The 52906-nt window shown below is 40.6% G+C and carries 48 protein-coding genes (1 of these 48 running past the window's edge); 23 read left to right on the forward strand and 25 right to left on the reverse strand.

The window, feature by feature from the left end; translation table 11 throughout:
* Window positions 1-513: the beginning of a hypothetical protein gene (locus tag LY11_RS17145; protein WP_111634871.1), read on the reverse strand. Its footprint begins 726 nt before the window's first position; 513 of the gene's 1239 nt are visible here — the first part of the coding sequence; it begins with the start codon at window positions 511-513; its stop codon lies beyond the left edge, outside the window.
* Between the two features lie 123 nt (window positions 514-636).
* On the opposite strand from LY11_RS17145, the gene LY11_RS17150 reads away from it, so the two are divergent.
* A complete protein-coding gene (locus tag LY11_RS17150) occupies window positions 637-1320 on the forward strand; it encodes a hypothetical protein (RefSeq protein WP_111634872.1) in 684 nt (227 codons plus the stop codon).
* Window positions 1321-1360: 40 nt separating this feature from the next.
* On the opposite strand, the gene LY11_RS17155 is transcribed toward LY11_RS17150, so the two are convergent.
* From LY11_RS17155 to LY11_RS17170, 4 genes are read right to left on the reverse strand one after another with little or no spacing between them, the layout of a single operon-like run.
* Window positions 1361-2350: a hypothetical protein gene (locus LY11_RS17155; protein ID WP_111634873.1), complete on the reverse strand. Its 990-nt coding sequence runs from the start codon at window positions 2348-2350 to the stop codon at window positions 1361-1363.
* The gene (locus LY11_RS17160) at window positions 2347-2679 is read right to left on the reverse strand and encodes a DUF3817 domain-containing protein (RefSeq protein WP_111634874.1); all 333 of its coding nucleotides are present in this window, start codon (window positions 2677-2679) and stop codon (window positions 2347-2349) included. The genes LY11_RS17155 and LY11_RS17160 overlap by 4 nt, the downstream gene beginning before the upstream one ends.
* An 11-nt stretch (window positions 2680-2690) precedes the next feature.
* Window positions 2691-3158, reverse strand: coding sequence for a hypothetical protein (locus tag LY11_RS17165; RefSeq protein WP_111634875.1), 468 nt, complete (start codon window positions 3156-3158; stop codon window positions 2691-2693).
* Between the two features lie 55 nt (window positions 3159-3213).
* Window positions 3214-3801 (reverse strand): TetR/AcrR family transcriptional regulator, encoded by a 588-nt coding sequence (locus tag LY11_RS17170; RefSeq protein WP_111634876.1) that lies wholly within the window; start codon window positions 3799-3801, stop codon window positions 3214-3216.
* A 217-nt stretch (window positions 3802-4018) separates the two neighbouring features.
* Here LY11_RS17170 and LY11_RS17175 point away from each other — a divergent pair, with 217 nt between their 5' ends.
* From LY11_RS17175 to LY11_RS17185, 3 genes are all read left to right on the forward strand, one after another.
* Window positions 4019-4876 carry an AraC family transcriptional regulator gene (locus LY11_RS17175; RefSeq protein ID WP_111634877.1) on the forward strand — a complete coding sequence of 286 codons (858 nt, stop codon included), beginning with the start codon at window positions 4019-4021 and terminating at the stop codon, window positions 4874-4876.
* Window positions 4877-4971: 95 nt separating this feature from the next.
* Window positions 4972-5610 carry a class I SAM-dependent methyltransferase gene (locus LY11_RS17180; protein ID WP_111634919.1) on the forward strand — a complete coding sequence of 213 codons (639 nt, stop codon included), beginning with the start codon at window positions 4972-4974 and terminating at the stop codon, window positions 5608-5610.
* A gap of 117 nt (window positions 5611-5727) precedes the next feature.
* Window positions 5728-6120, forward strand: coding sequence for a DUF2255 family protein (locus LY11_RS17185; RefSeq protein WP_111634878.1), 393 nt, complete (start codon window positions 5728-5730; stop codon window positions 6118-6120).
* Here LY11_RS17185 and LY11_RS17190 read toward each other — a convergent pair.
* Both LY11_RS17190 and LY11_RS17195 read right to left on the reverse strand, forming a co-directional pair.
* Window positions 6104-6895, reverse strand: coding sequence for a DUF2625 domain-containing protein (locus LY11_RS17190; RefSeq protein ID WP_245952815.1), 792 nt, complete (start codon window positions 6893-6895; stop codon window positions 6104-6106). The two genes, LY11_RS17185 and LY11_RS17190, sit on opposite strands and share 17 nt — an antisense overlap.
* A 69-nt stretch (window positions 6896-6964) precedes the next feature.
* Complete coding sequence (locus tag LY11_RS17195) at window positions 6965-7792, reverse strand: SDR family oxidoreductase (RefSeq protein ID WP_111634879.1); 828 nt, start codon at window positions 7790-7792, stop codon at window positions 6965-6967.
* A 203-nt stretch (window positions 7793-7995) separates the two neighbouring features.
* On the opposite strand from LY11_RS17195, the gene LY11_RS17200 reads away from it, so the two are divergent.
* Window positions 7996-8820 (forward strand): energy transducer TonB, encoded by an 825-nt coding sequence (locus tag LY11_RS17200; RefSeq protein ID WP_111634880.1) that lies wholly within the window; start codon window positions 7996-7998, stop codon window positions 8818-8820.
* 61 nt (window positions 8821-8881) lie between these two features.
* Here LY11_RS17200 and LY11_RS17205 read toward each other — a convergent pair whose 3' ends face one another.
* The 10 genes from LY11_RS17205 to LY11_RS17250 form a co-directional block, all read right to left on the reverse strand.
* Complete coding sequence (locus tag LY11_RS17205) at window positions 8882-9391, reverse strand: GNAT family N-acetyltransferase (RefSeq protein WP_111634881.1); 510 nt, start codon at window positions 9389-9391, stop codon at window positions 8882-8884.
* Between the two features lie 94 nt (window positions 9392-9485).
* A complete protein-coding gene (locus LY11_RS17210; RefSeq protein WP_111634882.1) occupies window positions 9486-11714 on the reverse strand; it encodes a multicopper oxidase domain-containing protein in 2229 nt (742 codons plus the stop codon).
* Entirely contained in the window at window positions 11714-12181 is a 468-nt protein-coding gene (locus LY11_RS17215) for a heme-binding domain-containing protein (RefSeq protein WP_111634883.1), read from the reverse strand. Before LY11_RS17215 ends, LY11_RS17210 begins: the two co-directional genes overlap by 1 nt.
* A 4-nt stretch (window positions 12182-12185) precedes the next feature.
* Entirely contained in the window at window positions 12186-12746 is a 561-nt protein-coding gene (locus LY11_RS17220; RefSeq protein ID WP_111634884.1) for a DUF3347 domain-containing protein, read from the reverse strand.
* A gap of 55 nt (window positions 12747-12801) precedes the next feature.
* A complete protein-coding gene (locus LY11_RS17225; protein WP_111634885.1) occupies window positions 12802-13275 on the reverse strand; it encodes a DUF3347 domain-containing protein in 474 nt (157 codons plus the stop codon).
* A gap of 68 nt (window positions 13276-13343) precedes the next feature.
* Entirely contained in the window at window positions 13344-13760 is a 417-nt protein-coding gene (locus LY11_RS17230; protein ID WP_111634886.1) for an HYC_CC_PP family protein, read from the reverse strand.
* A gap of 127 nt (window positions 13761-13887) precedes the next feature.
* On the reverse strand, window positions 13888-14979 hold the full coding sequence (locus LY11_RS17235; RefSeq protein ID WP_111634887.1) for an efflux RND transporter periplasmic adaptor subunit: 1092 nt from the start codon (window positions 14977-14979) through the stop codon (window positions 13888-13890).
* Between the two features lie 13 nt (window positions 14980-14992).
* Window positions 14993-18181 carry an efflux RND transporter permease subunit gene (locus tag LY11_RS17240; protein ID WP_111634888.1) on the reverse strand — a complete coding sequence of 1063 codons (3189 nt, stop codon included), beginning with the start codon at window positions 18179-18181 and terminating at the stop codon, window positions 14993-14995.
* Between the two features lie 8 nt (window positions 18182-18189).
* The gene (locus LY11_RS17245) at window positions 18190-19560 is read right to left on the reverse strand and encodes a TolC family protein (protein ID WP_111634889.1); all 1371 of its coding nucleotides are present in this window, start codon (window positions 19558-19560) and stop codon (window positions 18190-18192) included.
* 77 nt (window positions 19561-19637) lie between these two features.
* Entirely contained in the window at window positions 19638-20078 is a 441-nt protein-coding gene (locus LY11_RS17250; protein WP_111634890.1) for a hypothetical protein, read from the reverse strand.
* Window positions 20079-20354: 276 nt separating this feature from the next.
* On the opposite strand from LY11_RS17250, the gene LY11_RS26745 reads away from it, so the two are divergent.
* The 15 genes from LY11_RS26745 (at window position 20355) to LY11_RS17320 (ending at window position 44427) form a co-directional block, all read left to right on the forward strand.
* Window positions 20355-20516, forward strand: coding sequence for a hypothetical protein (locus tag LY11_RS26745; protein ID WP_170132712.1), 162 nt, complete (start codon window positions 20355-20357; stop codon window positions 20514-20516).
* Entirely contained in the window at window positions 20516-21886 is a 1371-nt protein-coding gene (locus LY11_RS17255; protein ID WP_111634891.1) for a hypothetical protein, read from the forward strand. Before LY11_RS26745 ends, LY11_RS17255 begins: the two co-directional genes overlap by 1 nt.
* Entirely contained in the window at window positions 21871-23229 is a 1359-nt protein-coding gene (locus tag LY11_RS17260; protein ID WP_111634892.1) for a sulfatase-like hydrolase/transferase, read from the forward strand. The genes LY11_RS17255 and LY11_RS17260 overlap by 16 nt, the downstream gene beginning before the upstream one ends.
* A 119-nt stretch (window positions 23230-23348) precedes the next feature.
* Window positions 23349-24947, forward strand: coding sequence for an oleate hydratase (locus LY11_RS17265; protein ID WP_111634893.1), 1599 nt, complete (start codon window positions 23349-23351; stop codon window positions 24945-24947).
* A 105-nt stretch (window positions 24948-25052) separates the two neighbouring features.
* Window positions 25053-25532 (forward strand): peroxiredoxin family protein, encoded by a 480-nt coding sequence (locus LY11_RS17270; RefSeq protein ID WP_111634894.1) that lies wholly within the window; start codon window positions 25053-25055, stop codon window positions 25530-25532.
* A 51-nt stretch (window positions 25533-25583) separates the two neighbouring features.
* Window positions 25584-25775 carry a hypothetical protein gene (locus LY11_RS17275; protein ID WP_068395261.1) on the forward strand — a complete coding sequence of 64 codons (192 nt, stop codon included), beginning with the start codon at window positions 25584-25586 and terminating at the stop codon, window positions 25773-25775.
* A gap of 614 nt (window positions 25776-26389) precedes the next feature.
* Window positions 26390-33430, forward strand: a complete 7041-nt coding sequence (locus LY11_RS17280; protein ID WP_111634895.1) for a type I polyketide synthase — start codon at window positions 26390-26392, stop codon at window positions 33428-33430.
* A 26-nt stretch (window positions 33431-33456) separates the two neighbouring features.
* Window positions 33457-37782: a type I polyketide synthase gene (locus LY11_RS17285; protein WP_111634896.1), complete on the forward strand. Its 4326-nt coding sequence runs from the start codon at window positions 33457-33459 to the stop codon at window positions 37780-37782.
* Window positions 37770-38078, forward strand: a complete 309-nt coding sequence (locus LY11_RS17290) for an acyl carrier protein (protein ID WP_111634897.1) — start codon at window positions 37770-37772, stop codon at window positions 38076-38078. The genes LY11_RS17285 and LY11_RS17290 overlap by 13 nt, the downstream gene beginning before the upstream one ends.
* The gene (locus tag LY11_RS17295) at window positions 38060-38821 is read left to right on the forward strand and encodes an alpha/beta fold hydrolase (protein WP_111634898.1); all 762 of its coding nucleotides are present in this window, start codon (window positions 38060-38062) and stop codon (window positions 38819-38821) included. Before LY11_RS17290 ends, LY11_RS17295 begins: the two co-directional genes overlap by 19 nt.
* 20 nt (window positions 38822-38841) lie before the next feature.
* Window positions 38842-40047 (forward strand): glycosyltransferase, encoded by a 1206-nt coding sequence (locus LY11_RS17300; RefSeq protein WP_111634899.1) that lies wholly within the window; start codon window positions 38842-38844, stop codon window positions 40045-40047.
* Window positions 40048-40057: 10 nt separating this feature from the next.
* Window positions 40058-41263, forward strand: a complete 1206-nt coding sequence (locus tag LY11_RS17305; protein ID WP_111634900.1) for a glycosyltransferase — start codon at window positions 40058-40060, stop codon at window positions 41261-41263.
* 58 nt (window positions 41264-41321) lie between these two features.
* A complete protein-coding gene (locus tag LY11_RS17310) occupies window positions 41322-42599 on the forward strand; it encodes a condensation domain-containing protein (RefSeq protein WP_111634901.1) in 1278 nt (425 codons plus the stop codon).
* Between the two features lie 3 nt (window positions 42600-42602).
* The gene (locus LY11_RS17315; RefSeq protein ID WP_111634902.1) at window positions 42603-43877 is read left to right on the forward strand and encodes a condensation domain-containing protein; all 1275 of its coding nucleotides are present in this window, start codon (window positions 42603-42605) and stop codon (window positions 43875-43877) included.
* A gap of 1 nt (window position 43878) precedes the next feature.
* Window positions 43879-44427 carry a hypothetical protein gene (locus LY11_RS17320; protein ID WP_111634903.1) on the forward strand — a complete coding sequence of 183 codons (549 nt, stop codon included), beginning with the start codon at window positions 43879-43881 and terminating at the stop codon, window positions 44425-44427.
* A gap of 118 nt (window positions 44428-44545) precedes the next feature.
* Here the strand turns inward: LY11_RS17320 and LY11_RS17325 are convergent, their stop codons facing one another.
* From LY11_RS17325 to LY11_RS17360, 8 genes are all read right to left on the reverse strand, one after another.
* Window positions 44546-45580 carry a glycoside hydrolase family 18 gene (locus LY11_RS17325; RefSeq protein WP_111634904.1) on the reverse strand — a complete coding sequence of 345 codons (1035 nt, stop codon included), beginning with the start codon at window positions 45578-45580 and terminating at the stop codon, window positions 44546-44548.
* A 108-nt stretch (window positions 45581-45688) separates the two neighbouring features.
* On the reverse strand, window positions 45689-46378 hold the full coding sequence (locus tag LY11_RS17330; RefSeq protein ID WP_111634905.1) for a VIT1/CCC1 transporter family protein: 690 nt from the start codon (window positions 46376-46378) through the stop codon (window positions 45689-45691).
* 4 nt (window positions 46379-46382) lie between these two features.
* Window positions 46383-47480 (reverse strand): DNA alkylation repair protein, encoded by a 1098-nt coding sequence (locus LY11_RS17335; RefSeq protein ID WP_111634906.1) that lies wholly within the window; start codon window positions 47478-47480, stop codon window positions 46383-46385.
* A gap of 5 nt (window positions 47481-47485) precedes the next feature.
* Window positions 47486-47860 (reverse strand): hypothetical protein, encoded by a 375-nt coding sequence (locus tag LY11_RS17340; protein WP_111634907.1) that lies wholly within the window; start codon window positions 47858-47860, stop codon window positions 47486-47488.
* Between the two features lie 115 nt (window positions 47861-47975).
* Window positions 47976-48962, reverse strand: coding sequence for an aldo/keto reductase (locus LY11_RS17345; RefSeq protein ID WP_111634908.1), 987 nt, complete (start codon window positions 48960-48962; stop codon window positions 47976-47978).
* A gap of 29 nt (window positions 48963-48991) precedes the next feature.
* Window positions 48992-49282, reverse strand: a complete 291-nt coding sequence (locus LY11_RS17350) for a putative quinol monooxygenase (RefSeq protein WP_111634909.1) — start codon at window positions 49280-49282, stop codon at window positions 48992-48994.
* Window positions 49254-49892: an NAD(P)H-dependent oxidoreductase gene (locus LY11_RS17355; protein WP_111634910.1), complete on the reverse strand. Its 639-nt coding sequence runs from the start codon at window positions 49890-49892 to the stop codon at window positions 49254-49256. The genes LY11_RS17350 and LY11_RS17355 overlap by 29 nt, the downstream gene beginning before the upstream one ends.
* A 159-nt stretch (window positions 49893-50051) precedes the next feature.
* Complete coding sequence (locus LY11_RS17360) at window positions 50052-50810, reverse strand: S24 family peptidase (protein WP_111634911.1); 759 nt, start codon at window positions 50808-50810, stop codon at window positions 50052-50054.
* Window positions 50811-50986: 176 nt separating this feature from the next.
* Here LY11_RS17360 and LY11_RS17365 point away from each other — a divergent pair, with 176 nt between their 5' ends.
* The 3 genes from LY11_RS17365 to LY11_RS17375 form a co-directional block, all read left to right on the forward strand.
* Entirely contained in the window at window positions 50987-51493 is a 507-nt protein-coding gene (locus LY11_RS17365) for a DinB family protein (protein WP_111634912.1), read from the forward strand.
* 97 nt (window positions 51494-51590) lie between these two features.
* Window positions 51591-52403, forward strand: coding sequence for a FecR family protein (locus LY11_RS17370; RefSeq protein WP_111634913.1), 813 nt, complete (start codon window positions 51591-51593; stop codon window positions 52401-52403).
* Between the two features lie 218 nt (window positions 52404-52621).
* Window positions 52622-52906, forward strand: a 285-nt coding sequence (locus LY11_RS17375) for a hypothetical protein (protein WP_211321584.1), incomplete at its 3' end; no start/stop codon positions are given.

Raw genomic sequence — 52906 nt, forward strand, 5'->3', positions numbered from 1 at the left:
CGATTGGGCAATAAATACAGAATCTGTGCCAGCAGCAGCATTGTAACTAAAAATAACCGAGTTTGGTACCCCTTTGGTTTTGATTTTATTACTGCTGAATTTATAGACTGAATGATTTATGGGGGCTTTGGTTTTAGCGGATGATAAAAGTATGGCGTAACTGGTGATCAGTAATAAGATAAAACCAGATAACCAGTATTTCCATTTTCCCTCTGTTTTCTTTACAGCTGTTGCTAAAGGCAGGCTCTGTTTAAATTGCTGCCAATCCTTATATCCTGCAAATTGTGCTAATGTATTCAATGTGGTGGTAGTCGGTGTATTGCCGTACTTCAATCTTCCCCAGAGTCGTTTTAAGGTGGTTACACTTAACAACACACCAGTGACCACCTGAATCTCATCACTTAGTTTTTCAAAATCATAACCTGTCCAATCCGCGCTTGCACCCCGGTTTAGTTTGTTTTCTATGAGTTCCAAACACTTTTTAACAGCTACTATTTCCACGTTATTATTCATGCTGATTTTCAATCAATTATACACTTGCATGTATTTGCACGCACTTGGCGCAACGTTGAATAGGCCCTGATTTAATTATTAATCACATTTGCTGAACTTATTCATTTAAAAGTATAACAATTTATGACAAAAATAGTAACCAGTCTCTTAAGACTTCTTCATCCCGGGAAAGAAAGAATATTTAAAACTGCTGTTTCATTGCTGATGATCAGCTGTATGATTAGCAGCTTCAAAATTGCCCGGGCTCAGAATTTGAAGGAGAAATTCAATGTAGTGAACCGTGCGGTCAGCCTGGATAAGAAATCCGGAGCAGTACACCTCAATGAAGCAGAAGGTGCTGGTATTGCCTGGCTTAAGGGTAAAGTATTTACTAAAGGTATAATTGAATTTGAGGTGAAGGGAAAGGATGAATTTCAGGCCAGCTTTGTGGGCATTGCTTTTCATGGAGTGAATGATAGCATTTATGAATCTATTTATTTCAGGCCTTTTAATTTCCGTGCAGCCGATCCGGTTAGAAAGTCGCACGCAGTACAGTATATTGCTGTTCCAGGATATGACTGGCCAAAACTCCGGGATGGCTTTCCTAATAGATATGAGCAGCCGGTTTCACCTGCGCCTGATCCAAATCAATGGTTCCGGGTGAAAATAATTGTAGCTGAAGAGCTGATAAGCGTTTATGTAAATAACGGTAAGCAGCCAGTTCTAAAAGTGCGGTCATTAACCCATACACGAGGAAAATGGATTGGTTATTGGGTAGGGAATGCCTCTGGTGGAGATTGGAGGAATTTAAAAATTACCGCCGGATAGGCAACACCATAGCATAATCCAATTGAATTATGCTATGGTGTTAATTCAGGCTTGTTATATATTTTCTGATAAGGTCTATACCTTGCTTATCTAACACAGTTGTACCTAACTTTGGCATATGGAATTGCCCCATATTACCCATACGATCAACGATATTGTTTTTATTAAAGTTTATTCCTGACTGTTCCACTGGTACCTTGTACCCGAGCATAATGGATTGCCTGTAGGCCATACCATTTGAACTATGGCAATGTGCACAGTTAATTTCCAGGTAAGCCCTGGCTCTGTGTTCCAAATCAATGTTCTTATTTTCATAATCAGGCAATCTTGATATTTTGTCGATATGCTTTTCCAGTATTAGCTTTCCCCGGGCTTGCATATAACTCAGTTGATTTACCTTTTTCTTTCCAACCTGGATCTCTCTGTTTAAATTCATTCCCTTAGGGCCAATCGGGATAATCTCCTCAGAAGATTGGTGACAGCTCACACATTCCCTGGCAGATGGGATGTGATATTTTACCCTGTGAACAGTATTGCTTTTGTCCAGCCAGTTTACATTGACTTCGGTGCTCACAGGATCATATAGTGCACGATCCTGAGCCTGGTTCCAATGGTAGGTACCTGCTGACCAATGGCCATTTTTTAAGCGCAGTATCCGGGTTTCTAAAATATGACGCGCTATGTTTTTTCCTTTCTTCGCACGGCTGTAAAAAAAAGTTTTGGCCAGTATAGTACCTTCAGGGAATTGTGGTAATCCGTCGCCATTTAATCTTAACTTTTTACCTGCAGGAAGCTTTATTAAACGTTGTTTCTCTGCATAATCCGTGAACAAAGTGGAGGATAACTGGTAAATCTCTACCCCCCGGGCAGGCAGAAGAGAATCAATTCTTCCTTTAAAAAGCCCCAGTGAAGCAAGAGATTGAGGGAATTCCTGCTGATTATTTGCGATGGTTTTGCTGTTTCTGTTGCAGGATAAAACATAACAAACAGGCAGGGCGAATATAAGAATGACAATAATTTTTGATCTCATATCTCTTTGCTAAGCTTGATATGCTGTTCATAAGCCGGCCTCAGAATTTTACGATCTGTATAAAAAGTTCCGAAAGGAATGAGGCAGGAGAGGAGTATTTTAACAGTCGTAATTTTGTCCCACCGCTGCTGTATGGCCACACTGAAGGTATTGAAGACAAATAAAAGAAAAAGAGTACCATGTACAGGCCCCATTTTACTGACAAGAGCAGGCTGATGAAGTCCATACTTTAGCGGGACGGCAATTCCTGCCAGGATTAAAAGTGATATACCTTCTAATAATCCAATCAGTCTTAAACGACCGATATTTGTTTTGAATAGTTTGAGCATGTTATATAGGTTTATAAAGGTCTTAGTAACGGGCGTTGCGCTAATGGTGAAAATGGCCATGGAATTGCAGCTAGAATGATCAATAATGCTATGCCGAAACAGAGCAGCAGCGTGCTGAATTTTTTAGTATCGTCTTCATACCTTTTGGCAAAAGCTGACCCTAAGGTTATGAGAATTACTGCCGTTATCATCATTGATATATGCAGGATTCCGAAAAAAGTAGGTTCAGTAATTCCCCTGGCTGTAGCTATTCCAATGAGGTGGAAACGGGCTACAGCAGCGCTTTTGAAATACATGGCCATGCCCAGCATAAATTGGACATGGACAATTGTTGCTGTCCAATGCCTGTATTGATCATCTTTTTTAGTAAATGGACTTTTAGTCAGCAGGCTGGCTGCTGCGCTGTAAATGGTGAAGCTAAGGCTGATTAAAACCAGCCACCTGAGAATGGAGTGGCAGACAAGTAAAATTGAAAACATAAGAATAATTTAATTGTATTACATACTAGTTGGTATGTTAAAAAGGCAAATTTTTTTAGGTTAAACTGTTCAGATATAATTTGAACTGTTTCAGATAAGACTGATAGACCGGTGTACCTAACATTTTGCCTATATTTCTAACCCCTGCATATCCTGAAACAATATAGGCTGCTGCCTCGGCGGGATTAATCATTAAGCCAATCTTACCATTTTCTTTTCCTTTGAGCAGACACTTTTCTATGGCATCGGTCCATTCGCCTACGATGTCCTTTAAGTGTTTGTGGAATGCCGTATTCAGCGGGCTCATTTCCTCAATTAAATTAACTGCCGGACAACCATATTTAACATCGAAATGCTCAGTATCCTTCAAAAGGTTCGCTATCATTTGATAGATGCTTTTTATAGGATCTGCAGAAGAACTCAGTGGCTCTATCAAAAAATGTTTCATCCTGGGGTATAAAAGATCTGTGATTAAAGCGAGCCCCATTTCTTCCTTATTTTTAAAGTGATAAAAAAAAGCACCCTTGGTTACTTCCATCGAAGAAAGAATATCATCAATACTGGTTGACTGGTATCCTTTGACATAAATCAATTCAAATGATTTTTGCAATATGTTTAACCGGGTTTGCACTGACTTCCTCATAAGATACTAATTAGTATGTTTTCAAATGTATTGGTTTTTCCTTTTATCATAACCATAACTCCTCGCTTTTATAATTATTTGACTATTTCCTGACCTCGCCGACACGATCATTATCTATCAATTCCTATTCAGGAAAGCAGGCAATATGGATGTGAAATGGCAACTGAATTGTTTTATAAAATGTAATTACATTTGATTGGATGTCAATTATCCTAAAATGGAACTCATACCGATCAGACATATCAATGAAACGCGAAAAGAGCCGGGATTATCCGGAAACTTTAGTATTCGTTATATCAGTGATTTACTCGCTGGAAAAGAAATGTTACAGGAACTTCACAGGCATGATTTCTTTTATGTTCTTTTTTTGAAAAGAGGTATTGGTCATCATCAGATTGATTTTGCCTCCTTTACCATTGGTGATCATGCTGTTTTCTTCATGCGTCCAGGGCAGGTACATCAGCTGGAATTAAGAGCAGAAAGTACCGGGTATCTGGTGCAATTTGGGAATGAATTCTATTTCCCTGATGAAAAAGTATCAAACCAGCTGTTGCGCAAGGCAGCCAATATCAATCATTATCAATTTGATGCCGGTAAATTTCAAAAGCTACAAGTTATACTAAATAATATCTTTCAGGAATATACTGTTAAAGAACAGCAATATCAGGAAGTGATTAAAGCAAACATGGATATTTTCCTGATTGAGCTTATCAGACAACAACGCAGCGTTCCATTTGATCCTGTCAATAATTATGCACAGGAAAGGATAGAGCAATTCTTAGCTCTTTTAGAAAAGTACGCTTTTGAGCATCAGCCAGTCACACAGTATGCTGCTATGTTAAACCTTTCCCCGTATCAGCTGAATTCAATCGCGAAGTCAATGCTGGGCAAAACCTGTTCAGAACTCATGAATGCGTATATCCTGTTGGAAGCTAAAAGATGTCTTCTGGCAACAGCTAATCAAATCAATCAAATTGCCTATCATTTAGGCTATGAAGATATTTCATATTTTATCAGGTTCTTTAAAAAACATACAGGGTATTCACCTGAGCAGTTCAGACGTAACTTAAAATAAGTCCTGTAAAACTAATTTTTTGTCCTGCTCCTGGTTGATTCGTGCAGGTACTTTTGTAACAAGAATTATTACCTGTAAACTTTAAATCAATGAATATGAATAAGTCTGTAGAAGAAGAAGCTGAAAATAAATGGAATAGCCGGTATCAGGAAGCGCATTATGCTTACGGAAAAGGGCCGAACCTCTTTTTTAAAGAATGGCTTCAAAAATTTGAACCTGGATCTATATTAATGCCGGCCGATGGTGAAGGACGTAATGGGGTATTTGCTGCACAGCTTGGATGGAAAGTCACTTCATTGGATCTCAGTAAAACAGGCAGGTTAAAAGCACTGCAGCTCGCCAAAGAGAATCATGTCGCACTGGATTACATTGTCGGAGATCTGGAGCAACTCAATTTTGAAAAAGAATCATTTGATGCAATCGGGCTTATTTATGCGCATTTTCCAGCCGATAAAAAGTCTTTACTGCATGAAAAATTAAATGGCTTTCTCAAACCAAAAGGACTGATTATTTTTGAAGCTTTCAGCAAAGAACATTTGCACATGAGCAACCTGGACCCTAAGGTTGGCGGGCCAAAAGAGATAGATACCTTGTTCTCTAAAACAGAAATATCCGCTGATTTTAAAAATTATGATACGTTAATGCTGGAGGAAAAAGAAGTGCTTTTAAATGAAGGAGAATATCATATTGGAAGAAGCGCTGTGGTCAGATTTGTCGGGAGAAAGTCTTCTTGATGCAGATTAAATATAATATTAATTTATTTAACTATAATTGAAGGTAAATTATGATAGGGTTTATGGGTGGAATACTTGCCAGACGATGGTTTGAAAATTGAATTTTAAGATTAACAGATGAATAAAGAAAACCTTCAACAGGAATTGATAAACTATGTCAATTCTAACACACTTGTTGAAATAAAAGGAGGAACAAGCAGAGTAACATTTCTGGAGATCTGGATGGTTTCTGTTGGCCATCGGATTTTCGCAAGAAGCTGGGGAATGAGCAATAAAAGCTGGTTTACCGAATTCATTGCACAAGGTGTTGGGCAGCTAAAACTTGGTGAACATGTTATTGATGTTCGTGGACAGCAGTTAAAAGACGATGAAATGAACAGCTTAATTGATCATGCTTATCAAGACAAGTATATTCAAAAAGAAAATGAGCCCTATGTAAACGAGATCACCGAGTTGAAATACCATAACTTCACAATGGAATTCTTCCCTGTTTTTATTGAGGTTCAGTAGTCCCTTTAGCACTCAATTCTTTTTGTTTCTCGATGTTAAACTTGAAAAGTTCTTCAGTTGAGACTAGTTTTCGTTTGCATTTTTCTATATCTGTACCTTCTTCTGTCCAGAGATAGGGGCGGAAACTGTAAGATTTACTTCCGTCCAGGTTTGCAATAAACTGATTCCATGTTGACCATCTTAAACCTTTATAAAAAGCAGAAAGATCGCTGTCAAAACAAAAACGTATAAATTCACTGTAACCAAGACCAAGTGGTTCCCATTTTAAACTGTTAGGGGCCAAATAATAAACATTCTTTAAATCCTCGCCAAATGCACCATAATTGATGGCGAAAAAACCTCCCGCAGCATCATCAGCTACTAAAAGATAAGTTGGTTTATCACCATATTCCTGAATTGTCTTTCCTTTGTTCCATTCTGAAACAGAACGGTTTAGTTTTTTACTTCCCGATCCCAGAATTCTTAACCAGCCATCATCTACCATAATTCCGCCACTATTGTAAATCACTGCACCCAGTGTGGAATAAGTAGAAACCTGGGTGTTGAACAATACATTTTTTGCTTCTGCTGAATCAAATTCGAGTACCTGAACTTTGTTTTTTGCAGAATCAACCCACTTTTGAACCAATGGCCATGCCGGATCTGTCTGATTAATCAACTCATTCAGACTTTGCATTTTATTTTGTGCCAGACTCACTGATGACAATAGGGTAAAACCCAGGATTAAGAAATTTTTAATTGCGCTTTTCATCGAAATAGAACTTATCTTTTCCAAAGATAGAATGATTTTAATAACCAGTGGCCTGAAAATATTTTTATAGCTTCTCGGGCCACTGATTATTTGTTATAAAGTAGCCTCAGCATATGGACTTTCAAGACGGAGATAGGCTGTTAAGTTTTTCCTGTAAGCTTCAGTACCCTGTTCAAGTCTTTTAGCATAAATTCTTACCGCATCATTTCCAGCAAGGTATCTCAATTGATCTTTTCCGTCGGTAACAGCCTGGTATACAACATCAGCAATTAATTCCGTTTCAGAGAATTCCATTAACGTTCCGTCATTAAATCCTTCAGTCATTCTTTGCATTAAAGGCTCATAGGCTTTGTCCTGCGCAACTTTCATTACGTTCATATAATTACTTTTAATTCCACCAGGGGCAACCGTTTTGATACCGATATTGAATTGTGCGAGATCGTAAGACATACTCTCACTCCAGCCCTCTAATGCCCATTTTGAAGCGTTGTATATAGAACTAAGCGGATAAGAGGTCAGACCGCATAGTGACGTTGTAGTAATAAATAATCCTTCTTTTCTGGCCTTGAAATAAGGAATAAATGCTTTTGTAACCCATACTACGCCAAAGAAATTCGTTTCAAATTGGGCCCTTATTTCTTCTGCTGTACAGGATTCTAAAGGGCCGATTAATCCATAACCCGCATTGTTAAACACGACATCAATATCACCCAATTCAAGAGCTGCTTTTATCGTCTCTTCGATTTGCTGTGTATTGGTCACGTCAAGTTTCAATAAGGTTACATTTTCCAGCTGATTGAGTTCGGTTTCCTTTTCAGGAGAACGCATGGTTGCAATGACTTTCCAGCCGTTTGCCTGAAATAATTGAGCAGTGGTTTTACCTAATCCGGCTGATGCGCCAGTAATAAAAATTGTTTTCATTTTAAATAGTATTTAATTGTGTATGAATTGACTGCTACAAAAGTCAGTACTGCCAGCAGGAAGATTGTAGCCGAAATGGTAGATGTTGTAACCAAAAAAGAAATATTTACAGACCTTATGGAAAGCCGCAGGAATTAGCATCCATCTTATAAATAAACAAGAAGTATTTTATAGTCTGGTGCTAACCTCTAAATTTTAAAGCAATGTTAGGTTCAAAAATCGATTTATTTGGCAATGAGTGGCTTGATATAGTATTTGATCAGAAAAACAAAAGTTACGGTGCTTATGCGCTCCGCAGACAAAGTTCTTCTGATACAGTTAAAGCACTTTTTATTGCAGGAACACTTTTTGTCCTGCTGTTTTTATCCCCTAAAATTATTAGCCTGATTAAAGGCAATAGTACATTAGACGAGCATCTGGAGACGACAAGGGTAGTAACGGTTCAGGCTATTCCTCCGGCAGATAAACCTGTAACTCCTCCTCCGGCTGCAATTGTGCCTCCACGTGCGAAAGAAACCCATGTTAAATTTCCGCCGCCAATCGTTGTAGACAGAACAGTTGAAACAGATCCCGTGCAGCTTAAGGATCTGGTGAATGCAACACCCGGACAAAAGAATATCGTTGGCGATCCCGATGGGCAGGTTGTGGTTACAGGGGCAACTGGTGACGGGCCAGCAAAACAAGCAGCTGCAGTAGAAGATACGCAAGTACATGACTTTGTGAACCTGGAGGTGCAACCTTCTTTTCCTGGAGGAATAGACAAATTTTATAGCTACCTGTCAAAAGCGATCAGGTATCCTGAACTGGCCCAGGAAGCTAATGTGCAGGGAAAAGTGTTTGTGTCTTTCATTGTGGAAAAAGACGGGGCCCTGACGGATATTAAAGTAGAAAGAAAATTAGGCGCTGGTACGGATGAAGAGGCTATCCGGGTATTAAAAGCAAGCCCAAAATGGACTCCCGGGATTCAGAACGGAAGAAAGGTTAGGGTAAAATATAATATTCCGATCAGTTTCTCTCTTGGTCAGTAAAAAAGCAAACAGGACAAACCAATTTATTGGGATGTCCTGTTTGCCTCTGAAAATCTTGCTTTTATTGAGCTGTAATTCTTTTTCCTAATATCTTAAGGCTTTTTTCTTCACCATCAAGGATGGCTACATCAGGTAATGTGCCCCAGTCTTCAAAGCCAAAATGTCTGAATAATCCTAAACTAGGTTCATTGTGTGAGAAAATAAATCCAAGAACTGTAGTTATTCCCAATCCGGCACAACGGTTTAATGAATCGGACAGTGTTCTTTTACCAAGTCCTTTACCACGTTGATTTTCATTCAGATAAATACTTATTTCTGCAGTACCATTATACGCCGGCCTGCCGTAAAAAGCCTGTAAGCTGATCCAGCCAATAATCTCCTTATTTTTGTCTGTAATGACCCAAAGCGGGTGTTTGTCGGCCGTATGTTGCTCAAACCATTTTATTTTACTCTCTACAGTGACCGGTTCGGTGTCAGCAGTCACCATTTTTGAAGGAATTGTTGAATTATAAATGGATACTATGGTTTCAAGATCAGATAATATGGCATTTCTGTAGTTTATTTCTTCCATTTATTTAAATATGTAATTAATATTGGCCCGAATTCTTCTTTTTATTGCTTTGAATCGGTGAAAATAGAAATGTTATCTGTGAAACTCAAATTTATTAATAGGTTATTGTAATTCCGCCACCATAACCCATATCACTGTCGTAATGTGTGGACAAAGAGAAGTATTTAGTCATCGCATATCTGAAACCTGCCATATACTCTCTGTCCGTATTCCCTGAAAGATTAAGCCTCAGCCTGTTGGTGATCGGAATATCTTCACGCTTTAACTGAAAACGTAACTTTCCTTTGCTATCCAACCTGGCTTCCGCGGTTACCAGCATAGGTAAAGTATACTGCATACCCATCACAAACGCTTTTCTGTTAGACTGGTTAGTCAATTGTCCAAGCATGTTTTTCTCACTACCATTCTCTCTGCTGTTGTAATGATAATCGAAACCAATGAAAGGCATGAACCACTGCATTTTACCTATATATCTGCCAAAGTAGGTTTCACTTTCAAATCCATCACGTGACTTTAGTCCCAATCTCCATTCCGTAGACACACTGTAACGGGTATTTGCTAACCTGGCTGTACCATCGCTACCATTACTTTCTAACCCTATATTGGCCATCAGGTGCATTTTCCTGTCATCAGCATATAATTTCTGAATAGCAGCCTTAGGATCGGGGATCAGCAAATTAGGAGGAGAACCTTCATAACTAAAGATTCTGCCCATACCGCTCATCATGTGGTACAAGATATGACAATGGAAAAACCAGTCTCCACTTTCTGTCGCTGCAAACTCGATCGTATCGGTTTCCATCGGCATAATGTCAAGGACGTTTTTTAAAGGTGCATATTCGCCCTGTCCATTCAAAACACGGAAATCATGCCCATGCAAGTGCATAGGGTGGCGCATCATGGAATTATTGTATAAGATAATCTTTACATTTTCGCCTTTTTTAATCAGTATTTTATCAGACTCTGAAACTGTTTTATTATCAATCGTCCAGACATAACGGTTCATATTTCCAGTCAGTTCAAAGCGTAATAACTTCTCTGGACCCTTTCTTAAAGTAGTTTTTTCTGTAGCTTTTAACATCCCATAATTCAGGGTGACCAGATCTGGTTTTTCGCCCATATCCATCCCTTTCATTTCAGAACTGTCCATTTTAGGCGCAGACGCTGATTTTTTCTTTCCATAACTGTCTCCCGTTACTTCCGGATACATAACTGCATTCATGTCCATTTGCTGATTACTCATTTCCATGCCCATCGGTTCCATGTCCCCGTTCATTTTCATCATGCCGTTCATCATTTTCATCCCTTCAAAGTATTTTAACTTTCCTAAAGGTTTGGCCGGTACTTTGGTCCCACTGCCCAGCCACAAAGAAGTTGAGCCCGTGCGGTCTTCAGCGGTGGATAAGAATTCATAACTTTTACCCTGTGGAATAGAAACAATTACGTCATAAGTTTCAGAAGGAGAAATGATCAGGCGGTCAACTTCAACAGGCTGAATATCATTACCATCATTCGCAACCACTGTAATTTTGCCCCCTGCATAAGTTAACCAGAAATAAGTAGAAGAACTGCCGCCAACAATCCGGAGCTTAACTTTTTCGCCAGCTTTAAACTGAGGCTGCTCATTGATATGTTTCCCATTCGTCAGAAACTTCTCATAGTATACATCACTCACATCCATCGCATTCATCCGCTTCCATTCGTTAACGACTTTGGTTTTAAAATAACCCTTTTGTATGGCCTCGGCATAACCCTGTGTCGTTCCCTTACGAATGGCAAACCAATCATTGGCATTGTGGAGTGAGCGGTCTACTTCTTCCGGCTTCATATCTGTCCAGTCACTTAACACAACCGGAATTGCAGGAATATCAGGCTCATTTTTCTTGTTAAAAATTAACGCTCCGTACATCCCGCTTTGCTCTTGCAGCATGGTATGGCTATGGTACCAGTAAGTGCCATTCTGAATAACCGGAAATTTATATAAGAAGGTAGCATGTGGTTTAATTGGCATTTGCGTTAAAAAAGGGACGCCATCCATATTATTAGGCAGGAATACACCATGCCAGTGAATAGAGGTTTCCATGTCCATCAGGTTATGCACATATATTTCTGCGGTGTCGCCTTCTGTAAAAACAAGGGCCGGGCCGGGGATACTTCCATTAACTGCCATAGCCATTTTTGGTTTCCCGGAATAGTTAACAATCGTGTCATTGACATACAGATCATAACGGACAACTTTTGGCCGCTGATTTTTCTGCTGAGCCTGCACTGATGCAAACCCAAACAAGCCTGTGAATAATAGATATATAATTAATGATTTCATTATTGATTTGTTAAGGAAAGACCGTCTTTCGTTTTCTCCATCCAGCTGATAACTAATGTTTGAGCTGCCGGAGTTAGTTTTGCATTTTTATGGATTAAAGTATAAGAAGCTAAAGGCATAGTTTTATCCTGTATACTATTTATGATAGCCCTTAGTTTGCTTTGTTGTTTATATTTTGAATAACTGCCGAATTCACTGAAATTCAATTCTCTTTTCCCCTGACTAATATGTGAAGCCATCCATCCGCTTACAGGCTGTAAATTTGCATACCAGGGATATGGAGTATAATTACTATGGCAATCATAACATGCCTTTTTTATGATTGCCTGTACCTGCCGAGGTACAGGGTAAATACTGGTGATGTCTGTATTTTTAAGCTGGTTGTCCTGATTGCTGCTAACCGATATGAATTGTATGGCTATTAAGAAAAGCAGCATTGCAATCAGTATGACTTTAACCCGGGCCATCAGCTTAGTTTAATTCTTCTCTGATACTTCCGCAGCTGCTCATTTCTTTGCCCAGATAAGGGTTTTTGATCACTTTAGTTTCACTGATCCAATTTCCCCCTTTTTTATTATTGTACATCGGGCAATGCGCATAATATAACTTCTGACCTGATTTTCCATCAGCTTTAGCCAGTTCATAAATTTCCTGACTTAACATTTCGAAATGTTCCCGCTGATGTTTAATGTTTCCGGCATTAGCCCCGATATGTTCTCCATGTTCTTTAACATCACCTGCAATTTCACTGAAGTTTTTTGACTGCGCCGGATTAAGTGCAGACAGCGTAACTTTTCCCACTGCCAGTTTTAGGATATTCCCTGCATCTGCTGCTGCCCGGTCATCATCATTAGCCAAAGCATTTTTAAGCTGCAAATAAGCAGTGATGATTTCCTGAGTAGGAGAGGAGGAGGTGTGGACTGCTGGTTTGTGATCAAGAGTAGTGTCCTTTGCTGATTTTTGATTTGAATTGCTGCTGCAGGCACTTAAAAAAATAGTGGCTATAGCAATGCTTAACAAGAAATTTTTCATGTTTTGTGTGCTTATAAGCCGTTGAACAGCAGCTCAACGGCTATTTAAATATAAGTTATTTTATGGTTTCTGTTACTTTACCACAGCTTAGCATGGTACTTCCGTAATAAGGGTTTCTGATGGCCTGCGTGCTGCTTAACCAACTGCTTTTCTTCATTGGGCAATAAAGCTCATAAATTGGATCAGCTGATAGTTTTGAAGTTTTTGCTGTAGAAATCATATGCGCAGACAAAGCCGCAAAATAATCACGCTGACTATTCAGCGCATTGCTGGCCGCAATTTTACCTGCATCTGCCGTTAAGACTTTTTGTTGAGCTGCATCAATTGTTTTAAGATCTCCTTTAGTCAGTATTTTAACAAATTCAGCAGCTTTAGAAGCAGTTAACTTAGCATTATCTGTTACAAGCGCGTCTTTAATACTGTAATAAGATGATAACAGCGCGGTAGATTGATCCGTGTTTTGTTGTGCAGAAACAGGGTGCACGAAGATTACGCCTATAAGCGCAATCATATAAAATATCCTTTTCATTTTTAGCGATTTTAATGGTGAATTATTAGTACAACAGGGCAAGCCTGTGAAAAATTAAAACCCTTAAATCAAATCTGAAAGCTTTGTATCGCAATGCGTACATCCGGAATTGGGGGACGGTTATGCCTTGCAAAATAAGTATTGGGAATATTTACAGCAATAGAACTTAAGCTATCCTGAATATAAATAGGCGTAGGTAAAATGGCTAAAACTGAATGCTGAAAGCTAAAAGAAGGAGCAGATCGTGTTTCTTTATCAGCCGTGGTCAGTTTCGTAACTTCATCTTTACAGCAATCGTGTTTTTGCCCGGCATTGTGATGGTGAGCACCGGTCTTTTCATGATGATGCGGCACATTTTCAGCATGCTGTATCCTGTTAAATCCCAGGTCGGCTCCCAGAACACAAGCAAAACCTACTACCGTATTCAAAAAGAATACAATAATGAGAAAGGCTGCTTTAAGCATGATGGAACGCTGGATTTTCATGTTAGACAAATATACTCCAAAACTGCTTCGCTGGATTTACATAATTTGAATAAAAATATTCAAAATTTAACCAGGCTGCTGACTAATTTTTATACAGGGCTATAACCTTGGCTATAGCCCTGTAAGATTATGATTTTAACTTAACCTCAGTTCCGTCAGCCAGTTCTTCCGTTCCCTTTACCAAAATCTGGTCAGTCTCTTTTACCGGGCCAAAAACCTCTTGAAGTTCGCCATTACGCGTACCGGCCGTTACACTGATCCTTTTACTCTTGTTATTTTCTATTTTCACAATAAATATCCCAGATTGTGCAATGACAATGCTGCTTACAGGTACCCAAAGTGTAGCATGTGGTCTTTTAAGCGTTAATTTTACCTGCGCATACTCACCTCCATTCAATATATGCTGAGCATTTAATACATCAAATTCTGCTGTTACCGAACGGGAATCCTGCTGTAATAAATCACTTTTCCTGGAAAGAACAGAGAAAAAGAGCTGATCCGGATGATCACTAACCGTAAAAGATACTTTCATGTCTTTACCCACCGCCTGCACATGCTTTTCTGGTATAGCTACTGTAAGTCTCAGGCGATTGGTCTGGGCAATTGAAAACAAAGGCGCATGGTCACCAACCAAAGCTCCCGCCGATATATTTTTATGGATAACCGTTCCATCAAAAGGAGCCATAATTCTTAAATACTGTTGTAATTGCGCAGAAGCACCTGTCGTAGCTTTAACAGCCGCATACGCAGCACTATCACTTCTGAACTTGCTTCTTGCCTTGTCCAGTTCTATCGCAGCAACAGCTCCGGCCCTGGTTGCCGCCTTTTTTAAGCGCTCATAAGCCTGCAGACTATACAAATAATCTTCATAAAACTTGTTCTCGTCGGCCCGGGCTGATAAATAATGCTGACTGATTTCAGGCGCTTCCAAAATAGCCAGCAACTGTCCCTTTTTAACCTTGCTGCCTCTGTCTGCAAAGATCTTTTTGACAAAGCCCTTTACTTTTGGATAGATGACTACCTCTTCATAAGGTTTAAGTTCTCCGGGTAAAGAAAGTGAATAAGAAGGCTGGTCAGAAACCGGGTGAATAAATTGAACCGCTTCTGCCTGATTGGCTTTTGTTTGTGGCTGCTTCTGTTTTGCTTTATCGGAAGCGCAGCCTGCAAAGACTAAAGAAGCCAGTATGGAAATTGTTAAGGTATACTTGTTAAGTTTCATATATAATATCTGTTTATGCCTGAGTAGTAGCTGGGTTAATCAATAAGTTTTTGTTATCCGGATCATCAGGGTCCAGTGTCAGGCTATTCCTGGTTTTATTTTTCATGATCAGGGTATACACCTGTGGTAAAATCAATAAGGCCGTTAAAGTTGACAAAATCAGTCCGCCAATAACCGCCTGACCCAGTGGAGCAACCTGTTCAGAACCTTCCCCCATACCAATAGCCATCGGGATCATCCCCGCAATCATAGCCATGGTTGTCATAATGATGGGGCGTAACCGGGAAGAGGCCGCTAGAAAAACAGCCTGCTTAGCTTGCATACCATGTTTTAACCGGTTAGTCTCTGCCTGGTTGATCATCAATACCGCGTTAGAAACCGAAACGCCGACAGACATAATAATTCCCATATAGGACTGAAGATTTAAGGTGCTTCCTGATAAAAGCAATAACATCAAACTCCCTCCAATAACAGCCGGGACAACAGATAAGATCAATCCGGAAACGGCAAACGATTGATAATAAGCTGTCAGCATTAAAAAGATGACCACAATTGCGACCAATAAACCCGTCTGTAAACCAGAAAGTGTTTCTTCCAGCAGCTGAACTAATCCTTCTGTTGAAACAATAACACCCCTTGGTGGGGTACCTGCCTCTTTAATCACTTGTCCGGCTGCTTTAGAAGCTGCCCCCATATCCTTTTGATGAATATTTGCCAATAAAGTAACATACCTGTTCGGACCCTGGCGGTTCACCTGACCAGGAAGCTTGACCAGCCTGATGTCAGCTACATCCTCCAATACTGGTCTTGGCTGACCTGACTTTAAAGGTAAAGAGCGAAGTTTATCCAGAGAGTGCATATCAGCCTCTGGAATCTGTACCTGCACCTGGAAAACCAATCCCGATTTAGGGTCCGCCCAAAGATTCTTGTTCGTAAAACGCGAAGAAGAAGTTGCAATAGTCAGGGTTCGGGTTACATCATCCATCGTTAAGCCAAACTGTGCAGCAAGCGCCCTGTTTACATTGATCTCTACACTAGGGTAATTAACTGGTTCTGCTATACGTACATCCCTGAAAAAAGGTGCTTTCAGTAAACCCTGTTCAAGTTTCTTTGCGAACTTTTCTGCTCCCTTTATTTGTCCTGCGGCTACTTTAATCTGTACCTGGTTCATTGCTCCCTGGCTCATTATCTTTTCCACAAGCTCCATGGGTTCAAAACCAATCTTCAGGACAGGGATTTCCTGTTGAATAACCTTTCTTATTTTCTCTTTTAGTCCGGAAATTGAACCTTTAAACAGGTGCTGGTCAACAGATAGCTGTAATACCGCCTCATGTGAGCCACTGGTGAATAAAAAAATAGGATTAATTGCTGTAGCAGAAGGCTGTAAACCCACAAATGCAGAACTTATTTTAACAGCTTCCGGGGGTAGCTGCTCATGGATCAACTGCGTAACTTTTTTCAGATAGCCTTCAGTTACTTCAAGCCTGCTGCCTTCAGGAGCGAGGATACGCAATTGCAAATCACCACTGTTGCTCGCAGGCAGAATGTCTGTACCGATGTAAAATCCACCCGCACCAATCATCAGCAGTACTATCAAAGCATAACCCCCAATCATTAATCCAATCTTACTTTGACCATATCTGATCAATAACAAATACCTGCGTTTAAATTTCTCAAACCTGGTTAACTTCTTTTGATGCAAGCTGATTTTATGATGCTGGAATTGTTCAGGCTTCATCAACCAGTTGGCTAAGATGGGTACGAATGTTTGCGAGGCAATAAAAGAAGCAATCATGGCAAAAGCAACTGCCAGTGAAAGCGGCATAAACATATCCCTTGGAATTCCCGTCATCAAAAAAGAGGGGATAAGTACCGCCAGGATGCAAAATAAGATCAATATTTTCGGAACAGAAATTTCCAGCAAAGCATCCAGTATGGCCCTTTGTTTGGGCTTCTCCATTTCAAAATGCTGATGTATATTTTCAATCGTTACCGTGGCTTCATCGACCAGGATGCCTATAGCCAGCGCCAGACCACTCAGTGTCATCACATTAATAGTCTGTCCGAACAAATAGAGCATGATCACTGCCGAGAGAATAGCGATCGGTATCGTGAGCACCACAATTAAAGCCCCTCTGGAATCCCCTAAAAATAAGAAAACCATTAAGCCTGTCAACAATGCACCGAGTATTCCTTCGTGCACCAAATTTTCAAGTGACTTTTCAATGTACCCAGACTGATCGAATACATATTTAACATCTACATCCTCAGGTAATGCAGCCTTTAACATTGGAATTGATGCCTTTAAGTTTTCCACTACTTTAAGCGTAGAGGCATCTGCTTTTTTTATGACCGGCAAATACACCGACCTTTTCCCATTAATCAGTGCATAACCTGTTGTAATATCAGCAGCATCCTCTACAACGGCAATATCTTTCACATAGACATTTGTTCCCGAGCCAATTCTGACGGGGATATTCAGGAATTCCTCCGGTCCGTTTGCAATAGAATTTACCGGGCTCATCAGGTTCTGGTCGCCAATTCTGATATTTCCTGCTGGCGAGGGAAAATTGTTTTTGGCAATTGCCGTAGTTACTTCCTCCGCAGAAAGGCCGTAAGACTGCATCAGTTCAGGATTGACTTTAACTACCATTGTTCTTACATTTCCTCCAAAAGGAGCAGGAGCAGTTACACCTGGAATAGTGACAAACATGGGCCTTATTTTAGTCAATGCCAATGTTTGAAGCTCTGTAATGGACCGCTCGGTACTTTCAAAAACCAGCTGGCCGATAGGAAGAGAGCTACCATCAAACCTCACTACCTGTGGGGGGACGGCACCCGGCGGAAGGAAGCCCATTGCCCTGGAAACCTGGGCGGCGACTTCTCCCGATGCCTGTGCCATATCACTGCCCGGGTAGAAAGTGATTTTCATCAAGGTAAATCCTTGTATACTTTTAAAATCTATGCCCTTTACCCCGCTTACGAAAATCAGTACTTTCTGAAATTCATTCGCCATAAAACCATCCATATAAGCCGGACTAAGGCCGCCATAAGGCATGGCAATATAAATGACAGGCAGCTCGACCCTGGGAAAGATGTCAACATTGATATTTTTGATGGCGGTGAAAGAGAAATAAGCAATGGCCAAAATGGCGACCATGACAGTTAATGGCTTTTTTAATGCAAAACGGATCATATTCATTCGTATAATTAAAATTGACTGGACAACTCACTAAAATCACCTGAGAGTTCGGCTTTTTTAATCAGCAGGTTCCAAAACTCTTGCTGAACCTCAATAGCATTTTTCTCGACCTGTTGTAATAAAGACTGGATTTGCAGCAGTTCGGTTAAATTAATCAGGCCACTCTCATACCTGGACAGGTATAAATTGTAGGCCTGTTGTGCCTTTTCCAAAGCCATGCGGGTATTGGCTACCTGTTTCAACTGCTGGCTGACTCTGCTGCTAACCGCTTGTAAAGCAGTATTCATCTGCAGTTTTTGCAGGTCATAACTGAACTTTGAAGCCTGAACTGCCTGAGCTGTCCTTTTCTTTGCTAAAGAGCCAGTATAGATATTGCTGAGGTTCCAGGTTAATCCTATACCCACCAGGTAATTACGTGCAGTATTATTATATCCTGCCGATAAATCCTGGTTAACCGTTCCATCTGCCGATATGCCGCTTCCACGTGCTGATAAACCACCTAAAAGAGAGAAAGAAGGCAGCATTTTGTTGGAAGAAAGTTCATTCTGGGTTTCATTGTACCTCACCTGTTTATCCAGTATTTGCAAATACGGATGACTTGGTGAAATCGAATCTGAAGAAACCTGTAATGCTTGATAACGCATAAAAGATTGCTGCGGAAATTGAATTTCCGTCAGCGGTACAACCTCTGAAAAGTTGATTTTTCCGGCATTATATTTACCAGTCCATTCATCCCTCGAAGCTTTAGCCAGTAAATAGGAGGAGGAGGCCAGTGCAGTATCTGCACCGGGCTTTAAACCTGCATCAGCAAGGCTTACCGCTAAATCAAGAATTTCTTTTACTCTTTTTACCTGCTGATCTGCCCATCCAAGATTTGAATTTGCATAAAGTATACCTACATAAAGGGAGGTCACTTTAACTTGCAAGGCCAGTTTTGTTGCATCATAGCCACTTTTGGCTTCCTGCACCTTATAACCAGCAGCCTTTATTGTTTTGCGTTGTTTTCCGAATTCAAAAAACTTCCAGTCTACTAAAACAGATCCGAATGTGTTTGCTGCGGTTGTATTTTCCTGGTCGGCCTTGGTGCCATTTACATTAAATACACCTGGAACGGGGAAAAATGCACCATTGCTGCCTGCAAATGTTCCATAAGAATTTTGCAACTGCAATTGCATCTGGGGTAAAGAGAGGCTTTGAATCTCTTTTTGTGCATATTCAGCTTCTTCCAGCAGTGCATTTTTTGCAAGTAGGCCAGAGTAATTTTGATAAGCAAGCTCCCAGGCACGGGTTAAAGTCAGCCCTGTTGGTTGCTGTGCATAGGTGCTTACACTAATCAGCATAGAAACTATACCAATCAGATAAAGATTGTACTTCATCATATTTGAAAATTAGTTGAGGATAGCAGAAAGCCGTGTATCCGTATAACGGAACGGCAAAAATTACTGGAATGTAATTTCTATATCAACAACAGACTGTTTTGCAGAAACAGCGGAATGACCGGCCAGCGTAACTTAGACTCAGGTCTTGGCAGCTCAGTCTGCTTTTTAAAAGAAACGAGAAGGGATAGAATAAAGCCAGGGAGTATAAATGCAAAAAGCATGACTAAACTGGTTCTTAAAACACTTTGTTTCACAATAGGCTCATCGGTAGATGAATTCAGCTGAGCAAGCAGACAATCAGCTTTTTCAACAATTAGCTGATCTGGTCTGCCCCATAAAGATTTCATCAATTTATTGGATACTGCGCTTTGAGAAACTGTATCAGAGAAAAAAGACTGAATTCCTTTTCTGACCGCACATGAAGAAAGCAGGCAAATTAACAGCAACAGGAAAACGGCCAGAGGTTTGATTCCTTTAGCTGCCAATTGACCAATTGTATATTTTATTTGCTGATACATTTCGGCCTAAAGTACTGTTTTTTTTTAAGAGTGGTAACACCATTCGCCATCGTCACGAGAAATTGACTTAAAATCCTGAACGGAGAAAAAACGATTTTAAAATACGGGATGTGAATATTTTTTTTGCTTTTCAGTAATGAATAAATTGAACAATCTGATTGCGTCAATTAATAGGTAGTTTTCCGCAATAAAAAGAGCTTTGTATTTTTTTTTATACACATTAAACCTTTATTAAAAAAGGAAGTCTCACACCATGTTGAACTAAATAACAACCTTATGACCAGTCACTTACTTTACATTGACCCGGGGACAGGCAGCCTGTTCTTTCAAGCTATTTTATCAGCTATCCTTACACTATCTGTTTTTGGAAGCAAACTAAAAGTGTTTGTTTTACACTTTATCAGGACCATTAAATCAAGGAAAGGAAGTAAAGAATAATGAGTTTACTGCAAGCGATTTCTTATAAAGATCCTGCCGGTTTTGTAGTTAAATTGGAAGATGGATATTATAGATATATTGCTCCTGAGTACGCAATGGAATTTGATCACCTGACTGAGTCAGGACTTTATCAAACACTGGTAGATCAGGAGTTAATGATACCGCATACTGAGGTTTTATTAGATGATAAATTTCCCGGTTATTATAAGAAAATATTTCCCCGGCAGTTAGCCTTTATATCTTATCCATTTGAATGGTCTTACACACAATGGCAGCAAATGTTACTGGCTTATACCCGGATTAATCAGCTGTCATTAACTCACGGGATGATTCTAAAGGATGCTTCTCCTTACAACTTCACTTTTCACAATGATAAATGTGTATTAATTGATACCTTGTCTTTCGGCTTTTATAAAGATGGGGACCCATGGATAGCCTACCGTCAATTTTGTGAAGAATCTCTGTCCCCATTCCTGTTGATGCACTATAAAGATCCATTGTGGTCAAAGTTATACAGAGGAAGCATTACCGGGCTGCCTCTTCCTTTTGTCAGCAGTCATTTACCTTTCCGGACTCGTTTTGATACCTTTTGTCTGATCCATATTCATTTGCATTCCCGCTTTAGTAATGATAAAAAAGGTAAAAGTGAAACTACGCGTCAGGGATTGAATAAAGAAAAACTAAAGATTCTTTTTGATACGATTGCCAAAAATGTTTTGGCCAGGAAACAACCTTTACTTAAAAATAGTATATGGGATCATTATTATGAGAATGATATTGAAAGTGAAAAGTACATCACTGCCAAAATAGATGTGATTACAAAATGGCTGGCAGAAATAAGACCTGATGTGACCATTGATTTGGGCGCTAACACAGGTAAGTTCTCTCGTTTAGCTTCACCATTTTCGAAGGCTGTTTATGCGGTTGAAAGTGACATTTACTGTGTAGATGAAATTTATAGAACTAATACGCAGACCAAAGACAACAATATTACTTCAATTTTGGCAGATCTTGCAGATCCTTCTCCGGGATTGGGCTGGCATAACGAGGAGAAGTCGCCGCTTTTAAAACGTCTGAAAGGAGATATGGTGATGGCGCTTGCCTTAATTCATCATTTATGTCTGAGCAGAAATTTACCACTTCCTTTTGTTGCCCGGCTTTTTTCTGAAATGACTACAAAGTATGCAATCGTTGAATTTGTTCCAAAAGAAGATCCAAAGTCTATGATTTTGCTTCAGCATAAAGGGGATATTTTTGAATCTTATACAGAGAAAGATTTTATCAGTTCCTTTGAGCATCATTTTAGATTAGTTGTCTGCTATCCATTTGAAAAATCACTAAGAAAATTGTTCTTATGGGAAAAACTATAGACGACTGGTTAAGCAGGCCATTGTTTATTTATAGCTTTGGTTTCTTTTTTTTGATTTATAAAAGTTCTCAGTATTTTGCATCGTTTAATCCGTTGTTATTTATAGCTTTTTTTGGAGGTTATTGTCTGATTAATTATAGCATAGTCTGGATTCTAAAAAAAAATGGTATTTATAAATATGGTATAGGTTGTTTCATTCCGATCTGGACACTTGTTTTATTTCCAGAACTAATTATTTATACAGCTGGCCAATTTGCAAATTCTTCATTTGTTCGTGTCAGGTATTTGCTCATCTGTATTATATTATTATGTTTATTAATCAGTCTGATCAGGAGCAGGTTAAGCGATAAACAAGCATTGAGGGTAAATCCTGTTTTGAATATTTTTATTATGATACTCATCGTAGTTACTGTGTTCGATGAGCTTCAAATTAAACTGCAGGAAGATAAGCATAAATCATATTTACAAAGTAGGAAGCTACTTACTTCAACCATTAAAAACAAGAAAGATATTATCTGGATATTGCTTGACGAATATGCATCTCCTGCTAGTTTGAAAAGTCAGTTTCACTTTAATGACCCATTAGTAGATTCATTAAAAGGAAGAGGTTTTTTTGTATATGATAGCCTTTATACGCGGAGTGATATCACATTGTATTCTGTTAACTCTCTTTTTAATCTGGACGATAGCATTCAAGTCTCGAGTCCGATGTATGCTACCGATTATTTAAATAAAAGTATATGGGTTAAACAGTTAACACAACATGGATACGATTTTATTAGTTTAGAATTTACAAAGATCGCTGGGTATCCCAAATTGGCTTATCTTAGAATGTTTCCGGACAATTATTTTGATCAAATCTTGTTTGGTACATTATTTACAAACCTGATGGATAAAATCACGAAAAGTGATAAGCCATTTGATGACTATAATCAACAAGTTATCCGCGAGCTTAAATTGAATACACATACTAAAAGAAAGAAACCAACTTTTATCTGGGCACACTTATTAATTCCTCATCCGCCATTTTATAGAGATGCTAAAGGAAAACTTAATGAATCACCTATTTTAGATGCTAACATTTCCCCTCCTTCAACAGTGGTTGAACAATATACAGGCTACCTTAGCTATGCGAACAGCGTAGTTCTTGATATTCTGGAGGGTATCCCCGACTGGAGAAATAAAACAATCATCATTTCCGGTGACCATGGCGCAAGAATGCTTGTGCCAGCCAACGATCCCAGGAGAAAACAAACGTTTGGTGCAATCTATTACCCTGGTATGGATCAAAAAGAACTGAGCAAAATTAAGTATATGCAGCAGATCCCATTTCACCTTCATTAATTGATAAGTAACTCACATCATAGTTTTCGTTGACCGGAGTCATGTATAAATGACCCCGGTTAAGTGACATTTACAACATTGCATGGCACAATGACTTGCTCACTTAAAATAAAAACAAGATGTCGAATATCAATATAGATCCGAAAACCAGGAATGCTTATTTTGTTGGTGGCGGAATTGCCTCTTTCGCAGGCGCAGCCTTTTTAATCAGAGACGGGAAAGTACCCGGTAAAAATATAACCATATTTGAAGAAAGCAAGCTTAGCGGAGGAAGTCTGGACGGCATAGGGCAAGTAGCAAATGGTTACATGATCCGCGGCGGCAGAATGCTGAATTTCACCTATTACTGTACCTACGATTTACTTTCCTCTATCCCCTCATTAACACAACCAGGGAAATCTGTTACCGAAGAAACCCATGAATTCAATGAAAAAATAAAGACCCATGCCAACGCACGTCTGGTAGATAAAGAAGGTCAGATAGTAGATGTTTCTTCCTTAGGCTTTACCGAAAGGGACCGTATTGATCTGGTCGAATTATTTGCCATACCAGAAAATGTGCTCGGTACAAAAAAGATAACAGACTGGTTTAAACCCGAATTCTTTGAAACCAACTTCTGGTATATGTGGTCTTCCATGTTTGCCTTTGAACCCTGGCACAGCCTGGTAGAATTTAAACGCTATGTACTGCGTTTTGTTCATGAAATTACAAGAATAGATACCCTTGCAGGCGTAGACCGTACTGTCTATAATCAATATGACTCCATAGTCCTTCCGATGCTTAAATGGCTCGAAGCACAAGGCGTTAATTTTGTGATGGGCAGCGAAGTTAAAGACATTTATTTTAAACCTTCAGCCAATGAACATCTTTGCGCCCAAACCATTCACTACCAATCAAACGGTGAAGCTAAAATTCAAAAAGTAGCGGAAACTGACCTTGTTTTTGTGACGAATGGTTCCATGACAGCTAACTCTACCCTGGGCTCAAACCACGAAGCACCCGTGCTGAATACTAAAAAAGGAGACGGCTCCTGGGCACTGTGGGAAACACTCGCAGCAAAACACAAAGGATTTGGGAATCCAAAAAACTTCAGCAATAGAATCGAAGAATCCAAATGGGAATCCTTTACAGTTACCAATAAAGGGACGCTGTTCTTTGACCTTGTAGAAAAGTTTTCCGGTAATGCACCCGGAACCGGGGCTCTTATCACCTTTAAAGACTCAAGCTGGATGATGTCTATTGTACTCGCTTATCAGCCGCATTTTATCAATCAGCCGGAAGGAGTAACCGTTTTCTGGGGATACGGACTTTTCCCTGATCAGGAAGGAGATTACGTGAAGAAAAAAATGAGTGACTGCACAGGAGAGGAGCTGATGATAGAACTGATTAATCATTTGAAATTTAATGCAGATCAGGAAGAAATTCTGGAACAAGCGAATTGTATTCCCTGTATGCTTCCCTATATAACTGCACAATTCCTCACCAGGGCAAAAGGGGACAGGCCGCTTGTAATTCCCGAAGGAACATCAAACTTTGCTTTTTTAGGTCAGTTTGCAGAAGTTCCGGACGATGTCGTATTTACCGTAGAATATTCAGTAAGAACCGCACAAACAGCAGTTTATGAATTACTCGGACTGGATAAAAAAGCACCCGATCTGTATAAAGGGCAGCATGATATTAAAGTACTTTACCAGGCGATGAAAACCATGCACGCCTAAAACAGCCCATTTATAACGGTTATGTTTCTAAAAACTGTAAATGAGCTGACATAAAGCAAAAGAGGGAAACCGATATTTGTGGCAAGTATAAAATTAAATCATCATATGAAATTACTAATAACTTGTCTTACTGTTATCTTTTTCTCTCTTTCTGCTTCAGCGCAGGACATAGGCTCAAAAATGCCCACTGCTATCTTTTACAACAGAGATAACACCCCCTTTTCTACTTACAATATTCCTGGTGGAAAAAAATCACTGATTATCTTTTTTGATGCAACCTGTGAACACTGTCAGAAAGTAGTGGCGCAAATGAGTAAAAGAACAAAAGAATTGAAAAATGTAAACGTTTATATGATTTCACAAGATGAATACAGGTCTATCGATTACTTTATGACTAATTTCGGAAAACCATTTTTACAGGAAAAAAATGTGAAGGTAGTTCAAGATCGTGACCACGTCTTTATTATGGCTTTTCATCCCAAACAGTACCCTGCTATTTACCTGTATAACCCAGATAAAAGTCTGGCATTTACTTCGAGTAATCAAAATGATGTACCTAGGTTCTTTAAGCTGATTAATCCTTAGCGTGGCGACAAACCTTTAGGGAATGTCAGCACAAGTTTATATGTTTACGGCATGGAAGTTAAACTTGACAAAACCACGTTGCCGCAACACGGCCAGCAGGTGCTATTTCAAACTGTCATTGATGAGGAATATGAAACCTGGCAAGAAGGAATCTATAATGCAAAAGCTGAATATATAAGAATCTCAAAAGGAGATATTTATGACATGTGGGGAGACGTAGTCAGATGGGAGCCGTCAGTTTAAGCTTATGCTCCGAAAGCTTGTTCATTATTGTGAAGAGGCTGAAATTAACTGAAAATAAAAGATGAAATCATCTTAAACTTCTATAGTCTTTACCCAATCCGGGTGTACCTGAACTCTCGCTTTAAATATATTGAACATAAAAATGTGGCTGCCATAACCCTATGGTGGCTATTTTTGTTTAAAAAAAGTCTCATTATTAACGTTTTAGTGGTCTTTCTAAAGGTTTAAGCATCTTGCTGAAAACTACAGATGAAATATCTTAAAACAATTAATTACCCGCTATTCGCTTCATTTCATTTCATTTTGTTTTACCGCGACTTAGGTTTTTATTTCTTTCATGTTATTATATCATGAATAAATTATACCTGTTTTATTCTTTTTGTTCATTCCTCTTTCTGAGGCAGAAACCTATAACCAGAGTCGTAAATTTGTTCTATTGAAAGAATTAAGACTCATCTTGATTATAGTTTTTTCGATTTAGCTAATTTATTAGCTTAATTACAACTATTAGGGAGATAAGCGGGCTGGATTCTTTGACATACTGAATCAATTTGTAATTGAAGTTTTTGATAGAATAATATCTATAAAGTTTAATATTTTATCTACCTAATAATATGGAAAATCTTAAGATAATCGGAATAACCCCATTTGAAAAGCCAGATACCGAACTTGCAATTGCTTTAAATCAATCAGGAATATTTCCTGTACTTAATCTTGGTTATCAACGTGCTGAAGCGATTCAGGCCTTGAATAAATTAGTGCAAAAAGGGTTGACAGATTTTGGAGTTTGTATTCCGTCTTCTGATTTAACAACTATCGAACTCCCTGTACAAGTAAGTCTGATTATTATTCCTGATGGAATAGAATTTCATCACAAACCGGGTGTTAAACTCATTCGCCAGGTTTATGATCTGGAGTCCGCAAGACAAGCTAAAGCTGCAGCAGCCGACGGAATTATTGTAAAAGGAAATGAAGGTGCAGGAAGAGTTGCGCATGAATCCTCTTTCGTCCTGTTTCAGCGTGTGATACAAGAAATCAAAGATATTCCCGTTTGGGTACAAGGCGGTGTCGGCGTACATACTGCCGCCGCTCTGGTTGCCCAGGGAGCTGCCGGAATTATATTAGACAGTCAGCTGATTTTATTTCCAGAATGCAGCGCACCTAAAGCCATTAAAGACAGCTGTGCTAAACTAAGCGGTACAGAAACCAGGTTATTTGGTAATTACAGGGTATTATCCCGGCCAAACTCACCTGTAATTGAACAAGACATCAGCCCAAAAGAACTGACTGCCTATTTTACTGATTTCGATCTGGAAAAAAGTTACCTTCCTTTAGGACAGGATATTACATTGTCAGCAGACCTTTTTAGCAGGTATAAAAAACTAAGCAAACTCGTGTTTGGTATTCAGGAAGCTATTTACGGACATTTGAACCAGGCAAAATCACTCAATGTAATCAGTCCTGAGAATCATTTAGCCAAAGAACTTAACCTGACTTATCCAATTGCACAAGGCCCGATGACCAGGGTAAGCGACGTTGCACAATTTGCAGATGCCGTATCCGGAGCAGGGGCCCTATCATTTATCGCTTTATCTCTGCTCAAAGGAGAAACTGCAAAAAAACTGATCCAGGAAACCAAAAGACTCGCAGGTAAAAAGACCTGGGGAGTAGGTATTCTTGGTTTTGCACCACAAGAACTGCGTGATGAGCAAATGCAATATATTCTGGAAGAAAAACCACCAGTAGTGCTGATTGCCGGTGGTCGTCCATCACAAGCAAAACCACTGGAAAAGGCAGGTATCAAAACATTCCTTCACGTGCCCTCAGCATCGCTTTTAGACATGTTTTTAAAAGAAGGTGCACGGAGATTTGTTTTTGAAGGCCGCGAATGCGGAGGTCACGTTGGCCCGCTATCAAGTATGGTCCTTTGGGAAAAACAAATTGAACGCTTACTGAAAGAAGATAACCCGGAACAAATCAGTGTATTTTTTGCCGGAGGTATCCATGATGCCTTTTCTACCGCATTTATTGCTATTATGGCGGCCCCGCTTGCTGCAAAAGGCGTAAAAGTGGGCGTATTGATGGGCACTGCCTATTTGTATACCAAAGAAGCCGTAAGTACGGGAGCCATTCAGGAAAAATTTCAACAGCAGGCCGTAAGCGCCAGTGATACGATATTGCTGGAAACTGCCCCCGGCCACGAAACAAGATGTCTTAAATCTCCATTTTCTGATTTCTTCAGTGAAGAGAAGGTCAAACTTCAGCAATCAGGCATAGATAAAAAAGAAATATGGGCTAAACTGGAAACGCTGAATGTAGGGCGTTTGCGAATTGCAGCCAAAGGCATAGAACGCCGAGGAGACGAGCTGGTGACCATCAATGAAGCAGAACAGCTTACCCTGGGTATGTATATGATTGGCCAGATTGCTTCGCTGCAAAATAAAGTAGTTTCCCTGCTTGAACTGCATCAGGATGTAGCAGAAGGAAACTATCAGCATGTGCTGAATGCTGCACTTTCAGTTCCGCCAGAAAAAACAGGGAAATCTCTGGATGTTGCGATTGTGGGGATGGCTTGTATTTTCCCCGGAGCAAAAAATCTGGAAGAATACTGGAGCAATATTATTTTAGGGAAAGACAGTGTAACCGAAGTCCCGGATGAACGCTGGAACAAAGAATTATATTATGATCCGGAATCCACAGCAGGCGATATGTCACACTCTAAATGGGGTGGCTTTATCCCTCATATAGATTTCGACCCCGTTGAATTTGGTATCCCGCCACAATCATTGGCAGCGATAGAACCTACCCAGCTGTTAACGCTGATGGTGGCTAAACAAGCCATGGACAATGCAGGCTATCTGGATGGCGGTTATGATCAGGAAAACGTATCTGTAATTATCGGTGCAGAAGGCGGTAACGATCTGGCAAACAGCTACGGATTCAGATGCTTCTATAAACAGGTTTTCGGAGAAATGCCAGCTGAAATCGATCAGGCGCTGCCTAAAATGACAGAAGATTCCTTTCCGGGTATTCTCGCTAATGTGATCTCAGGAAGAGTAGCCAACAGGCTGAACTTAGGCGGACGTAACTTTACTGTAGACGCAGCCTGCGCCTTCTCTCTGGCGGCAGTTGACCTGGCTTGTCAGGAATTATTTTTGGGCAAATCTGATATGGTACTGGCAGGTGGAGCTGATTTGCACAATGGGATCAACGATTACCTGATGTTTTCAAGCACACACGCACTATCCCGTAAAGGCAGGTGCGCTACCTTTGATGCCGAAGCAGACGGAATTGCATTGGGCGAAGGTATAGCGATGATCGTTTTAAAAAGACACGAAGATGCCCTGAGAGACGGAGATAGGATTTATTCAGTCATTAAAGGTGTTGGAGGTTCTAGTGACGGTAAAAGCTTAGGCTTGACTGCGCCCCGTAAAAACGGGCAGGTACAAGCCCTGGAACGTGCCTATGATCAGGCAGGAATTACCCCTTCAGTAGTTGGACTGGTGGAAGCCCATGGCACAGGAACTGTAGTTGGTGACCGCACAGAATTAAGTGCATTGACAGATAAATTTATCCAGGCAGGTGCAATAGCCGGGCAAGCACACCTGGGTTCTGTGAAAACCCAGATCGGACACACTAAATGTGCCGCAGGTCTTGCAGGTTTGATTAAAGCATCCCTGTCTGTTTACCATGGAATTAAGCCGCCAACCATCAATCTGAAAAATCCGAATAGCTATTACAATGCGAAAACAAGTCCTTTTGCTTTTCATACAGAAGCAGGATTGTGGAGCGAAGATAAACGTTATGCCGGGGTCAGTGCATTTGGCTTTGGAGGAACTAATTTCCATGCCGTCATTGAGAATCAAAACCCTGTAAATACTGCCGTACCAACCTTGAAAACATGGCCATCAGAGCTTTTTGTTTTCAGAGGTGATACTTACGAAGAAGCGAAAATCAAATTAACAGCAGTTAAAACATTATTAGACAGCAACGCACAGGTTGACTTGAAAGACATTGCCTACAGTCTGGCCGTAGCCGATAACAAGCCGATACAACTGTGTATTGTCGCAGACAGGCAACAAGACCTGAATATGAAGGTCGAACTTACCCTTTCCGGTATTGAAAGTAAAGACACTTATGCCACTAAAAAAAGAGACGGTAAAGTAGCCTTTATGTTCCCCGGACAAGGCAGTCAGCGGATTAATATGGCAAGAGATCTTTTTGTCATCTTCCCGGCGATGCGCGCGTTATTAAAAGACCTGCCGGAATACGAAAAAGTACTGTTTCCAAATGCAGTATTTGATGCTGAACTGCTCAAAGGACAAAAAGAAGCGATCAAAGATACCCGGATGGCGCAGCCTATCCTGGGGATTGTCAACCTCGCTATCGCAAACTTCTTAAGAACATTAGGGATTGTGCCCGATATGGTTGCCGGACATAGTTACGGAGAACTGCCAGCGCTGTGTTTCGCAGGTGCATTTGCTGAAGATCAATTGGTACAACTCAGTTCCGCAAGAGCAAAATCTATTCTGGACGCTGTAGAAGGCGAAGATACCGGAGCAATGCTTGCAGTTAATGCCAAACAAGAAGACCTGCAAAAAGTAATTTCAGGTTTGAAAGACATCTACGCAGTGAATTATAATTCACCACTGCAATGTGTACTGGCAGGAACTACACCTGCCATTCAGCACCTGATGGAAGTACTTAAAACAGCTAAAATATCTTTCAGACCCCTGGAAGTTGCCTGCGCATTCCATAGCCCGCTGGTGGTGAAATCAAAAGAACTTTACCAGCAGGTATTGGCAGACGTTCAGTTCAATGACCTGAACTTACCAGTATGGTCTAATACTACGGCCAGAGAATACCCCGAACAAGCCGCACAGCTCAAAGAAAGATTGACAGACCATCTGATCAAACCAGTGAAATTTGTTGACCAGGTACAGGATATGTATGCTGCAGGAGCCAGAATCTTCATCGAAGTTGGCCCCGGTAAAGTATTGTCAGGACTTACCAAAGCCTGTTTAGGTAAAGACGAAATTCTGCTGCATGCAGAAGATAACGGATTGAATAAACTGACCCATCTTTTAGGGATGCTGGCCAGTTACATTGCGACCGGACGTACTATCGACATCGAAAAATTATTTGAAGGCCGCGGCGCAAGATTACTAAATCTTAACGAACCGGCATTGTATAAAAAAAGTCCTACAGTCTGGTTCGTTAATGGCCAGCACGCAATCCCATCTAACGGAAAGTTGCCAGCTAACGGGGCGTTACCTATCATACAACCTATCCAAATGAAAAACACAGAATTAAGATCAGAATCTGCACAAAACGCTCACTCTACCGGTGATTTGATGATGCAGGAATATCTGAACAGTATGAAATTATTAATTCAGGCGCAGCGGGATGTAATGCTTACCTTTTTAGGGCAAAATGTTCCCTTTAACCAGGTATTAGCTAATCCTGTAGCCTTACCACAGCCTGTTTTCGCACAATCCTTACCGCAAGCAGCTCATTACGAGACAGCAGCTCCGCAAACCTTTATACAACAAGCAGCGGTAGTTCAGGCCCCTGCGGTAGCACAAAAAGATGTAAAGCTTGCTTTATTGCAGATTGTAAGTGATAAAACAGGATACCCGCAAGAAATGCTGGGAATGGAAATGGACCTGGAAGCCGATTTGAGTATTGATTCCATTAAACGATTGGAAATTATAGGTGCCCTGCGTACTGAATTGGGAGGCTTTAACAGCGCTCAAAGTGAAGATACCATTATGGAGCAGCTCGCTGGTATCAAGACCTTAAACGGGCTCGTGAACTGGATTACCGAAAACGCAGCACCAGCCAGTACCAACGTATCGGCAACTATTAATATAGAAGTCACTGTCAAAGGTAATCAGCCTAAATTTTCAGCAGAAGAACTCAGAGCAGCGATTCTGTCTGTGGTCAGCGAGAAAACAGGTTATCCTGAAGAAATGCTCGGAATGGATCTTGACCTGGAAGCCGATTTAAGTATTGACTCTATCAAAAGAATGGAGATCATCGGTGAACTGAAACTGAAAATTGGCTTTAGCCAGGGACAGGAGCAGGGCGATGACATCATGGAGAAACTTGCCGCCATTAAAACACTGAATGGACTGGTGAACTGGATCTCGGATATTGAGTCAGAAACCAATGAAGTGCTCACCGAAGCAAAAAAAATTATAGAAGAAACTGTGGTGGATAATTCGAGCCTGGAGAAATTATCAAGACTGCGTTTTGAACTGACTCCGGCGGCAGTATCTGATATTGAAGCAGCCATTCTGAAAGGACAACGTTTTGCCATTACTGATGACGGTAACGGGCAGGCTATCAAGATCAAAAACCTGTTTAAGAAAAACGGTGCTTTAGTAGATGTCATCACTGCCGGCGATGATTTAGAAAGCTATCAGGGGCTGATTATCCTGAATATGTTTACCACAGCAAAGAAATCGAGCATCATAGATCATTTTGCAATAATCAAACAGCTCAATTTTGAAACGGTGAAATGGGTTTATATGATTTCTGACATCAGGAGCCATTTGAATGATACTGCCGATGTAGAAATGCTGAGACTCTACCAGGGTTATTCAGGCTTTTTCAAAAGTCTGGACAGAGAGTATGAAAATACCAAATGCAGAATTGTGAGCCTGGAAACGAAAATGTCTGGTGAAGCTATTGCGAACATCACATTGAATGAGATTCTAAACCCCGATAAACCATCGGAAATCATTTACCACGATCAAAAAAGACAGATTATGGAACTGATCCCTGCAGAATTGATTACCGGACTCGAAGACTCTCATATCCAATTGGATAAAGACGCAGTTGTGCTGGTATTGGGTGGCGCTCAGGGAATTACAGCTGAGCTGATGATCCACTTTGCCAAAGACTTCCCTTGTAACTATATTTTGGTTGGCCGTTCAGCAGATCCGAAGTCAGCCGTTCAGGGCGTAGCCGCATCCTTAAAAACAAAAGATGAAATCAGGAGCTTCCTGGTGCAGCAGGGCGAACTTAAAAAGCCAGCTGAGATAGAGCAGGAAACGGCCAGGATTTATAAAAATAACCAGATCCTGAATAGCATCGCTATGCTGGAAAGCGGAGGCTCGAAAGTAGTTTATGAATCGATGGATCTGCGGGATGAAGAAGGCCTGAGCCGCTTTGTTGACAGCGTTTATAAAGAATATGGCCGGATTGATGGCGTAGTACATGGCGCAGGGCTGTTAGAAGATAAACTATTCCACAGTAAAACCTCAGAATCCTTCGAACGGGTATTTGATACTAAAGTTACCCCTTTAAGAGTACTGGCAGAAAAACTGAAACCTGAAACTCAATTTGTCATTCTCTTTTCAAGCATCGCTTCTGTCTACGGAAACCGTGGACAAACAGATTATGCCGCAGCAAACAGTGTAATGGATAAATATGCCTGGGCCTTGAAACAAAAGATCAATGGAAAGGTACTCGCTATCAACTGGGGCCCCTGGAAAGGAGCCGGTATGGTTTCTCCAACACTGGAAAAAGAGTACGAAAGAAGAGGCATAGCCCTGATTCCATTGCAAGACGGTATGGAGACTTTCTTAAATGAACTTAAATATGGAAAAGAAAGCCAGGTACTGATTATGGCTGGAAATAACTGGTAGCTGATCTGTTTTAAACAATATACCTGATGAAGAAAACGGATGTAGCTGTGATTGGAATGTCCTGTATTTTCCCTGGAGCGGGAGACCTGGATACTTTCTGGAAAAATATTATTAGTAAGGTTGATTCTACTCAAGTTGTGCCGCCGGATCGTATTGATCCGGTGCACTTCGATAAAAATTCAACCGGAGTAGACCGTTTTTATTGCAATAGAGGTGGATTTATACCTGAATACAACTTTGACCCGCAGCGCTTTGGTATCCTTCCTGTAGCCGTGAATGGTACAGAACCCGATCACTTGCTTACGCTCGATCTGGTTTACAGGGCGCTGGAAGACGCAGGTGTATTTGAAAAAAATACCTCTTTAGAAAAGACCGGTATTATCATTGGTAAAGGAAATTATGCAGGCCCTGGTGCAACCAGAGCCATTGAAATTGTAAGAACCGGTGAACAGATTGCTGCAGTACTGAAAGATTTACTACCACAACTGGGGACCGAAGACATAGAAAAAGTAAAACATGAATTCCAGGCACGCAAAGGTCGTTTCGGCCCGGATACAGCCATGGGATTAATTCCAAACCTGGTAGCCTCACTCGTTGCTAACCGTTTAAACCTGGGTGCCGTTGCTTTTACACTGGATGCAGCATGCGCAAGCTCTCTGATTGCTATAGACCACGCCATTCAGGAATTGAATAGCGGACGCTGTAATATGGTGATTGCAGGCGGCGTACACGTTGGGCAGAATGCGGCTTTCTGGAGTATATTCTCCAATTTAGGTGCACTCTCCAAACAAGAAAAGATCAAACCCTTTGATGCTGGTGCTGATGGTTTAATTATCGGTGAAGGCTGCGGTTTTGTGGTCTTAAAGCGATTAGAAGATGCTATTCAGGATAAAGACAGGATCTATGCCGTACTCAAAGGAGTAGGGGTAAGCAGTGACGGAAGCGGTACCAGTGTGATGAGCCCTTCGGTAAAAGGTCAGCTCAGGGCCATCGAACAAGCCTGGGAGAATTCAGGCTTGTCTGCTAAAGACATTGGTTATATCGAAGCACACGGTACAGGCACACCTTTAGGAGATAAAACAGAACTGGAAACCCTTACCCAATTTTTCGGCTATGACGCTGAATTACCAAAAGCAGGGATAGGGACTGTGAAATCTAACATCGGCCATGCCATGCCCGCAGCAGGAATTGCCGGGCTCATTAAAACCTGTTTAGCCCTCTACCATGATATTCTGCCGCCAACACTACACTGTGAAAACCCTTTAACGCAACTCGCGCAAACACAATTCTCAGCAGTTCAGGAACCCTTAAACTGGGAGAAATCCGGATTGCCTAAAATAGCCGGGGTCAATGCCTTTGGTTTTGGAGGGATCAATGCCCATGTGGTTTTAGAAGGATTTAATGCCCCTAAAAAAGACAAAGTCTTACTGCTTGCGCGTCCAACGCACGAAGAATTAATCTATGCTTTGGAAAATAACGATTACAGCGCTGGCATTGGAAATTACCGGATCGCAGTATTTGATCCAACCCCGGATAGAATCAAAAAGGCAATTAAGATTGCAGCAAAAAATAACCCGTGGCGTAATAAACAGGATATTTGGTATACCAATGAACCATTAATCAGCAAGGGTGGTAAAATCGCCTTTGTATTTCCTGGTCTGGATGGTCTGGCGGGCGGCGAAGTAGCAAGCGTAACCGATTATTTTAATATCGCAGAAACTCAGCATACTAAAGCAGAAGGTTTACTGAGTGATGCCTTAAAGACACTGAATAAAAGCAGCGTACTGGATATTGCCCTTAAACAATTAGGCGTATACCCTGATATGAATGCCGGGCACAGCTTAGGGGAATGGCTGGCAGCAAGATCATCAGAACTGGCCGAAGAAAGTTCCGTTTCACAACTGCTGAAAGTGCTGAACCCGGAAACTTTTGAACTGAAAGATTCGAGATTTATCGCTGTCGGCTGTGGAATAGAACAGCTTTTACCGATCATCGCCAATATCAATGACGTTTATCTTTCTAACGACAACTGCCCGCAGCAGGTTATCCTTTGCGGCAGTAAAAATGCTTTAGAAGAGCTGACCCCTATATTGAAAGCAAAACAGATTTTTCACCAGATCTTACCGTTTCAGTCTGGTTTCCATTCTCCGTTTATTGCGGATAAGCTGGAAGTGATCCTGGAAGGGATGAAAGATATGCAATTCCGTAAAACCACCACCCCATTGTGGTCGGCAACTACGCTCGAACTTTATCCGGAAGGCCTTGAAGCCATCCGTCAGCTCAGTGCAGAACATCTGATCAAACCCGTGCGTTTCCGTGAATTGACGGAGAAACTATATGAACAGGGAGCAAGGGTATTTATACAAATCGGATCAGGTGGATTAGTCGGTTTTATTGACGATACCCTGAAAGGAAAAAACTTCAGCACGATCTCTTCCAATGTACCTGTCAGATCAGGAATCACTCAACTGCAACGTGTAATCGCTGCGCTTTTTGTAGAAGGGAAGGAAACAGGATTGAACTTTCTGGGACAAATTAAATCCAGCCCTGCTCTAAAAGGCAAGGGGATCAAATTAGAATTGGGTTTACCAATGATTACCGGGCTGAATAGCCTGAAAGGACTGGCAGCAGGGGCCTCATCAGCTTATGCACAAGCCAATCCTGCGGTATACGCCAAAGGACTATTGGAAGATGTCGCCGATCCGGTGATGAAAGCCTTCAATGAAAATGTACTGGAAATGGCAAATATCCAGGCCGAGATACAGCAATTGTTTAAAGACAGAGTTTTGCAGCCTGCAAATTATGTGAACCGGACAACAGCGCCAGCAGTAGCTGTGCCTGGAGTAGCTATACCTGGAGTGTCAGCGCCACAGACACCTCAGGTATCAGCAACATCTTTCAGCAGGCAACCTTTTTCCAAACAATTAGACATCACGCTGGAAAACTGCCCATATCTGAAAGACCATGCTTTACTCAGACAGCCTAAAGACTGGCACTGTGTAGATGATATGGACCCGGTCATTCCGATGACGATGATCTTTGAGTTGTTTGGAGAAATCGCAGCAGAACAATCTCCTGCAGAACAGGTGCATAAAATATTGAACATCAAAGTTTTTCAGTGGATGAATGTGATCAAGCCTTTCCGCGAAACTATTACCGGAGAATGGAAAGATCAGCAAAAGGTATACCTCAACTTAGAGCGTTTTGCGAATGCTGAAGTTGTGCTGGCAGAAAAGCTGGTTACACCACCTGTACAGCAATCATTTGATATTGGTCAAATCCTGGACATCCAGCGGACTTCAGCACAGATCTATGAAAATCACATGTTTCACGGCCCCGGTTACCAGGGCATCAAACACTTAAAAGCGGTCGGTGAAAAAGGGATCACAGGTATCATTGAAAGTGGTGCCGGAAAAGGTTCACTGCTGGATAATGCAGGTCAGCTTTTTGGCTTATGGCTGCAACTGATCCTGACTAAAGACCGTATCGCTTTCCCGGTAAAAATACAGGAAATTGAGTTTTTTGGAAATATGCACGACCAGCAGGGTGAATTTGAATGTACCTGCGTGTTAACCGATATGAACGAAGAATTTGCCACAGGTAACTTTATCCTTAAACGTGATAACCAGGTCTGGGCAATAATCTCAGGCTGGCAAAACAGGAGACTGGAAATAGATGATGCGCTGTGGAGCGTGTCTATGTCACCCCTGCATAACCGTTTATCCAAAGAAATTGCACCAGGCATTTTTATGTTTCACAATGCTTATTCAAGAGTAGTTTCCTGGGATTTTATTCTGAAACGTTACTTCAATCAGGACGAGAAAAAGTATCATAACGCATTGCTGCCTAACAAAAGGAAGACCTGGATGATCAGCCGTGTGGCCGTAAAAGATGCCGTCAGAGATCTGCTTAATAAAGAGAAACAGCAAGCCTGTTATCCGATCACTTTTGAAATTAAGTCGGACGAACTGCAAAAACCTTACCCTCACGGAGGTCAAACTGCTGGTATTCATGTTTCTTTAGCACATAAAGGAACTGATGCCGTGGGGGTCGCACGCCTTGACAGGCCTGTAGGTATTGACATCGAAAATATTGAAGAGCGCAGTGCCGGATTTTTTGAGCTTGCCTTTGCCGATACAGAAATGGCTTTGCTGCAAGGCAGGGATAAAGCAGAATGGGCCACCCGTTTCTGGACCGCAAAAGAAGCTTATGGCAAGTACCTCGGTAAAGGCCTGCAAGGCAATCCAAAAGCTTATGTCGTAGAAGAGATCATAGGCGAAGAATTACGCATCAAAGACACAATTATAAAAACCATTAAACACCATAACTATATAATCGGATGGACGCTATAGCAACGAACAAGCAACTAAATAACGACGAAATCTTTGACTTGATGAAGCAATTTATCACAGAAGTTATTGGAGAAGAATTTGTGGAAGAAATGGACATTACCCCTCAAAGCTCTTTTACCAAAGACCTTGAAATGGACAGTATAGAAATTGTATCCTTCTCTGAAAAGATAAAAACACACTTTGGTGAACAGATCGACTTTACAGGATGGTTATCCGCAATGGATCTGGACCAGTTAATTAACCTGAACCTGGAAATGATTATTAATTACATACACGAATGCCAGTTATCCAGGTAAATCAAAGAGAAGTGCATATCCAGGAGTTGAACAAAGGAGCGGCAGAAACCGTTCTTTTAGTTCATGGGATGTTCAGCAATCTTTCTGTTTATTACTTTAATATCGCCCCGGTTCTGGCTGCACATTTCCATGTGGTGATGTACGATCTGAAAAGCCATGGGATGAGTGAACGTGTGCTGGAAGGTTATGACCTGAACAGCATGACTGACGATCTCTGTGCGCTGATGGACGTATTGAAACTCAAAAAAGTGCACCTGGCAGGTTATAGTTTTGGTGGCCTGATTGCTTTAAAAATGGCGATGCGTTTCCCTGAGAAACTAGGCAAACTGGTAGTCATTGAAGCCCCCGATCCGAATGATGAAAAAACCCGCGGCATTATTGATGACTACAGCAGAGAATTTCTGGAGCATTATGTTGCGAATTTTACCGATACCACGAAGGTGAAAATGGGGAAAAGACAAATGGAACGTAACCACCGGATGTATGAATACCTGTTTTACCAGACCAGTATCAAAGAGGATATGATTCTGGAAAGCGGATTTTTCAGTACACCAGAAATGAATACGCTGGAAAAGGATACGCTTTTATTGTATGGTTCAGCCTCTAATTGTTTACAGGCAGGAAAACAGCTCCATAAACTGATCAGCAGATCCGATCTGATCCCGCTAAACGGTGATCACAATATCCCGATTCAGGAACCAGAAATGGTTGCAAATATTGTAGCCGGATTTTTTAAAAACTAATTTAACCTTATACGCTCTCTATGGCAAAATTTGTATTTATTGTTCCTCCGCTAACTGGCCATATCAATCCCACTTTAAGTATGGGGGCTGTTTTACTGCAACGCGGACATCAGGTGGGCTGGATTACCCTGGACCCTGAGCTGGCTTTGAAATTACCAGAAGGAGGGGAGTTGTTATTGATTCAATATAACGAAAGCGACCAGGATAAACAGGATAGTGAAAAGTATCTTGATATAATCACTAAAAAGATTGTTTATGGAATTGATAGTATCAAGTTTTTATATGAAGAAGTATTAATTCCATTAAACCGCCACAGCTATGAAGGTATAGTGAGCTGGCTGGAAAAATATAAACCCGATCTGGTTATTACCGATCACCAGATGTTTGCCGGAGCTATTGCTGCAGTGAACCATAAAATCCCTTATGCAACCTCAGTTACCGCGCCTGCTGCCATTAAGATTATGGATGAACTCCCTAAAGTTCATGAATGGGAAGTAAACCAGATTGTCGCTTTGCAAAAAGAACTGGGGATTGATAAACCGGCTTCTATAGCCTGTTCAGGTATCCTGACCATGGTTTTAACCTCCAGAGAATTTTTCGGAGAATTAGAATTACCCGACACTTATCATTTTGTAGGCCCGGTAATCAACCGCAAGCCTGTAAACACACATTTTGACTGGGACTTATTACACAAAAATAACAGGCCTAAAATATTGGTCAGTATCGGAACCACCTTTGACCATGAGCATAAAAAGAACTTTTTTGCGAAGGTGATTGAAGCCTTTGAAGACGAAGACCTGACTGTAGTCGTTGTTTCCGATCCCGAACTGTTTGACCTCTGGCCAGAGAACTTTATCGTACAGCGTATGGTTCCGCAATTGGAACTGCTGCCGCATCTGGATGCGGTAGTTTGTCACGGCGGGCACAATACGGTCTGTGAAACATTGATGAATGGCCTGCCAATGGTTGTGATTCCGATTGCCTATGATCAGTCACATGTGGCCGGAAGGGTAGTGCGTGTTGGCGCAGGTTTACGTTTGAATTTCAACCGTTTCAAAGGCAAACACCTTCAGCAGGCAGTACAGGAAATATTGCACGATACCACTTTCAAAACCGCGGCACAAGAGATTAAAGAATCATTTATAGCGGCCGGCGGTACTGAAACTGCAGCAACTTTATTAGAGCAATTCAGCGTTAACGAACCTTTGTTTCTATTCAATAATTAAAACAGGAATTATGTCAAGATTTTTATTCGTCGTGCCCCCTTTTTTTGGTCATATCAGCCCAACCCTTAGCATAGGCTCCAGTTTAATTGCCCGCGGGCACCAGGTGAAATGGATCGGGATTACACCACTTGCTGCAAAACATATCCCTGAAGGCGGAGAATTCATTTATCCTGAAGCAGAGCTGGCAGAACATCAGGAAGAAATTGACCGCATATTGAAACGTCAGGATGACGGCCCTGCTTGTTCGGGCCCTGAGGTGATGAAACTGGCGCTCGAAGAAACTTATGTTCCGTTTGCAAAGATCATGATGAAGGGCCTGGGTAACTATGTGGACGAGTGGAAACCAGCTGTGATTATAAATGACTGCATTACTTTTGCAGGGGCTTTATGTGCCCATATCAAAGGTATTCCATCTGTGACCACTACACCCGTGCCACCAGATGTGATTGGCGATACCCAAACCAGTGCCCCTAAAATATTTGAATGGCAACAGCAGCTGATCAAAGGTTTACAACAAGAGCTTGGTATCTATGAAGATGATATTTTCATTCACTCTCATAAACTCAATCTCGTTTTCACTTCCCAGGTATTTGCCGGATTTACAGAAGTCCCGCCGCATATGAAATTTGTCGGCCCGGTAAAAGGCAGGCCAAACCATGCGGCTTTTGACTGGGAAAGACTTGCGGCGGCAAAAACACCCAAAGTTTTCGTGTCCCTGGGAACATTATTAGTGGACATCAGGGCTGCTTTTTTTCAGAAACTGATTGATGCTTTTGCAGATCAGCCAGTCACGATCATCGCTGCTACGAATCCGGATATTTTCGACGTGTGGCCTGATAATTTTATCGTGAACAGCTTTGTTCCGCAAACAGAACTGATGCCGCATATGGATGCAGTGATCTGTCATGGAGGTTTCAACACCGTCAACGATACTTTTACCAATGGCTTACCGATGCTGATTACACCGATTGCTTATGACCATTTCCATACGGCCAAACTCATTGTCAATGCAGGCTGCGGAATTAGTATCCGTTACAAAAGATTAAAAATTGCTGAGTTGAAAAGTGCTGTTTTCGAATTGCTGGAAAACCCGCAATACCGGAACGCAGCTTTAAAAATAAAAGAAACGTTTATTGCTTCAGGGGGGAATGACAAAGCAGTGCAGCTGCTGGAAGATTTTGCTGAAGCGGAACAATTAGTCGAAAAGAATAATTAACACCGATGAACCCGGGGAATCAAATACTCATCTAACCAAAGAACAATAAATAAAATAGATGAAAAGAAAACTACTTTTTGGGGAAAGGCTGATGCTTGGTGATGGAAAAACTCCTTTTAACGGGATAATTCCTGTTAAAATTCGCGGAGAATTTTCTGCTGCGAGCCTGCATCATGCCCTGTTAAGGCTGCAACAGAAACATCCATGGCTGAATGCGGTTATTTCTTATGATAAAAATAACCGTCCAAGCTTTACTACGGATACTGTTCATCCTGTTAAAATTCCCGTTCAAATCATTTCCCGGCATAGTGATACTGATTGGGAAGTTGAATCAGTTAAGCAGTGGTTAATTCCATTTGAAACAGATCGGGAGCCTATGATGCGTATGATCTGGCTAAAAGGAGAAGGAGTTTCAGAATTGATTATGGTCATACACCATTGTCTGATTGATGGAGGTTCAATTTTGACACTGTTGACAACACTTTATCAATTAATTGACAATGGCGACGCTGATATAGGTCAGGAAAATCCGATCAAAGGAATTCATGATATAGTACCAGCAGAGATTCTGGGTAACAGGAAGAAAAGATTTAAGGCAAGTCTGATCGGAAGTATAGCAGTTTTAGGACTATGGCTTACCCCTTTAAAAAAGAAAGCTGTAGAAAGGCAAAAAGATTACCTGATCCATTGGACTGTTGAGGAGGAAATGACTGCAGCTCTGACTCAATTGTGCAAAAATTCTGGAGTAACAATGAATACACTTTTATGCGCTGTGCTATTAAAGACTTTCAAAGAAGTCCGGAAAGATAATGCGCACAATAAAATATCCTGCCCGGTTGATCTCCGTAACATAAACCATCGGATAAAAAAGGATAATATCTTTGCTTTTGGATCTATGTTCGTGGTCAGTTCTAATGCTGCTCTCGACTTTAGGAGCAATCTCAAAGCCATACAGGAAGACATCAGGCAGAAAATTAAAAAGCTCGATCACTACCTGATGTTAATGGTACTGGAGAAAGCGCATCCTGTACTTCATAAATTTGGTCGTTTTTTAAAGTATGGTAAATCAAATAATGACTGTATGTTCTCCAACCTTGGAAGAATTACCATTCCTGCGCATTACAAAACATTTGAAATTGAAATGATCTATACGCCAACCGTAATTGGCCCTTTAGGCAACACGACTTCACTCATCACTTCTACTTACCGCGGCAAGATGGACCTTTCATTTATAGCCAGCGAAGGTTATGTCCCTTACACAGAAGGCCAGGCTATACAAACAAGAATTATGTCGATTCTCAAAGAACAATTACAAACGCAGCTTCAACCAGCATAACAAATGAAAAGAAAATTGATCATTGGAGAAAGGGTAATGTACGTGGATGCACTTACCCCTGTGAATTGCATTTTTACGGCTAAGATCCGTGGCGTCATTGAGCCGGAAAATTTACGTGCAGCTCTTGATAAAATACAGCACAAACACCCTTTATTAAGGATGCAAATTGATGATCAGCAGGCCGGTGGCCCATATTTTATTTTGAATGAACAGCTTAAAGTAATTCCGGTAAGGGTTATGGAACGCAAAAGCGAGCAGGACTGGCTGCATGAATCCAAAGCAGAATGGGACAAACTGTTTGATGGTGAAAATGAGCCATTAGCCAGGGTTGTCTGGTTAAAATCGGCAGAAGTATCGGATATTTTGTTAGTGCTGCCACACTGTATTTGTGACGGGACTACGCTGGTCACGCTGATGCAGGAACTGTTATTTCTGCTCGATGAGCCAAGTATGGAGCTTAAGCCCTATGCTTCTTTCCTTTCTGTAAAAGAGCTTTTAGCCTCTTCTTTTTCAGTTTCCCAGGCGAAGGTCCTGAAGGCACGCCTGTTCTCTTTACTGGGCAGGGTCTTTTTCTATTTCAAACCGACACAGCGTAAAGTTGCAGCAGGAAATAATTATGCGCTGCATTGGAGACTGGATCAGCAGGAAACAGTTGAATTGGTTGAACGCAGTAAAGCTGCCGGCACAACTGTTCATGCCGCCTTGTGTATTGCGGTCATGAAAGCCTTTCAGCAGGTAAAAGGGGAAAAAGCACATGGGAAAGTAATCTGCCCGGTAGATATCAGGCAGTTTATCCCTGAAATCAAGAATGACACCATGTTTGCCTTTGCACCTATTGTAGAATTGGAGATCGACAAGAATGCGGAGATAGATTTCTGGACAAAAGCAAGGATGCTGAAAACCGATCTGAATACTAAAGTGGGGGCCTTGAAAGTGGCAGAAATGCTCTGGATGAGTGAATATTTCCATGCGATTGTGAGCCGGATGGTCAGGTTTTTAAAAGCTACAGATGGGACACATGATGTTACACTTTCGAATATGGGCAGGCTCCGGATTGCTGAAAACTATCAGAATTTTGAAGTAGTGGCTATTCATAGTCCGACGGTTGCTTTTCCGTGGAGAAACCCGAATACGCTGATCACAAGTACTTATAAAAACAAAATGGATTTTACCCTGATGTCAAATGATACTTTTTTGACTGAACAAGAGGCACAACTCGTTAAAACAGAAGTAATGAATTTATTATTTGAAGATTTAAAACAATTATCCGTTGCCTGATATGTCTGTACCTGATACAAAAAAAAATGAAGTCACGCTAAAGCGTTTTTTACGTAAGAATTTACTGTATTATATCATTCCGAATGTATTTTTTAATACGATCATTCCGTACTTCAGTTTTACAGATTTACATGCTGTTCACTTATTTGATGGAGCGCAGAACCTGGCCCGGTTTATTTTGCCGATGGCCTTTTTTCTGCCCTTCATCATCACTTTTGATATTCTGAAAAAGACCATTACACTATCAGAGAAAGGGCATTCAGAAATCATCTTGCCAGAAGGCTTCAAGAAAGTTAAGTTTATCTTTCAGATGGCAGGCATTAACGGTTTTTGTACAATATCTTTTATTTTTGCAGTGATGCTTGGCCTGCATTTTGGCTTCCCTGAGCTTTATAATTATAACGGAGCTGTGCTGGCTGTTCTCCTGGGATTAACCGCAGGGGTATGCTCAGTTCTTTTTACTTACCTGCCGATCAAAAAATTAAAGAAACATCATTTGCCTTATACTGTGGAAGACCGTGTTGATCAGCAGCAGTTGATTAAAGAATAATTTTTTTAGGAGCATCCGATAAGCATATTCATTAAATAATTAAAGGCAGGTCTTTTTACAATCACCTGCCTTTAACTGAATCTCACCTCAGCCGGCAACCTTGACAATAGGGTGTTTTTTACAAATGCGGGTTCATAATTTGAATTGCCTTGCGCGTACTGCTAAAAACAGGCGTATGGTTATAATCTCTGCTCATGCGGTAAGCACCTACACCAGCAGTTCCGTTTGTTTTAGCCCAGCTGGCAATATCCAGCAACCATTTAGTCGCTTTAGCATCACCGCCAGGAGTATCTTCAGAACCATTCGGGTATTTAAATTCGTCTCCGTTAGTCAGCACAATCAGTTTTGTTTTATCAAACGCAGTTAGTAACGGGGTCAGGTCTGAAGTTTTGCTTCCGCTCCAGCGGCGGCTTCCACCCACATAAGACTGAAAGTTAACATAGGTATAGTTGCTCTTGAAAGGTGTGTAGATTGTGTTGTATCCAAGACTGCCACCCGCTACATCCACATCCGTATCGTAAATAAATATAGGTTTTACACCCGCTTTGGTCAGGTTACCAGCCCCTGCATTCGGGCCAAAATATTTAGCTACTGAAGTTAATACAGCTTTTGCGTTACTGGCTGGCGCATCCCCACCAAAAGTGCCGGTTTCAATATCGACATCAATTCCGTCCCATCCCATACCCTTTATAAATTTATCGTGCATGGCTTTTGCCCAGTGATCATAAGTACTGCTGGCTGATAAAGGCGTTTTTTGAGTTGTTGTGGTGTCTTTTGCCGACCCATCATAATAGGCATCATTCCCGGGAAAAGTGCAGGTCAGTATTTTCGTTCCCTTTGCCTGTAAAGTAGTCCAATGGGAAGCATCTTTATCCCATCCCGCAAATGCGACCACAATATCTACACTGTCGGGAACATTTAACATCGACGAAGCTGCGGCCGGATCATTGCCGTCAGCGACCAGGTAACCCAGAAATAGCTGATGTGCACTCTTTTTATAGGCGAGCAGGTTTTTCAGGTAATCTGCATCTGATGGCGTACCGGCTGATGTGCCTGCCCCGTCTGTAATTTTTTTACAGGAACTAAAGGCAATCACTGAGAGGACAAGGACGAAAATTCCCTTGTAGAGTTGAATAAAAGGTCTTGTTTTCATAGTTGATGATTAGGTTTATAATTTGGTTGTTAGCTGAGGTGCGACTAAGCTAAACCAATTTAGTGTTTTTTACTTGTATCAATCAACTGATTCTAAGTCTTTTAATCCTCAGGAAATTAACCTGGCGATGCTAAATGCAGCAGCGGCGGCAATAAGGCCGATCGCGGTAACTTTGATTGCCCCTTTAAGCGGTGGCTGCCCGGTCACTTTACTCTTAAAATAACCGAAAAAGAACAGACAGAAAGTGGTAATCACTGCCGAAACCAGTAAACCATCATGTGGGGTCGAGGTTAAGAAATAAGCAGATAACGGTAATAATCCACCGATGCAGTAAGCAATACCGATCGTGAGCGCACTATTCCTGGCTCTGTTGCGATCAGGCTCTTCCAAACCCAGTTCAAACTTCATCATAAAGTCAACCCATTTGGTCTTATCCTTCGCTAACTGGTTGGCCAGGATGGTCTGCCCTTGCTCATCAATTCCATATTCGGCAAAAATCTCTTTGACTTCCTGTATTTCCTGTTCCCTGAAGTTTTCAACCTCATTATATTCTCTTAATTTTTCACTCTGGTAATGCTCCTGTTCTGTTTTACCAGCTAAATAGCCACCAAGGCCCATTGCAATACAACCGGCAACGATTTCAGCAAGCCCTGCGGTAATGATGATTGCATTATTCTGCACCGCGCCACTTAAACCCGCTGCTAAAGCAAAAGGCACAGTTAAGCCATCACTCATTCCAATCACAATGTCAGAAATGAATGCCGAACTTTTCAGATGTTTTTCCTGGTGAACTGCCATAAAGCTATTTCAATTCAAAATCTTTTAATTCACTTTCCCTGCCATTGAGAATAATAGAGAGTTGATGTTTTCCGGGATAGAACTTCCGGGTCGTAATAATTTTAAAACTTTGTTTTCTATTGATCACAGCAATTTCCGCAGGCTGAAATTCACGCTCACTGATTTTGAAAACCTTTTTAGAGGCTTGCCCATTCAGCCTTTTATAGTAAACTGCATATTCCATGCGGATTTTCTGCGAAACCAGTGCTGTGTTTTTAACGCTGCTCGTAAATTCAAGGCTTTCACCAATAGCGACAACCGCGGTCAGTATTTCAAAATTCAGTAACTCGATAGCCGTACTTTCCAGTCCATAATGTGCTAATATTTTGGTATGGCCTTGTTTCAGTAAACCGCGGCTGCCATGTTTAATGATCGCATCCGTTTCTTTACTCAGTCCATTCCAGCGGCTGGCAATAGCGATTACAATTTCAGGATGATCTTTAGAAATGTCATTTAAGCTGTTGGCTACACTTCTGCGTACGTATTCTGAAGGATCATTCTTTAGATTCTCCAGAATAGGCAGGATCATCGATGGATCTTTCTTTAATCCGGGTACAGCCATTGCCCAGGGTAATCTTGAACGGCTTCCTTCACTGGCCAGTCTTCTGACGTGGTGATTTTCATGTAAAGACCATTTTTCCATTTGCATCATCATCTGCTGTCCATATTTGGCCAGAAATGGTCTGACTGCGAACTCACAGCTAATAAACTGTGTAACTGATTCGATGGCCGGAATGGAAGTTTCATAATCTTCCAGCCCATAGGTTTCAATATAGTCCGGCAAAAATATATAGGCCAGCAGCTGTTCACCGGTCTGCTCTTTTTGAAGCTGATGAATCAGGGAGGATAAATGCTGTATTGCTTCCGGATATTCCGAAGGCAGAAACTGATGAATGACCAATGTAGTATGGTGCATCCGCTGTTTAAGTTCCATAGCGGAAAAACCTTCTGCATTGATCAGTTCAATAAATCTTTTTTTATCAAATTCAGGATTTAGCTGAATCAGGCTGTCGGCTAATTTATTATAAAAGGAAACGGAATATATATCTTTTAATAAGCTCATTTAATTTAATCTTCTTTTTTTCTGACACCGCTAAGGTCGAACTGATTGTTGATGTTACCAACTATATTATCGTCATCTTTTTTAAGCAGGTTCATTTCTACCTGTCCGCTGCTATGGTCAAATGTAGCGGTAACCGTAGAATCTTTTAAGGTAACCGTTTTAAAGGGCATTTCTTTTTTCTCTGTCACACTGGTGATACTGCCAGCCAGCTGGCCATCTTTCAATTCAAACTTTACCAGGGCATCTGTATTGCCATTGGGAAGTCCTTTAATTAAGATATTCCACTGACCAACAAAATAAGTGTCATTTTTTTGAGCTGATGCAACACTGGTTATGAATAACAGGACTACAAAAGAGAACATAAAGCTTAATTTCTTCATAAATGTCTGATTAAATGTTTTCTTTAAATATAAATAATAATCAGTCAAACGAAAGAAGCCGGTCCCTGTCTTTTTATAAACATTCGAACCGGCTTCTGATGAAGGTATTTTTGTATTATCCGACTAATTCAACCGCTTTATTAATACTGTTTAATTCCTCAGTATTCAAGGTAATATCCATTGTTTTTGCGTTGTCAATTGCTTGTGCAGCATTTCTTGAACCTGCAAGTACAATACTTACGCCCGGTTGCAGGGTTGTCCATCTTAACACGACTTGTGCAACTGTTGCATTTTTGCTTGCTGCAATTGGCTCAATCGTCTGTAAAAGTGCTTTTACTTTTTCAGGATCAAACTGACCAAAATAACCATTACGGTGATCATTGGATTTAAGCTTGGCATCTTTGAAATATTTACCCGTTAATAATCCTCTTTCAAGCGGACTGTATACAATGATACTAATGTTATTTTCCACGGTATAAGGAACAATTTCTTTTTCAATTTCCCTGTTCAGCATACTGTAAGAAACCTGGTTTGAAGCCAGACTGATTGTTTTTTGTGCTTCCTTTAACTGATCAAGGCTATAATTACTCACACCAGCTGCCCTGATTTTACCTTGTGCTATCAATTGATCAAGTGCTTCCATGGTTTCATCAATCGGGGTAGTTGCATCTGGCCAGTGCAATTGTAAAAGGTCGATATAATCAGTTCCTAAGCGTTTTAGCCCTTCTTCTACCTCTTTAATGATATTACTTTTAGAAGCATATTTATAAACTGGTATACTTTTACCATCTGCACCTGCATCGAAAAAGAATTCTCCTTTTCCATTGTTACTGCCATCCCAAACCAATCCGAATTTATTCAGTAACTGGATTTTCGAACGATCTCTTCCTTTAATGGCTTCACCAATCAGCTCTTCGCTTAATCCGAATCCATAGAATGGCGCAGTATCGATACTGGTTACTCCATGATCCAGTGAAGCATGAATCGCATCAATTGAATCTTGTTTTTCATTTCCGCCCCACATAGTTCCGCCAATAGCGAAAGCACCGTGGGTAATTGTTGATAAGTTTAATTCTGTATTTCCTAATTTTCTGTATTCCATAATTATATAGTATAATCACCAGCAGGTGTTTAGTCTACTCTTTTGGTGATATGTATGATGGGTGCACCATCTAGTATTGCAGCAGCATCTGTCGCGAATTTTTTAATATGAGGGCTTACATTATGTAAGTCCAGTTCTTGCTGACTTGCCCATTCTTCGTGGAAGATAAATAGGTTTGGATCTTCCTGAACCTGGTGCAGGTCATATTGCAGACAAGCAGCTTCACTTTTTGATCCTGAAACCAAAGTTTTTAAAATCGCTTTTAATTGTTCAGCGTTTCCTGGCGTACTTTTAATTATTGCTGTTAGATAAACACTCATGTTCTTGTTTTTGATTAATGAAGGTATTAGTTAAATGTTCCTGATATAATTTCATATCATTGATAATATCAGCATTCTTCTCTACATCGTGAAAATGGATACCAGGTAATGGTTTCATACCTGTAAAAGCATTCATCCGGTGAAAACCAAATAACACACCATCATCTACGCTGCGCTGATCGAAAAACTCACCAGGCAATGCGAAAGCAGCAGCTGGTGCATTCCACGAAGAGGTCACCATATATTTTTTACCCTGTAAAGAACCACCCGTCCCGTAATTTATATTCGGGTTAGCTGAAGAACGGCCGTCACTTCTGTAGATCCCTTTCTGATGACCCTCAGTAAATACAACGTCAATATATTTTTTTAAGCCATTAGGCACCTGGAACCACCAGATAGGGGTGTGGTAAATAACTACATCGGCCCACACATAGTTTTCTACTTCCTGTGCAGCATTGTATGCGTCATTAATATCGGTTGACCTGATCTCAAATCCAGGCTGACTTTTAAAGAAGTTTATTGTTGCATTGAAAATTGTGTTGTTAAAACGACCTCCGGAGTGTCCGAAAACTTGTCCTCCGTTAATCACAAATATTTTTTGATTTTCCATTTTGCAGATCTTTTAATTGCTGATACAAATTTAAGTCTTCTGCTTGTCTCATTAAAATAGTATGAATCATAGTTATGTATCATAAATATAATACATAGATACGTGTAGAATCTGGTCTGTATGTATAGGGTACAGGTTATAAGATCAGGTAATGACTATTTACATCATGGTATTGATCCGGATACTTGCTTTGATAAGCGCCATCGCTTTGACGTATTCCATCTTAATATCTTTTGGCGCATGGGTGGTATTATGACTGATGAGCCTGATATAACCTTCCCCTTTTTCCGACTGGTGAACATATCTTAATAGGGTAGCCTCATCCCCGTCAATATCAATTGATAACAAATACATTTCGCCATAATAAATCCCCTCTCTCAGGTTATTTACCTTTTTATAAATGACAATGTCGCCGCTTTTCAAAACAGGAGACATGCTTTCTCCCAGGATATAAAGTGCAGCATCACTTTTTGGGAGCTTAGGGATATGGATATAGTCAATGATATTTGGTGGCTGGTTAAAAAAATCATGCAGATTCCCTGCTGTATTCATTTCATAAAGCGGAACTCCGCGGTTACTGCTGGTTCCTGTTTCTGATGAATAGTTTCCTTTTACTGACGGATGGTTTCCTGATACTGACGGATAATTAACCGCTGCCGCAGTTTGTGTTCCCGGATGCGTTAAAGCGAGATCAGAAACCTGATTAACCTTTGTCATTTCGCCCGAATCATTAAACATCCATTCAAAACTAAGGTTAAGATCATTGCATAACTTCACGATGAAATCCACTTTAGGAACGATTTTACTCCTGTAATTCCTGATGTTCGCTTCGCTTGTCCCTAAGACAGCGGCGAATTTTGAATTGTTATCCTCAAAATAAGTCACAGCTATCTCGTTGATCTTTTTAATTATATCCATGTTGATAAAAAGGAGTTATCCAGCTGTAAAGATTGCATAAAAAGAATAATTATAGCTGATATTACCGTTCAAAATAATTAGTACTTGTCTGGAATGCCCCCTTAAATTGACTTTTTAAGCAAGCAATAGTATTGATATTATCTATTTATCTTAGTATAGATTATTAAACATAAGTTATGGAAACAATTCTGTTGGACACAGACCGGACATTTACTACGCTTTTACAGGTTGTTTCTTCATTCGATGAGGAGCAGCTAAATCAAATCCCTTTCTCTGGCAGCTGGACCGCCGGACAAGTTGCACAACATCTTATCCTGGCCAATACAGGATTTATAGAAGTAATGCAAGGGCCGGTAAAAGATGCTAACCGGGAACCAGATCAGCTGGTTGCACAGATCAGGGCTGATTTTCTGAATTTCGGGACTAAAATGAAATCTCCGGACTTTATACTGCCACTGCCAATCAGTTACAGTAAACAAAGGCAGCTGGGGACGCTGGAAAATATCAAAAGCAGTTTAATCAATTTGATACAGACTATGGCGCTTGATCAAATATGTTTGACTTTTGAATTACCTGGGTATGGTTTTTTAACGCGTACTGAAGCTATATATTTTGTAAACTATCATAGTCAGAGACACACACATCAGCTGAATAATATCTATCATTATTTATCAGAGGTATAGCACTTAATTTTAATCCATATTCTTTTATCTTAGCAAAAATCGCAGGTTTGGTAACAAATGGATGCCGGTGAGCTATAAGGATTAAATAATTCTACAGATGGACGTAAAAGATGAAGGGGAAGAGGATGCGCAGGCTTCCTCGCAAAGATTAAAATTGGAAGTAGAAGATCAACAGCAAAGGAAAAAGATGTTCCTTTTAGGCTACCAGTTCTGGGCGAAGATAGCGGCTGTATTTTTATTCTTTGGTGTAGGTGCATGGTTATATTCCAGCCAGTTTTCTACGCAAGAGCTTCTATTTTTAACTAAGGACACCGCTCAGGCAGATACCTTAACTGATGGATCAATCATTGTGCTGAACAAACATAGTTTATTGCGTTATCCCGAAAAATTCAGGGGTAATCAGCGTCAGGTTTGGCTAACTAAAGGAGAAGCTTTCTTTACGGTTGCACCAGATCTGGAAAAACCATTTATTATTCATACAGGCAGTACTACTATCAAAGTAGCCGGAACTTCTTTTAATGTGAAAAACAGGAAAGGCAGTATTGAAGTTATTGTCGAAAAAGGTACTGTACAAGTCAGTAAAAGTGGAAAAATGATCACCCTTAGTACCGGGGAAAAGGTATTGATCAAACAGAGTACAGTGCAGTTGATTAAAGAAAATAATGCCGATAAACTGTATACTTATTACCGGAGTGGGGAATTTATCGCTGATGGTGTGCCATTATGGAGAATGGTTGAGATGTTGAATGAAGTTTATAGCAGTAACCTGAGTATTGGGAAAAAAGGGTTGAAAAACAGATTATTAACCGGAACTCTTAAGAATGAATCCCTGGAAGCAGTATTGGCGGCAATCAGCCGGAATACGAAGCTTTCCATCAAAAGAAAAAACAATCAAATCATCCTTTACTAAGCATTTCCTGAGGCCAATATTTGCTGTGGTTTGAAAACCCCACAAAAACCGCCATCTCTCAACGGATGTCAAGCCAATTCAGGAAAATTTATTAAGACGTAAAGCGATTTCAGGAAAATCTTAAAGTAAGGTAAAGTAAAAAAGTAATTACAATCAATCATTACACCTAATGGGTCTTATACGGATATAGGTTTACAGTTTTGAGTTAATTGACTCAAATGAAAGCACTAGAAACGGAGCCAAAAACTTACTCCAAAACCTTTAGAGAAAAGCTAGTTATTATGGTAGTTTATCAGAATCTACCTGCCAAAGCTGTTGCAAAAATGCACCATTTACCCAGTGTCCATATGCTCACCAATTGGGTAAGTATTTATAAGAAAAAATTAGAAAAAGGAGCTGTATCTTTATTACCTATGGATCCCAAAGTTAAAGATTCCAAAGCTCTTCAGGCTAGAATCAGGCAATTAGAGAAATCCTTGGATAAAGCGAATGTGCTTATCTAT

The organism is Pedobacter cryoconitis, from assembly GCF_003259615.1.
Taxonomy (GTDB): domain Bacteria; phylum Bacteroidota; class Bacteroidia; order Sphingobacteriales; family Sphingobacteriaceae; genus Pedobacter; species Pedobacter cryoconitis.

Excerpts from the sequence above, each read along its gene's own strand:
- LY11_RS17270 (WP_111634894.1), top strand. The coding sequence starts at position 25,053 with ATGAAATTACTAATAACTTGTCTTACTGTTATCTTTTTCTCTCTTTCT.
- LY11_RS17275 (WP_068395261.1), top strand. The coding sequence starts at position 25,584 with ATGGAAGTTAAACTTGACAAAACCACGTTGCCGCAACACGGCCAGCAG.
- LY11_RS17355 (WP_111634910.1), bottom strand. The coding sequence starts at position 49,892 with ATGGAAAATCAAAAAATATTTGTGATTAACGGAGGACAAGTTTTCGGA.
- LY11_RS17330 (WP_111634905.1), bottom strand. The coding sequence starts at position 46,378 with ATGGCAGTTCACCAGGAAAAACATCTGAAAAGTTCGGCATTCATTTCT.
- LY11_RS17240 (WP_111634888.1), bottom strand. The coding sequence starts at position 18,181 with ATGAATATGATCCGTTTTGCATTAAAAAAGCCATTAACTGTCATGGTC.
- LY11_RS17290 (WP_111634897.1), top strand. The coding sequence starts at position 37,770 with ATGGACGCTATAGCAACGAACAAGCAACTAAATAACGACGAAATCTTT.
- LY11_RS17235 (WP_111634887.1), bottom strand. The coding sequence starts at position 14,979 with ATGAAACTTAACAAGTATACCTTAACAATTTCCATACTGGCTTCTTTA.
- LY11_RS17320 (WP_111634903.1), top strand. The coding sequence starts at position 43,879 with ATGTCTGTACCTGATACAAAAAAAAATGAAGTCACGCTAAAGCGTTTT.
- LY11_RS17165 (WP_111634875.1), bottom strand. The coding sequence starts at position 3,158 with ATGTTTTCAATTTTACTTGTCTGCCACTCCATTCTCAGGTGGCTGGTT.
- LY11_RS17205 (WP_111634881.1), bottom strand. The coding sequence starts at position 9,391 with ATGGAAGAAATAAACTACAGAAATGCCATATTATCTGATCTTGAAACC.
- LY11_RS17230 (WP_111634886.1), bottom strand. The coding sequence starts at position 13,760 with ATGAAAATCCAGCGTTCCATCATGCTTAAAGCAGCCTTTCTCATTATT.
- LY11_RS17335 (WP_111634906.1), bottom strand. The coding sequence starts at position 47,480 with ATGAGCTTATTAAAAGATATATATTCCGTTTCCTTTTATAATAAATTA.
- LY11_RS17150 (WP_111634872.1), top strand. The coding sequence starts at position 637 with ATGACAAAAATAGTAACCAGTCTCTTAAGACTTCTTCATCCCGGGAAA.
- LY11_RS26745 (WP_170132712.1), top strand. The coding sequence starts at position 20,355 with ATGACCAGTCACTTACTTTACATTGACCCGGGGACAGGCAGCCTGTTC.
- LY11_RS17315 (WP_111634902.1), top strand. The coding sequence starts at position 42,603 with ATGAAAAGAAAATTGATCATTGGAGAAAGGGTAATGTACGTGGATGCA.
- LY11_RS17225 (WP_111634885.1), bottom strand. The coding sequence starts at position 13,275 with ATGAAAAGGATATTTTATATGATTGCGCTTATAGGCGTAATCTTCGTG.
- LY11_RS17300 (WP_111634899.1), top strand. The coding sequence starts at position 38,842 with ATGGCAAAATTTGTATTTATTGTTCCTCCGCTAACTGGCCATATCAAT.
- LY11_RS17325 (WP_111634904.1), bottom strand. The coding sequence starts at position 45,580 with ATGAAAACAAGACCTTTTATTCAACTCTACAAGGGAATTTTCGTCCTT.
- LY11_RS17200 (WP_111634880.1), top strand. The coding sequence starts at position 7,996 with ATGTTAGGTTCAAAAATCGATTTATTTGGCAATGAGTGGCTTGATATA.
- LY11_RS17210 (WP_111634882.1), bottom strand. The coding sequence starts at position 11,714 with ATGAAATCATTAATTATATATCTATTATTCACAGGCTTGTTTGGGTTT.
- LY11_RS17265 (WP_111634893.1), top strand. The coding sequence starts at position 23,349 with ATGTCGAATATCAATATAGATCCGAAAACCAGGAATGCTTATTTTGTT.
- LY11_RS17160 (WP_111634874.1), bottom strand. The coding sequence starts at position 2,679 with ATGCTCAAACTATTCAAAACAAATATCGGTCGTTTAAGACTGATTGGA.
- LY11_RS17365 (WP_111634912.1), top strand. The coding sequence starts at position 50,987 with ATGGAAACAATTCTGTTGGACACAGACCGGACATTTACTACGCTTTTA.
- LY11_RS17175 (WP_111634877.1), top strand. The coding sequence starts at position 4,019 with ATGGAACTCATACCGATCAGACATATCAATGAAACGCGAAAAGAGCCG.
- LY11_RS17360 (WP_111634911.1), bottom strand. The coding sequence starts at position 50,810 with ATGGATATAATTAAAAAGATCAACGAGATAGCTGTGACTTATTTTGAG.
- LY11_RS17310 (WP_111634901.1), top strand. The coding sequence starts at position 41,322 with ATGAAAAGAAAACTACTTTTTGGGGAAAGGCTGATGCTTGGTGATGGA.
- LY11_RS17280 (WP_111634895.1), top strand. The coding sequence starts at position 26,390 with ATGGAAAATCTTAAGATAATCGGAATAACCCCATTTGAAAAGCCAGAT.
- LY11_RS17170 (WP_111634876.1), bottom strand. The coding sequence starts at position 3,801 with ATGAGGAAGTCAGTGCAAACCCGGTTAAACATATTGCAAAAATCATTT.
- LY11_RS17370 (WP_111634913.1), top strand. The coding sequence starts at position 51,591 with ATGGACGTAAAAGATGAAGGGGAAGAGGATGCGCAGGCTTCCTCGCAA.
- LY11_RS17345 (WP_111634908.1), bottom strand. The coding sequence starts at position 48,962 with ATGGAATACAGAAAATTAGGAAATACAGAATTAAACTTATCAACAATT.
- LY11_RS17180 (WP_111634919.1), top strand. The coding sequence starts at position 4,972 with ATGAATAAGTCTGTAGAAGAAGAAGCTGAAAATAAATGGAATAGCCGG.
- LY11_RS17215 (WP_111634883.1), bottom strand. The coding sequence starts at position 12,181 with ATGGCCCGGGTTAAAGTCATACTGATTGCAATGCTGCTTTTCTTAATA.
- LY11_RS17340 (WP_111634907.1), bottom strand. The coding sequence starts at position 47,860 with ATGAAGAAATTAAGCTTTATGTTCTCTTTTGTAGTCCTGTTATTCATA.
- LY11_RS17245 (WP_111634889.1), bottom strand. The coding sequence starts at position 19,560 with ATGATGAAGTACAATCTTTATCTGATTGGTATAGTTTCTATGCTGATT.
- LY11_RS17305 (WP_111634900.1), top strand. The coding sequence starts at position 40,058 with ATGTCAAGATTTTTATTCGTCGTGCCCCCTTTTTTTGGTCATATCAGC.
- LY11_RS17185 (WP_111634878.1), top strand. The coding sequence starts at position 5,728 with ATGAATAAAGAAAACCTTCAACAGGAATTGATAAACTATGTCAATTCT.
- LY11_RS17155 (WP_111634873.1), bottom strand. The coding sequence starts at position 2,350 with ATGAGATCAAAAATTATTGTCATTCTTATATTCGCCCTGCCTGTTTGT.
- LY11_RS17250 (WP_111634890.1), bottom strand. The coding sequence starts at position 20,078 with ATGTATCAGCAAATAAAATATACAATTGGTCAATTGGCAGCTAAAGGA.
- LY11_RS17195 (WP_111634879.1), bottom strand. The coding sequence starts at position 7,792 with ATGAAAACAATTTTTATTACTGGCGCATCAGCCGGATTAGGTAAAACC.
- LY11_RS17350 (WP_111634909.1), bottom strand. The coding sequence starts at position 49,282 with ATGAGTGTTTATCTAACAGCAATAATTAAAAGTACGCCAGGAAACGCT.
- LY11_RS17220 (WP_111634884.1), bottom strand. The coding sequence starts at position 12,746 with ATGAAAAATTTCTTGTTAAGCATTGCTATAGCCACTATTTTTTTAAGT.
- LY11_RS17255 (WP_111634891.1), top strand. The coding sequence starts at position 20,516 with ATGAGTTTACTGCAAGCGATTTCTTATAAAGATCCTGCCGGTTTTGTA.
- LY11_RS17285 (WP_111634896.1), top strand. The coding sequence starts at position 33,457 with ATGAAGAAAACGGATGTAGCTGTGATTGGAATGTCCTGTATTTTCCCT.
- LY11_RS17260 (WP_111634892.1), top strand. The coding sequence starts at position 21,871 with ATGGGAAAAACTATAGACGACTGGTTAAGCAGGCCATTGTTTATTTAT.
- LY11_RS17295 (WP_111634898.1), top strand. The coding sequence starts at position 38,060 with ATGCCAGTTATCCAGGTAAATCAAAGAGAAGTGCATATCCAGGAGTTG.